Here is a 57,671-nt window from a genome sequence, read left to right on the forward strand (position 1 = left end):
AATTAATTGGTCAACTTTACTGCGATCGCACTGATTCAAATAAAATACATCCTCATTTTTTTCGATAATCCAGTTATTCTTGCGATTGTTTGTAAATAACACCACATTTTTTGCTACGGGTTCCTTTTGCTCAGTGAACTCCATAAATAGCAGCGTGTTTAACTGACCATTTGTTGTTTTCAGTGTTTGATAGAATTGCTGTTTTTCCCCCTCCAACACAGGGAGACCGAAGAGCTTTTGATTATCCTCCAGTGAGTCCAGCATCTGTTCGAATTCAGCCTGGCTAAGTTCAAATCCACTTCCACCGTTTTGAGTACTTATTCGGTAAAATCCAGATATGATCTCTCCAGTTATTTCTGCAGATACTATTTCAAAAACATGTACCTGCTCATCATAAAGCAGAGAATGCTGGAGGACCATCTTTCCATTGAAATGGAAGGAAACAGACTCCTCCCCGCCTTCTTCCCCATGACGGGAAGCTTTGATTGATTGGTCTGAGTAATTTAACAGGGAGATGACCTCTGCCAGCTCTCCCACTAGCGTAAACTTATGATTTTTGTATATCAAGAGATCTTTCGACAGAAGCGAACGAGTCGAGATTTGAAGCAAAAGATCCATTTTTTCATCGTCCAGTTCCCCAAAATAAACCTGCTTCAATGCATTCCCCTGCTCAAAATATCCTTCGCTGTAAAAACAATAAATTTAATTCCTCAATAGAAAGTGAAATTTTATCCATGTTTCCCTCCTAGCCCCCAAATCCAAGGATTGATTTTGCTCCGCTCAAAAGGCTTGAAGCATGTTCTTTTACATTATTAAAACCATCCTTTACCTTGCTGACACCTGAAGCAATCGCCTCAGTTCCTTTATGGATCCCATCTTTAAAATGCAGGGCTGTTTTATCAACCCATGCAGGAGTTTTGTCAGCAATCTTGTCGCCAACCCAGCTGCCTACAAAACCTCCGATAGAAGCACCGACAACTGTGCCTACAGGGCCGAACACACTTAGAAGAGCCCCGCCTGCTACTGCTCCAGCGACAGAGGTTGCAGAAACAACCGTCGTTTTATATACGGCACTGCCTACCACTTTTGCGTTCTCTTCTTTCAACTTCTCACCGCTATACATGTTATAATTCTCGGTGATTTTTATTCCTGCGCCAATTGTTTCGGCTCCCGCTGTTATCAGTACGGCCAGTGCCGCATTTGATTTTCCGAGCCTCAACCCGTTTTTCAATACACTACCCGTATTATTTTTCACTGCATTAAGCATCGTTCCGCCCTTGGCATCATCCATAAGCTTGGAAACGCTGTTGCTAAGGCCTGCTATATCCTTCGGAAAATAATTGGCCGCCCGCTTATAAATAAGTTCAGATAAGGTTTTTTTGCTAAAGGCTCTGGTAGGACTGACCATCAACCGGGCAAGCATATTCATTTTAGAGTTTTCAATCCTATGAATTATGCTAGCCATAGGCAATCGCATCTTACCCAGTAAAACATCATCGACTACCTGGAACTTGCGCAGTACTCCATCAATATCCGCGAACCTGAATCCAAGCAGGTGCATGAGTCCTGCACCAGCAGAATATTGCGCACCATGGAGAAAATCCACCCATCTGCCATAAGTATTATTGTACGTTTCATATAAATTACTCGCAAAGTGTCCATCAATCTGCTTCCTTGCCGACTCAATCGCCTTATTAACAGCGTCTGCCTGGCGATTCACCCGGTTTTCCGAATTCGCATATCGGTCGGCGGATTGAATGGTGAAAGACTTCAGCTGCTTCATATGCATTTCAATTCGGTCCGAGGAAGCCGAAGCACGCCGGAACTGGCCGCTAATTCCATTGCGCCCAAGTATTCGTGGATCAACACTGCTTCTTACTCCGGAAACCCTATTCTCGATACTTTGCAGCCTGCTAATCGTTTGACTCAAGCCTGAAACAGAATTATTGATATCATTGATGTTGAATACAATTTTTGAAGACAAGGACCTTCACTCCTGTTAAAAAAATTTACAAACACCACCAATGAGTTGGTGAAGTTTTCCATCCATTTCATTATAGTTGAGAACGTTTTTTAATTAAATATCATTACCTGAATATAGGTTAAAAGGATGATTTAACCAGTTAGAAATCAAGGTCTTTTTACCCAATAGGGTCGGTGACTAAACCTGATTCTTAACGAAAGTCCACTTGACCACTGTGAAAAATCTTTCCTCTCCGACATAGACACACCTTTGCATGACTTCATCAAACAGAGACACAGTAACGATTCTGCCCTCTTATATTATTAAAATGGGATAGAGAACCAGGGACGGTTGTTGTCCCGAAACTCCTGTATTGTAAACAATTAAATAGGAACTTTAAGGGCAGGTTGCTTTATTGGATAAAAAAAACGATAAGCAGCGTGAACTGCTTATCGTTTTTTAGGATTTCTGAGTAGTTGATCTTTTACTTATGCTGACTGCCAGTTCAAATTTAAGATCCAATTGGCATCTCAACTTACTATTTCGACATGCAACCTCATCTAGTAAAAATTAATAATCCTTAACACTCGATCAACCATTTTGTTGCTGATTTTCCCTTGTGAAAAGCGGGGAATCTGCCTGAATGGCATGTTCATGACAAACATAACATTGTTGGCTTGCAGTGGCTTGCCAATCAGGAATAATAATTTTTGCACCGAAAGGACGACATGGTATAGCAATCTGCCAGCGCCTTTTTTATATCGTGCCTGAGAGATTGTATCGTTGTAGCCAAGGTCTTTTTTCTTATCCCATAATGGGTTAGGCGGTGTATATCCCAGCAGCTGAATAAATTCTTTGTCCTCAACCTCATGAACATTTGCATGATAAAAGTGCTTCAGCAAGTCTTTGTCATAGGGATTTTCAGCGTCATCACCTTTAATGTCTACTACCTCAGACAAACGAATGTCTTGGATCGAACTTCCGATTTGCAGTTCATATTTGCCGCTTTCAACCGACCATCCGTTTATTCCTGTGTTAAAGTAGGCAAAGTCTCGGTCTTTAAAATCAATTTGCACTTCTTTCTTTTCATCAGGCTCCAAACGGACTTTGACAAATCCCTTTAATTCCTTATTTGCCCGGAAGACTTTTGTTTCAAGCGGCTTGATGTAGAATTGGGCAATTTCCTCACCCGGCATGCTGCCTGTATTGGTGAGTGTAAAGGTCAAGCTGCTGCCGCTTATTTTCAAAGCACTATATTCAAATTGTGTGTAAGATAACCCATAACCAAATGGGAACAGTACTGGTACATTGGCACTATCGAAATAGCGATATCCGATAAAAATACTTTCCCGATGTTCTGAAGTAGCTTCCTGCCCAGGATAATAGGGCGCTGAAGAAACATCTTCGTATTTTAGCGGATAGGATTCCGCAAGCTTCCCGCTAGGATTATACTTACCTAACAGGATATCCCGCAGGGCGGTTGCTCCCCCCTGGCCGCCAAGGTAGCCATGCAGGATAGCCTTAACATCCTTCACAAAAGGAATTTCAATTGCCGAGCCGCCAGATAAAACAACCACAATATTCTCATGGACTGCAGCTAGGCTCTTGATCAATTCCAGTTGGTTATCCCTCAGCTTCATATCCTTCCGGTCAACGCCTTCTGCTTCGCTTCCTTCATCCAGTCCGAGGAACAACAATATGACATCCGCTTTTCCCGCCAAATCTAGTGCCTGCTTCTTCAGCTTAGGGCTATTTCCCCCAAAACGTTTGAAGCCCTGTTCGTACCCGACAATGTTCAAGTTCGATTCCTTTAACAAATCCAGGGCACTATCCACTCTGGTTGGATTGATTAAGGAACTTCCTGCTCCCTGATAGCGCGGGGTCTCGGCGAAGTCGCCGATGATGGCTACTTGCTGTTCTTCCCTTAACGGCAGGATTCCTTCTTCATTCTTTAAAAGAACCATGGATCTTCTAGCTGCATCGACTGCTTTAAGATGGTGCTCTTCATAATCAACTTTCACTGTTTCATCCAGTGATTTTCTTGTTTTAAAAATCAGCTTCAGCAGCCTGTCGACACTTTCATCAAGGACAGATTCATTTAGTTCTCCAGTTTTTACTGCCTCTACGATTTCCTTGTCCGTTATTCCGCCTGTTGATGGCATTTCAAGCTGGTTTCCTGCCAGGAGCCCTTTTACACGATCATTATTGCCTCCCCAGTCGGTAACGACAACACCATCAAAGTTCCACTCGCCGTATAAAACATCCTTCATCAGATGCATATTTTCGTTGGCATATTCTCCATTCACCTTGTTATAGGAGGTCATCAATGTTTTGGGTTCGCCTTCCTCCACTGCGTACCGAAAACCTTCCAGATAAACTTCACGGAGTGCCCGTTCATCGACCACTTCATCAATTGTCATCCTCATATGTTCCTGGCTGTTAACGGCAAAGTGTTTCGGACATGCAGAAATGCCATTGGATTGAATGCCCTTGACCATACTGGCGGCAAGCTTTCCGCTCAGGAATGGATCCTCTGAAAAATATTCGAAATTCCTTCCGCATAGAGGGTTTCGTTTAATGTTAAGGCCAGGCCCGAGCAGGACACTAACCTGCTCACTGGCCGCCTCCTTACCGATATATGAGCCGACTTCATGGAGAAGTTCAGCATCCCAGCTGTTAGCCAGGGTTGCTGCAGGCGGGAAACAAGTAGCCGGCAGACTTTTATTCAAGCCCAGATGATCAGCCTTGCCTCCTTGCTTGCGCAAACCATGCGGTCCGTCTGTCAGCATGATGGATGGAATGCCCAGCCTGTCAATCGGCGTTGTATTCCAGAAGTTCTCCCCCGACATCATGGATGCTTTTTCTTCCAGACTCATTTTACTGATTAGGTCTTTGTATTTAAGCATTTATTTCACCTTGTTTGTTTGTAGAATGTAGTAGCAAATATTATGTGCAGCGTTCCTTAGGCCAATTAAGGTTCCTGCTTCATCCTTTTCCAGATACTCAGACAGCTGTTTTTCATAAGTGTTGGCATTAGGTGTATTGATCGGGCTGGCCAGGAACATATCGTTTCCAGCATTTATACCTTGGTAAGTGTCAAAGTGATTTCCTTGTCCCGCAAGGCCTGCATCTGTGATGACAAACCCTTCAAAGCCCCATTCCTTCCTTAGAACATCGGTTAGAAGTTCCTTGCTCCCTCCAGACCATGTCGTGCCAATCCTGTTAAAGGCAGACATTGCACCATAAGGATTCCCTTCTTTTACCGTAATCTCAAATGGCTTTAAGTAAATTTCCCGCAACGCCTGTTCAGTTGCCCAGACATACAAACCATTTTTCGCACGGTTTGTCTCCTGGTCATTTGCTGCAAAGTGTTTCATGACAGCAACGGTACCTGTGCTTTGAATACCTCTTGTATAGGCAGCAGCCATTTTGCCGGAAATGTATGGATCTTCTGAGTAGTACTCAAAGTTCCTTCCTCCCAGCGGTGAACGGTGCATATTAAGGGACGGAGCATACACAGCATCTACCCCGAACGATTGTGCCTCCTGCCCCATCGCTTCGCCCATCTCCTCAATCAACGCGTCATTCCAGGTAGACGCAGCATTGACGGAAATAGGGAAGGCAACAGTTGCCCATGCATCAAAGAAGTTACGGATCGCAGCAGGGCCATCATACATTTTTGTGGCTGGAATGCCCAATCTGTCAATCGGCTCATTCCAATAACCGCCGTCACCAGTAAGCTTAATCATTTCCTCTGCAGTAAACTGATCAAGGAACTCTTCCCACTTAGGATCGTTGTAATCGAGCCCTTTTAAATCCTCGAGCTTAATATTGTTTTCAGCATCTGTTTCTGGTGCCTTAGCAGTTGAAGGCTCAAGCTGGTATTCTGCTGTTTCAGCAACTGTATCAGGAATCAAGAAATCCTCTCCCTCTGGAGCTTTTGGCATTGTTCCCTCAGGGTTGGATCTGGATAAATAGCTCAGCCCTCCGTCTGCTCCATCAAAACGGTTCGTAATTTCTGTCCCGGTTGCATTGTCCCTGTCAAAAACTTTTGTATCAGCAACACTGAAGGAGACCTCTTCTGCAATCTCACGGATATTCCGGGCAACCTTGATCTTGTAGTCTCCCTTTTCAAGCACCCAAGCTTTCTCACTTTGGTCATCATATGATGCCATATCTTCAGCAGCGAATTTCACCGAAACCGTCTCTGACTGATTCGGTGCAAGCTCATTTGTCTTTGCATATCCTGCAAGCTCGATACTCGATTTTTCAATACCGCCTTTTATATAGGGAGGAGTGAAATATACCTGGACAACATCCTTTGCTTTATATTCACCGGTGTTCGTAACTTTTACATCCAATGATAGTTCTTTATCGCTAAAATCGGTCGAAACCACTTCCCAGTCAAAATCGGTATAGGATAGTCCATATCCGAATGGATATTGAACAGCCTGGCTGTACTGCTCGTCATCAAGGAATGTTTCATAATAACGGTAGCCAACATAAATACCTTCAAGATTATTGGTAAAATAACGTCCCGTACCATTTCCGTTTTTATCTACATACTCGAAATCACCTGTATTAAGAACCGCAGGGTTGGTTTCAACATCATAGGCATAGGTATCAACCAATCTGCCTGAAGGTGAAATTTCCCCGGTCAGCGTTTTTGCTATTGCATGGGTGCCATACTGGCCAGGTGCCCCTACCCAAAGAACGCCTTCTATATTTTCATATTCATCCACAAACCCCAGTTCAAATGCGTTCACTGTATTGGCAAGAATGATGATATGATCGAATTTTTCGTTTAATAGCTTAATAGTTTCTTTCTCATCTTCTGTTAATCTCAGATCTTCAACTTTTCGGTCAATCGCTTCTGATCCGGTCCTTGAAACCACGTATAATACTGTATCTGAATATTTTACTGCATCGTCGATCACTTTTGTTGATAGCTTATTCACAGGCATTTCTTCAGTTGAACTAGGGAAGAAGCTCACGACGTTCGGAAGCAGTGTTCCAAAAAGTGACTTTTCCGGTTTGGCGAATTCATTTTCACTAGCTTCTTTGTTGTAGGCAAAATTGCTGTAAATATTGTATAGCGTCTTATTGTATTTGATTCCCTGTTCCTCAAGTGCCATGTACAAATCATCAACATTTGTACTGTCGATGGCTCCCGCTCCGCCTCCCCCGAAAATAGGTTTCGCAGCTCCAGCCCCGAATACATTCAATTTCTTATCTTTAAGAGGCAGTAAATCGCTTTCATTTTTCAGTAAAACAATACTCTCCGCCGTTACTCTCTCAGCCACTTCCTTTGAAAGTGCTGCAGCGGCAGCCTGTTCACTTGTCAGTGGTGCTGTTGCACTGGCATACCAGCTCATGAAGCTTCCAGAAATCAGGATCACTACTGCGGCAACAGACCCCAGTACATAAGGGCGCCTTCTAATTTTTTTGAACTTCTTGAATCCCTTTTTCTTAGCCCTTCTTTCCCGCTTGTTTTCAGTAGACTTGATCTCCTGTTTCCAAATGGCGATATGTTGCTTATCTTCACGCTTCAACTGTTTTCTTTCATCTCTCGGAAGGCCTTTTCTCTGTTTCTTGGCCTCCTTTAATTCCTGAACCTTTGCTTTGGCTTCAGCCTTATACTTTTTAACAAGGTCCCTGTATTTAGGTTGTGACATCATTTTCCCCTCATCTTTGACTGAATTTCCTCAAGCAGACGATACGCCCTGCTATCGGTATCTAAAATATAAATTCTTTTGAAAGCATTTACATTCCGATACTTTAGAAAAGGTGTTCCAATTCTTGACCAATAAAAAAAGCATTCACCACTTTTACATGGAGAATGCCCTTTAAGGTCAGTATCTGCGAATCAATTCAATCAGTTGTATTTCATGAGGCTGCAGGATTGTCTGTAAGTCATACCTGTTATTCAAGAAGACTTCCTCTGTCTGGAGCCCCGGCTCTGCTTTTCCCTTAATATAGGTGATGGCATCATGATCGAGATGGACGCTCGCCCCCATATTCAGCCAGGCATCATATGCCGACCCCTGCTTCCTGTTGACGTATTGCTTCTTTACTGTATATTCCCCAATAATCCCTTCCAGGCTCAATTGAAAAGATAACGCCTCATTCTTCTCGAAAACAGAGTAGCGGCTGGTCGGTGATAATTGCGAATAGTCAAATGTCCTGTACAGCTTATTCGGATGGAGATAATTGAATAACAATATTTGATAGTTATCTCCCTTTTTCGTGACAATCATATTTTCTTCTTTTGCCACAAGGTGATCGCCAAGCTTATTCAAAAAGTAAAAAGCATTATAAGATGCCCTTTTGATTCCGTTATAGGTCATCAAACCAAATCCCCCATGGAATAAAGGCTTCTCCTGCTGGCGCTCTTCAAATATATCCGTGAAGGTCCAATAGCCCATTCCCTTCACCTTCGAAAAATTTCCAACAGCATTTTTTACAATGAAAGCTGCCATATAGCATGTATCATGAAGTAAATCCCTTGTATCCACGTTGGCGTTCCATTCCGTCACCCATATTTCCTTACTCTTATCAGGATTCAAATCTTGAATTGTTTTAATAAATTGATCGATGGATGTGGAGAAGGTATTTTCATCACCGATCATAATACTATACCGGTTGGCCATCTTCGTAAAAACATCACCAGAGTGAGAAGAGTCTGGTTGTGATTCCGGAATCCTTCCCAGGTTATAAGCATGGAAAGTGATAAAATCCAAATCAGTATTCTTTTTCTGTAAATACTCATAGAATTCAAGAAGCCATGATTGATAACCCATCAAGGCAATCGTCCCAACCCCTCCCACTTGAAGAAAAGGGTCAATGGATTTAATCCGCCGGTAACTTTCCGCATATAGGCTAAAGAATTCCTCTCGAGTACCAGCGAAGAAGTGACCAACTTCAGGTTCATTCCAGAACTCAAAATACCATGTTCTTACTTCCTGGATTCCAAAACGATTGATGAGATGCCTGATGAAAGCATCCACCAATTCTAGCCATCTTTCCATATTCTTAGGCGGAGATACGTAAGCTTTCCACCAGAATATAGAATCTGCTGACCTTGCCAAATCCTTGGGCATGAAGCCGATCTCAATAAAAGGCTTCACATTCGAATCAAGCAAATTGTCCAGTAATGAGTCGATATGATTAAAATTAAAATAGTAAGTTCCATCCGGATTCTCATTGTATACAAGAAGCTCGTCTGACAATATGCCATGAAACCTGATATATTCGAACTTTATATCATCTTGCAGCATCTTCAATTGTTCTTTGAAGTCATGTCTCAAAGCATGCGGCGCATAACCAAAGGTTGTCAGCCTCGTGAAGGAATGGTCAACTTCTTCCAATGCCTGCGTCAAGTCTACCGTAATGCTCTTTCCAGGAGCAGGCCGCTGATCACTTAGAGCCTTACGCTCAAGATGCTTAAAAAGATTGGCAAGCGACTCCCGGCTATTGATGCTAAGATAATCCCTTGGAAATCTCTGCTCGACTTCAACCTTATAGTCTTCCCGATACTTGCTTGGTGTGATGCCTAACACTTCCTTGAAAACCCGGTAGTATGCCTTGCTGTCTGGAAAACCATATTTTAGGGCAATATCCATAACGGGCTCATCAGTTGTTCGCAATGCATTCAGGGATTTAAATAAACGCATACTGTCCAATTTCTTTTTAAAAGAGACACCAGCTTTTATTTTAAAATACCTGGATAAATACTGCGGATTCAAGGAAAATTCTTTTGCAATATCCTGGAGCCCTAAATTGGAATCTGCGCAATGGTGATTCATGTACTTGAGGATGTCCAGCATTCTCTGATCATCATCGAGTTGTTCGTTCTGTTCTGGCACTGTCATTTCAAAGTGCTCCAGCAGGATTAAGACAAGTTCTAAGAGTAATTTCTCAATCTTTAAGCGAAATAACTCTTTCTTATTAATAATTAAATCCATCATGTTAGCCAGAATGTACTTCATTTCATCCAAAGCAAAAAGGGATCCAGTCTCTACCTCATTTGAGTTTAGATAGAACCTTTTCTGTTCAAGAGCAATCCCATATTTCTTCGAAAAACTATGATCTATTTGAAGTGCCAATACATTCGTTTTACCAGTTCCTGCAGTAGAGTTAACAAAGTGAAGCTCATCTCCATTAATCAGGAATAAATCTCCTGCCTCCAGCTTATAACTGTCCCTGTTCACCCTTATTTCAAGTGCACCCTGCAGTACAAAGAGAATCTCAGTATCCTCATGCCAATGGTAAGGGAACTGCTCTACCGTTTGAGTAAAAATCCTGATCGGCAAATCCACATCATAATCAATTTGCTCATATTGGTAAGACATAACCGACTTCCCCTCCTGTTCTGACAAACCTCAAACTGTTATCACTCTTTGATTTGCATTATTATACCATAAGCTTGTCCTTTCACTAGCTAGCTTTACTGCCAAATGATCCACAGCTTTCTTTGGCTCTAGTGCCACCTAGAGATTTATTTAATTCCCTTTTTATTTCAACAAACCTGCATTTCATAAAGCTCCTTAAAATAACGCTCCTGGAACTTCTTGTTCAGAATCCCGGTAAAATAAGCAATCGGATTCTTCACTTCCACCTTAGATTTCAGCTTCCGGACGAGCTGTTTGAAAGAGTCAAGGGATAGTGATAACAAGAGATCCGTGTCTTTTTCATAGTTGTTACGGTAGGCAGCAACCATGCTCATCCGCCAGAATTCTTCAATTGACTTTGCGGCTGGGAAAAAGTATTTTACAAGATTGACGAAATCACTGGGAACCCGGTCACTGACAAAAAGATGCTCTTCCGGTGCTTTTTCAGCAACGGGTTTTAACTCCTGAATTTTGGATAATTGTTCTTCAGCAGCCTTTTCTTCACGTTTATTATTCTTTTTAATGTTAGCTTCTAAAGGAATGATAGTTTTATATTGGTGGCTCAATTGTTCGCCATCTGGTAGTTCATTCATCGGGAAACGATTGAATACATACAGATTGCTAGACTGTGAGCCGTTCGTGCGCGCAGTTTCAAATACAGTAAAAATACCAATTTCACCAGCCTTCAGGATCATCCTTTTAAAAGTAGAACGGGAAATCCCCATTTCCCCATACTCCTCATAAATAGCCTTCAAGACCGTCCCGATCTTAGCATTCGCCACCCCAGGAACCTTCGCAGCAAAACGAGCCAGCCTCTTCAACCCAATCAACTCACCCTTACTGAAAAAACGCTTCTTATCCGCCATCCACATCTCAAAATGATTGTTAAACTCCTTCAACGAACCAAACTGTGAATACTCCCCAAAACTCTCAATAACCGCCGATTTAATTGTCATGCTACTGCACCACCCTTTCACCCTTTATATATGGATGAAAGGGTGGAAAGGACAGGGTGAGATCGGGTGGATTGTGGCGGTTTTGTGAACAATTTGCTAGGAAACTTTAGAGCAAAAAAATACGATAAGCAGTGGGAAACTGCTCATCGTTCTGTTTGGATCTTTGAGTATTTAATCAAACTATGCATTTATGCTAACTTCTAACTCTTAATTGCCAACTGCTAGTTCCTCTGGTCAGTTTGACAACGTCAATAATTTCAACTTCCAAATGAGCCGTTCTTTTGTCTCAATACTACCCACTCTACATATCCATAGTATATGTGACAACACATGGGGTGATGGTGATAATATAAAGTAAACTTTCTTATAATTCCAGAAAATTCAACTTACTCTCATCAGGCCAGCAATAGTGTCTGGAAGGTTCTGGGTGTAGGATTGTTGTATCTGCAACCCCATTAAAAATCTGTTGTGAAAAAACTTTAAAGTGATAGTACTTATCATCTTTTTGCTTAGGGATAAACCGTTGTTTTAATGGAGTGAAGCCTCGCATTTTTGGATACGCCCAATGCATAACATTTCCTGCCGATTTATCAATATGGTCGTAATATAAAAACAAACCGTCTTTAATACTTAAAATCATATTATGTCTATCTTCTACTTCTATTCCATTATCAGTGTAGGCTTTTTCAATTTTTTCCATCAGCTTTTTTTTATTCTTGAGAGTAATTTCATTACAAATCAAAAACGACATGACATGATCATGGTGATTAATTACGGGATTAAAATCATACAACCTTTTCCTTCTTAGAGCTTCAATTAAAAGAAGAAAGGCAGCTTTCCCTTCTCTAACATTTAAAAAATTATGTACTTTTAAATTTTCAATATGCTGATATTCGAGTTGATTAATCTTACCTAACTTTAACCTTATCAATCTGGCTATCCACTTTGGATCCACTGAAATAAAAACACCCGTTCTACCGCTTACTTCCCTTAATTGTTGTTTAATTACATTTAAATAGTAATTTCTATCTTGATCAGTTTGGAATTCTCTATACACTACCGTTGTTCCATGTCTGTCAATTTGTTTTCTAATAGCTTTATTCTTTGCTAACTTTATTAATGTATCTGTCACCTGTTTTGTAGTGGTTAAAGTAGACTTTACTTCTCCAATTGCTGCCACAGTTTCTATCGGGAAGATTCGAATGTGACTATCCTTAAATTGAGGTGCTGATTTATCATAGACGATAATATCGCATTGAGTACTGATATCAGTTGGATTGAGTGAATTAGCTATAAAACCTTCCCCAGTGCACAATCTTCCTGGAATAGTAAATTCAACAAAATCCCGTGATGCCTCCTCTCTATACCGTCCATATTCTCCAGGATGATAGATATCATCCTCTGCATCATAGAAATCCTTAGATCTTTCAAAGTGTTCTTCTAATAGGTTTACATACCAGATTAGTATTTTTTCAAGATAATGTTCTGTATATTGCAAATGGATCACCTTCTTTAGTTCTTTTCAATTAAGTTTTATTAATTCTTAATATTTTTAATGTACTCGTAACCCCTATTATCCTTGTTTGCAGACCTTTTATAAACTATTTTCTCAGCAGATGTAGTATCATTTTTTAACATATCCCCACCTCCCCTAGTAATAAAGCAATACCACATACATGCAACTGCATTATAATTCCATCTAGTTTTAGACTACATTTCATCACTTTTAATAGTATAATATTACCATATCCCCAGGGGTGAAAGGTGAGTTGAATTGTCTAAAACAAAATCTTTAACACCCGACTCAATAATGAAGGCATTAGATTGGTCTTATGATAAAGCAATTAACGGTGGTGTACCTGGAATGGACACTGCTATAGAATTAGCTGATAGTTATTTACAAAAGAGTGGTACATTAGACGAAAAAGTTAAAAGTTTAATACTTTGGCAAAACACCAAAAGTGCTACCAGTGGATTTTTAACAGGCCTGGGTGGACTCATTACATTACCTGTTGCAGTTCCAGCCAATATAGCCAGTGTTACCTTAGTTCAAATGAGAATGGTTGCGGCTATTGCACATATGGGTGGTTATGATTTAAAAGATGATCAGGTTAAATCTTTCGTTTATGTCTGTTTAGCTGGAAATGGTGCTAAAGATATTCTTAAAAGTGCAGGCATTCAAATAGGAAAAAAACTTGCAGTAACCGGAATTAAAAAAATCCCTTTTGAAGTAATAAAAAAAATTAACCAAGCTGTAGGTTTCCGTTTACTAACAAAGTTTGGAGAAAAAGGGATCATAAATTTAGGTAAGATGGTGCCTTTAGCCGGAGGAATTATTGGCGGTTCCGTAGATGCAATTGCTACAAATACAATAGGGAATGTTGCTCACAAGCTGTTTATTCAAGAGCAAAATTCTAAAAAAACGGCTGAACCTGAAATTATTGATATGTTATAGCTTTATATTGTCTGTTTTTAGATTTCGAACTAAAGACGCAGAGGGACGTACCTTACGCTTCCAATAATCGATTCCGAAAAAGGTACGTCCACATGGGTTCACCGCCAATATAGCTGTTTCTATATCTTAAGTTAAGTAGAAATAATGAAAATTTGAAATAATATACAAATTATGATATAATTAACTTTCAATTAATTTTTGTGTTTTTAGCCCAGTGCTCAGCGTAGCTGGTGCAATTCCAGCAATCATACTAAGTATTTTATTGATTTATTGTGCTATTAAACTGGAGGTGCTGCCTATGCAAAATAAATATAATGCCATGAAAACCGTAGCTATCGGAATTCTCATTAACTTTGCTAGTGAGGCAATCATGATGGTAGATCCAGCGCTGGGCTAAGAACATAAAGCAGGACTCCTTTTTATGAAGGGAGTCTTTTCTGTATTTAATGAACTATTAGTATATAAATTTCACAAAAGAATTACTGGTGTAATCTCCCTATTTTAATCCTAAATAATTCAATTAAGGATGGATTGTATGTTTTATAAAAACCTCAACATGTTTGGTATTTTATCTTTTGAACAAAAACATTATAAAGATGTTGTACAGTCAATAAAAGATTCTCGCGGCTATATATCATACATTGATGCAAAAACTGACAAAGGCAATATAAACGCAAGGTATCAGAGTTACGTAATTCTGAAACAAGCAGCATATACAACCCAGGCCCCAAAAAGAAATCAAGATGATAAAATGAATAAAATGTATACTACGTTAATGCCAAAAAGTGTAAATCAGGAACAGGTTAACACTTTTTTAAAAGAGCACGGAATGCATTCAGATTATGAATATGAATATGAAATCACACATAAAGATGAACATTCCTATACAGCATTACACCAAGTAATACCTATAGAGCACAGTGTATTTGATACAGCCTTGGATTTAGATGATAATTTCGAAAAACTGAACAGGCAATATCTTAATGAAGAATTTTTATTAAAAAATCACCAACGATTTACACTACTTCCCTTCTTAGGTAAATTCGAAGGTAATTATGTGAAGCCGGTAGTAATAGCAAATGTTTACGATGCGGGGATAATTACAATTCAAATATCAGTTGGCCATGCAGCTAACGTAGCAATCACAGATTCTGAACCAAACTTGGTTGTTTTAGAAGATCTAGAATTTTATCAAATTAAAAGTAATTATTCCTCGAGAGATTTTTGGAAAAGAGAGAAAGTATCTAAAGGTACTATTTATAAGGTCATGGATTACTATATGGACCAATTAGAACATATTTGCGGAAATTTTAATTTAGTTAGGAATACAGAAAAGCAAATTGCATGGGTTTTCGGGGATTTTAATCCTAACAAGAGATTTGAACATAATGATTTTGTAAAGAAACACCAAAACTTATACGCTTCTCACTTAATTAATGCTCCGAAGCAACTTATTGAAAGAATGACAGATGAAAAAATCGAGGAAGTTCTAAAGACTTCTCAAATAGAACATTATAAAAGTATGCATTTTTATTGTTCAGAGGTAATATCCCTATTAAGTTTTTCGCATTCAGCTTTCCATCAAGAAGCAGCTGGGAGCCTAAAAGAGGCTGAAAAAGATCTAAGGAAGCAAGGAATTTATAACGAAATGTTAATCGAGCAGTACAAAGAACAATCCCTATATACAATGTTTGAGTTCTTAAGATTTTATGAATTAACCTTTATAAAAAAATATTATGCCATTAAGCTTCTTAATAAATTATCTAGGAAAACGATTAGAAATTTAAAAGAATACAATTCCATTAGAAATGAATTTAACTCTCTTAAAATTAACTATGACCAACAATTACTTTTTAAATCACATGGAAGTCCAACATTATTATATGGTAAGTTGCTAGAAAAGTCTGGAACAGAAAACGTTGTTGAAAAAGTTGAAAAACTATTTTCTAATGCTAGAGAAGATGTAAGTAACGCTAGAGAACATGCAATAAAACAATCGGAGACTTATATTCTTATTATGACTTCTTTACTTACAGTATTGTTAGGGTATCGCGGGATAAAGTATATTGTCGAAGATATTTTAATTAATTTACCGTATATAGGTACTATTTTTTCACTTCATCCTTTGAGGTGGACATTTTGTTTTTGGATAGCTTTAATTTTTAGTATGGTTTTTCTAAACATATTTAGGTATAAGGCAATTAAATCATAATAGTTTATATATTTATTTAAGAGAATATTTTGATTCGGGTGGTTTTTTATGTTCACAGTTCAAATACAAAGAGGAAAAATTGAAGAAGTCTGCGTATCTAATGGGGATAATATACTTCGTCAAATCCCACTATTACCAGGTAAGCAATATATAATCAATCCCATCGGTAGTAAGATGAACAAAAAAAGCGGCAGGATGGTCATTTTCAAGTATATAATATCAACTCCCTCTGAGAACGTAGCGGCGGTCATATACGTTGATACAAAACGTCCTGGGAAAGTTAACGTAGAAGACCTGGATTATTTACCAGCTAAACAATTGGCCGGTAAAGATGCGATTAAATTAAGTCGTGAACCTAGTAAAGACGAACTGTACGAAGATTTTCTTCCCTCTTTTCAATTATATATAGATATCCTTAACCTTATTAATACAAGAAAAAATGATAATGATATTGCTGTTATATCGCAAAAGGTTATATCTGAACATTTGTTAATTAGTCCTTCCAATGTTTCTAAGAGGATAAAGCAGTTAGTCCGCTACGGCGCATTAAAACAACTTCAACCCGGTGTATATAAATTGCTTTATTGCTCGATATGGTACACACCTTACAGAGTGGTTCATAGTTTAATCAGGTTACTGGATGAACACCCCGAAATTATAAATTCTTATAAAGAACAGGCTTCATTCTTAGATGTACCTATCCAGGACATCTCTCAAGCATGGGCCTATATAAAATCAATCAGTTGAAAGGTAAAAGAATGAAGGAGCATGTTAACAAGGCAGCTCATAGGTAATTTGTAAAGAAATTGTTTTAATTTGGATAAGTAATAATAAATATTAAAAGTATTTTTTACATTGAGAACTTGGATGAAAAGATAAAACATCTAATCGATCAAACCTAAAATCTTTAAAGAGGTGAATGGGTTGAGTAAAATCCTAAACTGTACAAATATCCAGACTACATACGAGTCACTTAAGAGTATTCTAAGCGTAGACCTATCTGAATTAATAAAATTTATCAAATTAAATACCAAAAGATTTTCTTTTGATAGTAAATATGGTTATTCCGTTTATGACCGCCCGGATATTAAATCCATTCAAGAATTTTTCAATATACATAATTTCGATTTCAATAGTGTTGTAGTACATCACGCCACTGCTATTCTAAATGATAAAAGTTACATAGACCAAGGTATATATAATCTTAAAGGCCTGGCGGAAACACCTGATAATACATTTAAGACATTCTTAAATGGCTTTGATATTCTTTTTGAAGTCAACTCTATTGGCGAACCTTTTTTTGAATACAAAGGGGAAAAGATCTCAACAGAATATATTGATTTCAGATTTAGAAAAGACCAGTGTATTAATGGATTTCTATTTTCCTACTCCATACTAGAAGATACTAACATTAAAGAAATTAAACATTGTCCAGAACTAATAACACATTTAGGAAGACAAATAGGGATTAATTTAAAAGAGGAATGGATACAAAGATCAAAACCTAGTATGGTTTCGTTTAAGGTAGACCTAAAACAAATACATGGTAGCACTTTTTCTGGCCAGGCACTAAATTATAAAGAGAGACAAAATCATTTTATTAAAGCAGCTTTTGATTACTTACTGATTTTTGATGCAATTATGTTCCAATATCCTAAGGATAACCCAATGATTTTTTTGAACGAGGATGTTCAAATAAGTCCAGAGGATATTGTTAATATTATCCCTATAGAACATATATAATATATCCAATTAATATTAGTAAAACCATATAACCGACCACTAATTCTTTTTATCTCTTTTGTGATGTATAAATATAAGACCGTGGTGGGGTTCCACTGTCAGTTACATATTTTCACAATTCACGACATTGGTAACCGCCCACTTGTCTTCAAAAAACCTTGGCTTAATTCAACAAACCGGAATCATATCATAAAGCTCCTCAAAATAACGCTCCTGGAACTTCTTATTCAGAATCCCGGTAAAATAAGCGATCGGGTTCTTCACTTCCACCTTCGACTTCAGCTTCCGGACGAGCTGTCTGAAGGAGTCAAGGGATAGTGATAATAGGAGATCTGTTTCTTTTTCATAATTGTTACGGTAGGCAGCGACCATGCTCATCCGCCAGAATTCTTCAATCGATTTTGTGGCTGGGTAAAAGTATTTTACAAGATTGACAAAATCACTTGGAATCCGGTCACTGACAAAAAGAGAATCTTCCGGTGCTTGTTCAGCAAAAGGTTTTACCTCCTGAATTTTGGATGATTGTTCTTCAGCAGCCTTTTCTTCACGTTTATTATTCTTTATCATGTTAGTTTCAGAAGGAATGATAGTTTTATATTGGTGGCTCAATTGATCGCCATCCGGTAGTTCATTCATCGGGAAACGATTGAATAAATACAGGTTGCTAGACTGTGAGCCGTTCTTGCGCGCAGTTTCATATACAGTGAAAATACCAATTTCACTGGCCTTCAGGATCATCCTTTTAAAAGTAGAACGGGAAATCCCCATCTCCCCATACTCCTCATAAATCGCCTTCAGGACCGTCCCGATCTTGGCATTCGCCACACCAGGAATCTTCGCAGCAAAACGAGCCAGCCGCTTTAACCCAATCAACTCACCCTTACTGAAAAAACGCTTCTTATCCGCCATCCACATCTCAAAATGGTTATTAAACTCCTTCAACGAACCAAACTGTGAATACTCCGCAAAACTCTCAATAACCGCCGATTTAATTGTCATGCTAATGCACCACCCTTTCACCGTTTATATATGGATGAAAGGGTGGAAAGGACAGGGGGGGAAGCGGTGATTTGTGGCGGTTTTGTGAACGATTAGATAGGTGCTTTTTCGAGAAAAAATTACTGGATTGGGCAAAAAAATACGATGAACTGCTCGTTGTAATTCAGTTTAGACTATTTAATCAAACTCTGTAAATATGCTAATTCCTAACTTATTATTGCCGACGTCTAGTTCAATCTGAAATCTGTTTTACAAAATAAAATTCTGACTTCTGAATGAGACGTTGGAACCGGTCCAATGTCCCATAAAGCCCAGGCATCGTTTCGCATGGATGTTAATGAAATATGATTGCAATAATTTTATGTATAATTATTTAGAATATTGAAACGGGTATTACCTCTTTTCTTGACTCTGATAACAACTCACTTTCAATAGCAATTTGTATTTTCCCACTCGTTTCACTAAATGCTTTTTCTTGATCCTTTTCTAAACACAGAGAACGTAATGCTATTATCACAACACCAGATACAAGTGAGATTTTAAATTTGGAGCTATCAGATTTTGCTTCTTCCCTCAAAATCTGTTCGCTAGTCCAGTTATAATCAATTTGTAATTGTGGTGGGTAGCTTAACTGTATCTCTACAAATGGTTTAGAAGCTATTGTTTCGGTTGTTAATGATGAATTAAGCACCAATATAATATCTGATTTAGATACATACTTATCCAGATTTTCATCGAATTCTAAATCTATATTCTTATTAAAAATGTAATAATCTACCTGATCTAACCTACCAAGCACCCTAGAATTTTGTTTAACTAAAATAAATAAAAGGATTAAGATGAAAATATTTATGGTTAAAAGAGACCACATAAAAAGATTTTCATTCAAATAGGACAAAACTAAAGAAACAGGAAGAGAAATTAAAGAAGCCAAGCTCCCACCAACCAATAAATTAGGACTTTTAGAAAGTCGATTTATAAATTGACTCAATACAGTCCCTCCGTTTCATCTAATAGAAGATTATTAAAAGTATTAATTAGTAAAATCAAGTCTTCCTCATATGGGATTTTAGAAAGAGCTACTCTTGCATTTTTATATATCTTTGCTTTAAAATCATCATAATTTGAAAATAATATTGTTAACTGTGTAATTTCATTATCCTCTTTATAATTACTTCTAAATGTTTCTGAGTTTAGAATATCAGAACCAGATATTGTAAACGTTTGAAGATTTTCATTATTCGATCTAAACGAAACTTGTAATACTTGTGAATTATTTGAGAAATATAATAATTTGTTAAAAGTTTGGGTTGAAAAATTGACCCTCTCCACCATAATCCCAAAATATCTTTCCAGCATTTCCATTACTTCCAAAACAAGTGTTGCTTTTTTAGAAAAAACATAGATGAAAGGTGAGTTTTTTTTATACCATATATAGCAAGTATTAACAGTTTTAATCATTTGAGGGCTAACCTCTATTATTCCACTTTCATGAAGTTCTTGGCTCTCAATCTCATTTGTTGTTTCCCAGACAATTTCAGTCGCAATGACGTCATTCGCTATCTCATTAGATGAGAATTTAATTTTATGTTTATTATTACTAATAAACTGCTCAAGTAAGTTCGAAATAAGAGAAGTCTCAGGATTTAATCTTAAAATAAAAAAAGTTTTAAACAATGGATCTCTAAACATTATATACCTCCAACTTAAATACCATAGTAATTAAAAAAGGAATTTATTATGGGACAGAGACGGTGCTGCTGTCAAAACTTATTTTTACGTTATGGCTCTCCCTTTTTGAATAGTCAGCTCAATACCTTATTAAACAGGGATGTTCCCGCCACAACTTTGTCCAAATACCTCACTCAGACACGAATTTCTCCTTCTCTGATCTCAGCTTCACACAAACGCTGAATAATTGTCTGATTTAATTATGCGGAGACACTGTAAGGATTCGGTCGTTTTAGAAATTTGCATATTTAACTTTTCAATAGGCACAATCTATCCCCAGCGACTTCTGTAATTTACACTAAGCATTACTTCACCATTTCTTTTTTTACATGGTAAATCTTTGCCAACATTAGTATTTCCTCCATAGTTTTCCCTTCTCTTAATCTAAGATAATATATCCCCTACTAATAAAACCTCGCCTATAGCTTCACATTGTTCTATATTAAGATTCTCTTCAGTTTGACTAACCTCCCAAAGGCTTAATAAATTTACGTTATCACTACTTGGCCTTAGTCCTTTTTCTTTAATATATGAAATATTAGCAAATACAGGCATTACAAAAGCGGTGCCAGTAATAATGCAACTCCCTGCAGCTAACGTTGGAATAGCATTTTTTGAGACTCTATCTAAAGTTGTTATGGTGTTATCTAACAGTTCCAGATCTTTGTTATTAACTAAGCGATGGATAAAAAAATTGTGGATTTGAGAAATTATTGTTGGTGAGATATCAGCCGGCCTTTGGCTTGATATAGTTAAGAAGAAGCCAAATTTACGACCTTCCTTAATAATTTCTTCAAATAAGTCAAGCCTATAATCCTTCCATTCTCCCGCTTCTCTGTTTGACTGTGCTGATAAAATATTATGCGCCTCATCAATAATAAGATGGATTGTTTTATTTACTTCAGATTGATTTGTAGTCCTTTTATGTTCATCAAAAGTCATTTTAGCTAATAGTAAGGGTACAATCTTTTTTGTTTCTATATTACAATCTCTTAACGAAATAATTTGTAATAAGGCTATGGTTTCCTCTTCTTCTCCCTGTCCACTAGCTAACTCTAATACCTTTTCTAAATCTCTTATTCTTGATTTTCCTCTGTTTATTAAAGGATTTATATGGTCGAATTGTGCATGCCTTTTTAATAAGTCTGAAATCAGTTGTAAACGAAATCTAAAGATTAACTTTTCAAAGGAACTCTTTGTACCTAATAAACCCATCAGTTGATAACACTCTGTTATTCCGGATAGCCTTTCTTGGTCAGTATCTAGGTCTCCTCCATTAAAATAAGTTGCACCTTCAATATAAAATTTATTATGGGCTCCAAACCATGATATTTGATTTATCTTATCTAATAACTCGTCAGATTCTTGGGGGCTAAATAATTCATTAATTGATTCTTTAAATAAATCTAGCGCATCTTTAGATGGTGAAACTGACGTCAAAATCTTTCTTAAAAGATTTGGCGCCCAAGCTCCAATATCGAAGCCATTTCTTGTTGCCCATTCTATTCCTTTAACTACTCTATTAATAAAAGGCTTTTGGGTTTGTTCTGCTGCACTAAATAAAATAGATAATATTTCAGCATTAAAGAATACATCTTCCTTGATTTTTAATTTGTCACCAGTTGTTCTATTAGTACTAAGTTCAATTAATTGCTTTTGATTACCGGTTAACCCGAACATAGTATCTTTCGTGTACTCACCATTAAAATCAATTAAAAAGAATTTGCTTTTCCCGATTATTTTTTCAGCATTAATAGTTTTAAAGAGTTCATAGTATAAATTTGTTAAGGTATTGGACTTTCCACTTCCTGTATTACCAAAAACACCAATATGAGACCCAATAAGAGAGTTTATGGGTAACTCTACAGGTGCATTTTCAAGAAGCGTTGTTCCTATATTAATAGTGGATTGATTGTTGTTGCTAAAATCTTGTTTATTTCCTGAATAAATCGAAAAGACTTCTTTATTTGTTGGTATATAAGCCACATTTCCAATCATGGGTAAGTTTTTGATCCCATTGTTAAACTTAGAATCTATATAACCAACTATCTGCACTTCAATTATTCTATGTATAGTTCCTTTAGAAAATCTATTATCTTTATCTTTCTCTTTTTGATTGTTTAATAAATCTGTAATGTATTCTCCGTCAATTTTACCTACAATATCAATTATACCTTGCTTTATTATAATAAAGGCATTAACAGTAATATTATTGATAACCTCTCCATGATAAATAAATGTTGCGTGATTCATATTCTTCTCCACTAACACCTTGGCACGTGTACCCTTAACCTCGATAACTTCGCCAATTTTAAAGGAATTTAACATTTTCTCCCTCCAAATATAAGGCTGTTAAAGTGTTTGAAATCTATTTTGTTATCAGATTCCCCTGGACTGATAAAATGGATATTTGAAACCTTCTCACCAATACCAAGATTCTTTTTTATCGCTTGTTCTGCCCCATCACTAAAACAGAAAATATAAACTTGTAGGAAAGGATTGTTTAAAGACCTAAGTATGAGTCTACTTATATGTTCGTCAGCAAAGGAGAAGCCGAACACTATTAATATAGTTTGGTCTCTTTCCAACTCATAGCTTAATAAACGCAGCATGCTGTAATAATATTCATTTAATACGGTGTGATGAAATTTAGTTTTTTCAGGGTTAATAATAAGGAGATTTTTATACTCATCATAAAACTCTTTTAGTATTACACTTTTTTCACCGGCCACCGTTTCTAATGATTGAAGGTCCCAATTCTTTAAAAAACCCTCTAGCATTACCTGTTCATCCAGACTTATTTTTAATTCGTCAAATTTTTCAGCACACTTTAATAAGTTGCTTAGATCTTGTTTTACTTCAATAATGTCCTCAGAATGTTTTGTCCACAAAACTGAGCCGTGACATTTAATTAAATTAATCATTGGAATTTCATTTTGATAGTTATCAAATACTCCGTTTTTAGAAACAGTTTTATGGTAATTTTCCGAACTTAGGAGTCTGGTAAAATAGCCACTTGATCCATCATTAAAAAACAAGGGTTGATTTTCTTGAAGCTTCCTATCTATCGAAATCTCAAAAAACAAATCATAATTCGTTGTAAAAACATTAGCCCTATTGGGAGAAATTCTACTATTCCTCAACTGCATTTTTTGTAGCAGACTATCTATAAATTCTTTATAATTTTGTAAAACCTCTTCACTCTCATCCTTCTGCTCCTGATAAAGAAGATTTATATTCTTCCGAATAATAGAATTAAAGTAAATCGAATATACCAGTTGTTTGGTAGACTCTGATACAGTTGATGTTGTTAATAATTCCTCGATGTTGCCTAGTGTTGGGAAGAAAGGAACTGAAGCTCCGGAACCAATCAAAAAGTTTAAATTTTTCTCCGCTAATAATTTTGGAATATTTTCTATTACTTTTTCATCAATCATATACTTTTCTCCCTTGTAAATTCCTTCTTTCATTATATACTTATAATAACTTTTATGGTAAATATAGTATTAATCATAAAACAATACTTTAGCATCTACTAATCCATTATTAAGTCTTAAAAGAATGTCCATATAAATCAGTTATCTATCTTGCTATTCCAATCAAATGAGGGTATCGAAGTACAATTCCAATCATTGAACAGTTGGTTACATTTCCATTAATCTCTTTACTTTTACAACCTAATTGGCCGAGATTAATTCATAAATACGGCTAAATTTTCCCAGTCCTATTTTTATCTGAAAACACTTAGTTTAAAATGGTTAAAAAAGGAGGTTTTAACCGTGACAAATAATCTCATGCGATATGAAAAAACAGGGGATATATTTATATTAAGAGTGCCATTTCAACAATATACCGTAATGTATGATCCACACAGATTAAAAGAACACCTTTCATCAGGCAATGAATTTCCAACCCCGAGAAATTGGAATCATACTCTTTTGTATACTACATTTATTTCTGTAAGTGACTTATTTGTGGGAAAAGATATTTTGATGCCTATGAATAAAAATCCTAGGAACCAAAATACAAAATCTTCTGTTTCTAATAATATCGCCAACTCCCTCATTAATGAAGATTTCGATAGTTTCGATGAAAATCAGCAACCTATAGGATATCCTATAAGCGAGAGCTTCTATATTAATAATAGAGGAATAGCAATAGTAGCTCATCAGGTAAATCACCTAAAAGATATTACCTTTATAGGAGAGGATTCAACAATATATCCTAATGTGTTAGAAATCCACATGGACGAAAAGGAAGAGGGAAATATTGATGGTGGACATACCTATAAAATCATACTAGATCAGGTTCAAAAGATGGCAAAAAAAGAAAAGTCAATAAATGCTTATGTAAGAATGGAGATAAATGTAAATTTACGAGATATTACCACCTTTGCCGCTGCAAGGAATACAAATGCCGCTGTTAAAGAAGCATCTATCATGAACTCTAGAGGTGAATTTGACACCTTAAAAGTACTTCTTTCAGACTTACCCTTTTATGAAAGGATTGCGTATAGGCAAAATGACAAGGGAATTCCTATTGAAAATATAGTAGAATACATCGAACTATTTAATTTAAAAAAATCGCCTCTCTATGAGTCAGAGGATATGATGATTCCTACTCCATATGTTCCAAAACAAAAGTGGGGAGCTAGCAAAAAAGAAATCTTAAAGTTCTATAGTGATGAAATAAATAGTGCAGTTTTGGAGGAACGTCCTTCAGAGTATGATTTAATGGAGCCAATTATTAAAGATATATTCTGGCTATATACAGAGATAGAAAGAAATCTGCATACTATTTACAATAAGTATGCTAATGGCAAAAGAAATGCAAATTTCGCAGCTCTAGGATATGTTACAAGAAATGAAACCAAGGAAAAATCACTTCCAAATGGAAAGAAATACCGTCAACTTATTACATATGGAGATGGTCAACTAATAGAAGAAAATACCATGACCTATGTAATAGATAAAGGATTAGCCACTCCAATTGCAGGTATGTTTAGGATGCTACTAGACAAGGATCCCGAAACTGGGATATATCATTGGATAAGAGGGCTAGATATTAAACAACATGCTGCTCAAATAATTGGCTTCATTATCGAAGAAGCAATGAAGTCGGTTGCTGAAGAAGGACCTGACAATTATGCTAAAAACAGAATGACTTGGAAAAGCAATTTATTGACTATGAGCCAGTATAGAATGCAGTTATTGGCAAGAAGCGGTGTTCACTAATGACTCTTTTGGTCCAAAATGCTTATGATCAAATTGCACTTGAAATTGTAAAAAGCCTACAAAATGGAGAAAAATGTGAACATGAACTAGAAACGGAAATATTAAGTTTTTTTGCAATTTCTAGTTCGGATTTACAAATACTTTTAGATCAAATGAAAAGGCTTTGCTTAATTGACTTTACTTTGAGCAACTCTTGGTCAAATACTCACCAAACTGTTAGCCTTATAAATACAAATGATTCTAGACTTAATTCTTTGATAAGTTCTTTTCAATTTGGAGAAATACCAGTTATTCAATACGCCACCAAAACAAATACTGAGGTAGCACAACAAGAGGAAGATAGCCTCCTGATTTTTAAAAAGGAGATAGAAGAGAAAATTAATGAATACAATAACTTGTTACGATTGCGCTTAAAAGAGATACTTTTAAAAATGAATGAATATAGACTTGAAGAAGTAGTCGTGGAACTCTTAGTGAAATCAGGGGAAGGCGGGTACGGTCATACCACACCCAAAAGCAATGATGGTGGAATAGATGGAGTTGTTTTTGAAAGTCCCTTAAAGCGAGGCGCAATGCTTATTCAAACAAAAAGATATGCTGATCATATACTAGTAAATAAAAATGAAATTCATGAATTTCTTTCAGTATGTAGAACCCGAGGAGCCAGAACAGGTTATTTTGTAACTACATCTTCTTTTTCTAATACTGCCATATCTACCGCAAGATTTGATTTATGTTTAGTAAATGGGGACCAACTCATCGATATGATTCTTAAGTCAGGCATTGGCTTATTAAAAGAATATGGAAGTTTGTATTCTATTGATGAAAATTATTTTTTACGCCCCCCTCTTCCAAGTGGACAGATATTTGAAGTCACGACGTTGTAATTAAGTACTCTGTAGGGAAAAGCTGTTAGCTTTTCTCTTTTTGTGTTTATAATCATTAATCAAAAAGTTTAATACTCCATGGTTTAAGGTAAAATATTTAGCAAAAATATAAAGGAGTAATATATGGCTGACAAAATTACAAAAGAACAAAGAAGCAACGTTATGCGAGCAATAAAATCTCAATCCCAACTTGAAAACCTAGTTTCCAAAGAATTATGGAAAAGAGGCTATAGATTTAGAAAGAATGATAAAACGCTTTTCGGCAAGCCAGATATATCTATAAAGAAGTATAGAATCGTAATCTTTATTGATTCTTGTTTTTGGCATTTTTGCCCTATCCATGGGCATCGCCCGAAATCCAATCAAGGTTATTGGGATAAAAAGTTAAACAAAAATATCCAGCGCGAAGCTAAAGTAAGGGAGCATTATAAAGAATTAGGGTGGAATTTAAAAAGAGTTTGGGAACATGAGGTAAGAGAGAATTTATATAAAGCTATAGATGAGCTATCAGCTTTCATTGAAAAAAGCAAAAAAACACAATAGCCCATAGATAGAAGCTATTGTTTCAATTTATATTCTGATGTTAATTTTATTGAGGACCACCCATGGGTTTCCCCTTTGCTAAATTTCACTCTCAAACTTATTTGTTCTTTATCTCTATTCCAAGAAAGAGTATTTTGTATTTTAGTGGGTTCTTTTAATAAGACTTCTATTTCTCCCAAAATTTCAGTGTGTTCTTTATATATACTTTTCCCCTCATCATAAAAAGTTATTGCCATAGTAGCTTTTCCGAAAAGGTTTTCTATACCTTGCTTTAATTGATCTTGGCTGCCCATCTTAATTTTTCCGCCAAGTTCTTCGGCAATTTTCTCTAAACTTTCACTTCGACTAATCTTTCCTGCTACATAATTTTCTTTTACTTCAGCTACCACAGAATCAATACTTCCAACATTAAAGTATGTGGGACCAAGTATAGTACCAATCCCAGGATTTTTAGTAGTAACTTTTCTGCCTGCCTTAGCCAATGCTTTTAATGAAAAATCCTCCTGAAAATACGCTCCGTTTCTCCTTAAGATTAGCTGTATATCACCCGTATTTAACCTATCACTAATATAACTTCCCGGAACCAGTTCCATACTCTCTATTGTAAAATCTCCATACTTTTTTCTGAGGTAAGAGGTTATTGCAGATGTAATTGAAGCTGTTGAATTAAATAATTTTTGGAGCACTCCACCTTTAATTGAAGAAGAATAAGTTTCTATTAACGAAGTACATTCTTCTGTATCAACTTGTGTGACTTCCGGGTATCCTTTAAGCAAATGATAATACGTAAAAGCTTCGTGGCACTTGCCAATAGCGTTACTTGAGTTCTTACTTTCAATATACTGGTGCTTTTCTATTAACTCAGCAACTTTATCTAAAGTTAGATTATTTTTCACATAGTTCTCTGATTGAGTTGGAAAAGTTGCATAACTTGTTGCTAATTTTATAGAGGATATCGGATTACTTTCGAATTTAAAACGTAAAGTTAGTGCAATTCCTCCAAAATTAATGCCTAAAGAATTTTTGCCAATTTTATATACCTTTATCTCTTTAAAAGGTGGTAATTGATAATTAAATTCTTCTATACTTACATCGTTATCAGTTCTTCCATACGAAGTAATAAGGTTTAAATCCTCAGTCATAAACAAGTTATTAAAAGCATTAATAAAACCATAAGCTCTTCTGTTGTATAGTTCCTTTAGCAAGATAAAAGCTTCTTCACGAAGAGCATATAAAAAATCATCTCTTAAAGGATTTATTTCCGTGATAAATGAAGGGTAATAATCGATAATTAGTCTTTTTAAATCTCGAATACCAGAAATATAGTGAGTTCCTATTTTTTCTTCCACAACCACCGATAAGAATTCTTTATATCTTTTCTCGAAAAACACATTAAACTCAGATTGGGTTCTTTCTTCTAAAAAATACTTAGTGAAGAAACTTTTAGCGCCCAGATTTTTTGGCTGAATACGGGCTCCTTTTTTAATAAGAAATAAATTAATAGATACTTGCCTATTATTATCAAGTGTAAGTGTCAGGTCCTTATGTTGGTCTGGATTTTGGCTATTAAACTTAGAAATTACATAATTGATATTTGGAAATAATTCAAGAATATAATAAACTGTTTTTATGGTAGTTTGCGGATAAGTAACGATAGATTGACCTTTTAAAGCTATTTTTAAGGCCTCACACACCGTCTTAACGTGATTGTCTCCAATATGCCTCGGATTTTTTTTCATTTTTGCATCACCTCTTCTTCCTAATTATACCTTATTAAAAAAATAGAAAAAACTGGCCAACTTCAACAAAAAATGATAAAATACCTCTATAAGATTTTGGGAGGTATATTTATGAAACTAGAAGAAAGAGGACGTGCAAAATACCGCCCTTTAAAGAATTATGAACCTGAACAAGTTAAGGAACTCTTGTTTGATAAAATACTTGAAGAAGAGGAAAAGATAAAAAATATAGATGCAATTGAGGAACTTCCGGAGCTTGATTATCGCGATGACAAAATTAACGTAATTAGCTTGTTCTCAGGATGTGGCGGGTTAGATTTAGGAGTAGAGCTGGCTGGCTTATCTGCAGCAATAGGCGAGGAAAAGGCTCTTGAAGCTTTTAAAGATAAAGATTGGTTTAACGCAGTCCGTGAGTCAAGCATATTTCACACCATATATTCTAATGATCTTTTTAAAGAGGCAAATGAATCTTACAAGATTAACTTTCCTGATGTATATCAGCATCAGCTTGATATAAGAAAGGTTAAAAATTTTCCTAAAGCGGATTTAGTATTAGGCGGCTTCCCTTGTCCAGGCTTTAGCGAGGCTGGTCCACGCTTAATAGATGATGAAAGGAATTTCTTATATTTACATTTTATCCGATGCCTTTTACAAGCAAAGCCCTTTGCTTTTATTGCAGAGAATGTTAAAGGCATGATGACCCTAGGAAAAGGAGAAGTATTGAACCAAATAGTTCAGGATTTCGCTTCTGCTGGCTATAAGGTAGAAACAAAACTTGTTAATGCACGAGACTATGGAGTACCTCAGCTCAGAGAGCGAGTGTTCATTGTTGGAATTAGAGATGATTTGGAATTTAATTATAAACATCCGGATCCTACACACGGGGAAGGCAAATCACCGTATGTGACACTAAAGGATGCAATAGGTGACTTGGAAAAAGAACCTGGCGACTGGTTTGATGGGGGATTTTCACCGATTTATTTATCTCGTAACCGGAAGAAGAAATGGGATGAGCAAAGTTTTACTATCCAAGCATCTGGAAGGCAAGCACCTTTACATCCAAGCGGTCCCCCTATGGTTAAGCTTGAAGCAGATAAGTGGGAACTTCCAATAGATTCGTCATTACATCGCCGCTTATCAGTTAAGGAAATCTCTCGCATCCAAACTTTTCCAGATTGGTTTAATTTTTCTGATGGCGGAAACATGAATGTCCAAAAGAATAACAGATTGGATAAACAGTACAAGCAAATTGGCAACGCAGTACCTGTATTGCTTGCTAAAGCTATGGCTATGCCGTTAGCTAATTGGGCTAAAGACAACTTAGTAGTAATTAAAGATAGTAGTAAAGAATCTGTAAAATAAGCAATTATAGCGACCTTACCTGTTGGTAAGGTTTTTTCTTTTACGATGTTATTTAAGAATCTAGCTTCTATGCTTTATTCAAAGCCTTACCAAAGTCATAAGGTTGGCTAAAATAAGGCTTGCCACAACTTATGCACTCTAGGTCACAAAGGCGGTTATAATCCAATTTATCTTTTTGTTCTCGTGGGTATTCTTCTACTCTAATAACAACTAGAATCCCGTCACAAATACAGTTCATCTCTACACTTCCCTACATACTTTTATATCCCATTTAATTGAAAAATGCATAACCCTTTGACTACTTGAGAGTTTTAATGAATCTTATTTATACAGGTATCACATAAAGAGTGTTTGCAAAAAACATGAATCATTTGGATTTTCATAGGGACGGTTATTGTGCAAACTTGAATCTTTCCGAAACCATGCCGAAGATTGGAGTGCCATGAGAAACCGTCCCGTTGTTCTTCATAGATTTTTTAGATGCTGACGGTTTCCCTACCCTAATAAGTCCAGTTAATAAGACATTAGACAATCCCCATGTGTATTCGTTAATATTAATATTCCATTTTCGTCTTAATATTTCGATTTATCTAATATATAATAGATTTTGAAAACTAACAATAATAAAAGGATGAAAAAAATGAGACTAAGATTTGAAGAATGGATTACTTCTCAAGAAATATCTAGTGATGCCAGAGATCTAATTGATGAAGCGCTAGTATGCTATAAAGCTTCGGCTTACAAAGCCTCATTATTATTTACTTATCTTTGCTTTCAAACAATTATAAGAGATAGAATGTTGAATGCACACAAGCCAAATAATATTCCACAGGGGATGTGGGAAGATATACTAAAAAATCTTAGAAATGAAGACAAATGGGATTCAATAGTTTATGATAACCTCCAACGGCAATCACCTAAGGAGATTTTTTTATTGAATGACGATATTCGAAACCAAATCACCTATTGGAAAAATAGGAGAAATGATTGTGCTCATTCGAAGAATAACAAAATAACAGTGTCTCATGTTGAAAGTTTTTGGACATTCATAAGATCAAACCTATCAAAGATAATGGTAAATGGAAGCCAAGAAGCATTAATAAACAAAATAAAGAGGCATTTTGATGTTAGTTTAACTGCACCAAATGCTGATATTTCGCACATAATAAATGAGGTACCACATGCTGTAGAAGAAAGTGATCTCAACTCATTTTTTACCTCTATTTATGATTATTTTATAGATTCTGATGGTCCTTTTTGGGATTTAAATGATAAGTACATAGATTTCTGGGAAAAACTATTTTCAATAAATAGCGATAAAGTTACAATTCAATTAGTTCATTATATGAAATCTAACGAGAACTTAGTTATGACTTTTTTAAGATCGTTTCCGAACAGGGTAAACTACTTTTCAAGTGATACATCTTTTATCCGTAATTTGTGGTATACAAAGATTTTTGAGAATGCCGTTGATCGTAAAGGCGACTTAAAGATATATTGTGCAATTTTAAGAAGTGGATTAATTGAGACTGATCAATTAAATGAAGCCAACGAAAAAATTGCAAGGGAATTTAGAAATGTACTCCCAGATGAAGATGATTTTTATACTCTAAAAGAAAATAACTTTTTCCAGAAATTCAAAGAGATTGTATTTACAACAGAATTACTTAATAACTTTGATAAAGCGAACAATAGAAGAGATGTTATAGTATATTATTTAAAAAAATTCCCATTAGATGAAGAAATAGTTCGTATATTAACAAACACCTTTGATTTCAGTAATCATCCATGGCATCTAAGAGACTCCCTAAATGAGTTTTTTGAAGCAAATCCTGAAAAACGAGATTCTTTTATTAGTATCTTAGAAGAGCATGATATTGATCCGCCAGAATATTTGAGTTCTCTTACAGAACCAGCATCAGAATAAGATGCTGGTTGTTTTGATTTTTGCTTGCTTTTTCAGGTTGTAAACCCTATATATTGATTTCATAGGTTCTTGAGATTAAAAAGGAAGAAGAACATCTAAATATCTTTTTGCTTCAAAACGGATCCAGTACCAATAATACCATTTCCTTCGGAGTCATAACTTGTAGAATTTGTAAAGAGAGCCCGTGCAATTCCAAGCTCTCTTATTCTTGTATGGTCGATGATTTTAATATTACTTAATTAATTAAAAAAAGATGAAATCATCATGATTTCACCCTTTTATTTGAAAGCTTTATTTATTATTAGAATAACAGTTACAAAATAACTTATTTTATGTAGAAAAGCCGAAAATAAGATAGAATAGTTTCCTACTAAATATAATTAATGAGCTGCCAACCCGTCCCCCATTCCAATAAAATCTGGTCTGACTGTCCTACAGAAGGATCTCCTCCCCTTCATCCATTACTTCAGCCTTCCCAAAAACCCCCTTCGCCACAGCCAAATCAAAATGAGCCGCCCCAACCGATTTAAATATAGTAATATCCTCAACTCCACGTTCAACAGGATTCACATGAAGTTCCGCCAATGTACCGGAAAGCTGATCAAACGACCATTTCCCCTGCCGCACTGCATCAATGAATTCTCCAGCTTCTGCTTTCATCCCGTCATAATCATCTGCATAAATCAATGTTGCTTTTTCAATCACACCTAACGGAATTTCACGCATTTCGGGTAAGTAACTGCCTACGCCGATGATATGGGTCCCTGCTTTTACATAATGCGCATCAAATACTTCTTCGGTTGATCGGGTCGCACAGCAAATGACATCTGACTGGGCGACGGCTTCGTTCCGGTCGACGCCGGTATGTATCTTAGCGGTAATACCTGCCTCTTTGAGCTTTTCACCGAATGTGTATGTCTTTTCAATGGAACGGTTGATTAAATAGATGTCTTGAATCGGCAGTACGTTCACGATTCCTAATACTTGCTCGAACGCCATTCCGCCTGTGCCGATGACGGTCAGCACTTGGCTGTCGGGCCTGGCGAGGTGGCGGGCTGAAATGGCACTTAATGCGCCGGTTCTCAATCGTGTCAGATAGGAAGCGGACAGTAAGCTTATATGTTTTCCTGTTTGTAGTTCTGTGAGTAAAATGGCTCCTTGTGTGGTCGGAAGATCGGCTGAGCTGTTATCAGGAAAAATCGAGACAATTTTGGTTGCTGCCATGGATGTTCCGTCGGAACTTGGCATATAGAGGACCGATCCGTTTCGTTCCGGGACATTCAGTACTGTTCGATGAGGATTTTCAACACGTCCTTCATGAATCGCCACCAACATGGCTTCTACATCGCGGATGGCATCTTCGATTTTATAAATAGATTGGATCAGTTGTTCGTTAAGTATAAGCATATTGAATCTCTCCTTCTTATGTAAAAACTCGGCCAAATTATTTGGCCGAGCTCATTTTTCCAGTGATCACAGTGGGTTCAACGCGGCTTTTCACTGCCCAGATGGCAATCAGTGATACCACAGCAGTAAACATAATGTAGAGTGCAACTGGGACGTAGGAATTATCGAATGCTGCGAGCAGCGCTGTGGCAACGAGTGGCGCTGTTCCGCCAGCGACTGCGGCCCCGATTTGATAGCCTAGTGAAACCCCGGTATAGCGAACTTTGGCATCAAAGATTTCCGAGAACATGGTTCCAAGTACTGCGGTAATCGGAGCCCAAATGATTCCCAGGCCGATGATCGTCGCCAAAACCAGCATCAATACACTGCCTTGATGAATCATCCAGAAATATGGGAAAGCGAAAGCCATCATCGCCAATGTACCAGCGATATACATTTTCTTACGGCCAACCCGGTCTGACAGACTTCCCATGATCGGAATAAGGATGGTCGTAATGACAGTTGAAATCATGACGGAACCTAACACAGCGGAGCGGCTGAATCCTAGAGTGCTTGTCGCATACGAAACAATGAACGTACTGAAAATATAGAATGGAGCTGTCTCCACCACTTTTGCACCGATGGTGATCAGCACTTCTTTCCAGTAATAGCGAAGGGTATCGACGATTGGCAGCTTTGGAATCTCGCCTTTTTGCTGAACTTCCTTGAATTCTGGTGTTTCATCGATTCCTTTTCGAATCCATAAACCAAAGACCACGAGCAATGCACTGAAGATGAATGGCACGCGCCAGCCCCAAGACATGAATTGCTGCTCTGGCAATAAGCTCATGAGCCAAAGAGCGAGTGTACCCATCACCATACCGATCGTTACACCCATTTGTGGAATAGAACCGAAGAATCCTCTGCGTTCTGCTGGAGCATACTCAGTCGCAAGCAACAGAGCTCCTCCCCATTCCCCGCCGATTCCAAGACCCTGAATCAGACGAAGGGTGATCAAAATGATCGGTGCAGCTACACCGATTGCTTGATATGTAGGCAAGATGCCCATTGCAAATGTCGCAGCACCCATCAAGCTTAATGTTAAAACGAGTGTCTTTTTCCGGCCGATTCGATCCCCGATATGACTAAAAATAATTCCTCCAAATGGCCGGATGAAAAATGAAAGTGCAAACGATGCATACGCTAAAAGCAAGCCTACTGTTGGATCCTCGTTGACAAAGAATAATTGATTAAATACAAGTGCGGCCATTGTTCCATATAGAAAATAGTCAAACCATTCAATGGAACTGCCAACAAGGCTGGCAATCAATACACGCCAGGTCGTTTTCTTATCCAATTGTTGCATTCTCTCTTCCTCCTTTTTAAAATTGAAGTGGTACTTCAATTAGATTTTAGATAATAGTTAATTTTCTGTCAACTTTGTTCAGATTGACACAATCTCCTTCTATGTTAAAAATAGTAATTAGGAAGGTGGGAGTTTTATGATCGGTGTGCGACTGAAAGAAATCCGTAAAGAGAAAAAAATGACTCTGAAAGAACTTGCAGAAGGAGCCGGTGTTTCCATAAGCTTTCTTTCACAAGTGGAGCGTGGAAAGTCCAGTGTCACATTAGAGTCCCTTCGTAAAATATCCGAAGTTCTAGACGTCAATCCAAGTACCTTTTTTCCAGGTAATAATGAACCTGTGAGTGAATCTTCATTCCATTATAAAGACCTGACACAACAAGTCCCAAACCCAGACTTTCATCCCATACTCGTCACACTCCCTGCAAACCAAAGCGACGGACAACCCTTTTCACATAGCGGACATGAATTCGTCTATGTAATAGAAGGAACTTTGACACTGCAAATAGGTACCAAGATGATTGAACTCCAACAAGGAGAATCCTGGTTCTTTTCAGCTAGTGAAACGCATTATTGGTACAATCATACAGATCAGACGATCAGATTCCTCGTCGTCTCATCCAGATAAACACATAGAAAAACACAGGGACGGTTCTGGTGTTTCATAAATTGGTAAAAATTACTAATTTACTTAACAGAAGAACCGTCCCCGCGTTTCTTCCACCCCGTTGCTAAATCCTGCCAATAAATACAAAAACCGACAACTTTTAAATTGTCCGTTATCGCAATTCAACTTACCCCCAACGCCTTAAAAACAGTATTAATCGGGTCTGAATAAAATATAGGCTGCTCTTTTATTAATAAGTCTGATGGGACAGTCTGAAAATCAACAACTGATGATGCGGGGATCAGCACTTTCTTTGCTCCTGAACCCACACATATCTGCAGCACGTCGGCAAACTGTTCAACCTTTTCTATCGTTCCACCAACAGTCATATTACCGGGCAGCTGGTGTTCGTTTTACGTGCTGTCCTACTTCTTCAAAGACTCCTAATTGAGTTCCTCCCTCACGAATGTTTCTCAATACGGTTTTCGCAAGCAATTGATCTTCCTCTATGGTCCGGGAGTCTTGTTTTAAGTTCATACTCGCGCTTTTAGTTTCCGGCATTGCTATTTTATGCAGGTAGGAGAAAAATAGAAAGCTGTTCGTAAAGTATTTTGTTAAGCCGTGAAATGAATAGGTACTAATAAATTTCCCAAGTTCGTTAATTAGGAATAAGTGACTTAAACTAAGAGTTTGCCAGTATAATATAAAATGGATTCTCCTGAAGGAAGAAACAAAGATTATCTTGCAAAATACCTTTAAGCCCCTTAGAGAATAAAGTCCTTAAAGGAACTATGCTCTGTTCTCTTAGAAGTTCAGCTCATATAAAATTTTCCCAACGTTAGTGATAGGTGAAATTGCCCAGAAGAACTGACAGATATAGGAAAAGGTGATAAGGTTTCATTGTAACGTTACGGTTAGAAAAAAAATCCAAATAGGAATAAGCCTCCAAAACTTTATTTCTATTGCATGCAAAACACATATATTAGGAGGTATTTAAGTGACTAGAAACAGTAAGCTTTCCATCGTCTTGCTAATGACGATCAGTGTCTTGATTACCTATTATGCGACTCAGCCTATGGTAGTCAATATCTTTAAAGGAGTGTTCTTCATATCAGTAGCCATAATGGTATGGGATGCATTTCGAAAAAAATAAGTAGTTTAAGGAGAATCCATATGAAAAAAATAGTATCAATGATTTTAAGTTTTGCACTTCTGATTTCAGTTTTTGCACCTTTATCAAAAGTACAAGCCGAAGAAAACTCTAGGGAACGTATTCCTGCGCCAGCAGAAACTCCAACCTATGAGAATATAGAAACGGAAGTACTAACAGACAACGCTACTATGAACATCATGAAAGTTACATACGAAGAGAATGGGGAAAGAAAAACGAGCATTTCTCGTTACAATAAAAAGACTGGCGATGCGTATTTTGACGGAAAGTTAGTAGCAACCATTAAGGAAAAGGAAGGTACTGACCAGTCGGAACAAGGAACAGTCATCCTGGAAGATGACCCAAACGTTATTATGCCTTATTATTCAAAATACACGATTGGTCCATCTGATGTAGGATCAGGAATGTACGTACATTCATATAGCAGAAATATGAAAATTCATGTCTATAGTCTAGCAACTCAGCTAGCAATTGCTTCCGCTTTGGCACAATCCTTCCTTGAGAGGAAACCGGATGTAAAAGCTGCGGCATTAATTGGAGCTGCCGCAGGTTTAATTGCGTTAACATTTGGAAGTTACACATATGATTTAACCTACAAGCATTATTACGACTACTCTAAGAAGTATTGGTACATGGACAAACTTTTTGTCTATAAGAATGGTGCAATTCAAATGGAAATTCGTCACTTCTTTGGAAAGCTGTAGTTGTCAAGAAACAAGAGAGGCATTTCTCTCTTGTTTTTTTGTTTCAAAGTAGATTTGCACTAGAATTACGCATATAAAAATAGATATACACTTGATATAATAAGAGTGTACTTACATTCAGAGCATGGTTGCTCTGCCTAATGCAAATGCAAAGCAGTTGGAAAACTGAGAGAACAACTCTCGTTTTTCGACTGCTTTCTTTGCGTTTCCAGTAAGTCATTCATGAAAAAACACAGGGACGGTTCTGGCGTTTCATAAATTGTTAAAATATGCTATCCACTGATATGGAAGAACCGTCCCCACGTTTCCAAGGTGGAACATTACATAGAATGTATCTGATTATGCTCCGAGAATACTTTGTTGGAAGCAAGCTTCTTTCCAAATGCCAGTATGAATATAAACACGAGGAAGGGGATGATGTAACTTACCGATTCCAACAGAAAAGAATGCTCATCTATCCCTTTTTAGGATAAGGATAATATTTTTGAAGTTTTTTGCTCCGCTGAGAGGATCTGTCACCCCCGCTACACTAAACCTCCATCCTCCACCCCGACACAGCGAGCCATCGCTCATACCGTTCATATTCAGGCATGATTTTTCCGACAAGCCGCCAAAATGAACGGTCGTGATTCATATGGACCATATGGCACATTTCATGGACGACAACATAATCAATCACTTTCATTGGTGCCATGGACAGCTTCCAATTGAATGTCAAATTCCTCATGGAATCACACGTTCCCCAGTTCGTCTTACTGTCCGTGATTCGAATCGAGCGCGGCTTTATTTTGAATTCGCTTTGAAAAAATTTAACCCGTTTTTCGACTAATGCCTTGCACTGCTGATAGTAAAATCGCTTCAAAGCCTGTTTGATGCTCTCTTCATTTTGCTCTTTCACGTATACGTGGAGCTTGTCTGCCTCGAACACGGCATTGTCTTTTTCGATATCTGCATCCTGGGAAATCAGAATGTGATAGAGTCTCCCCAAATATAGAAACTGTCCGCCTGGTCCGTACTCTTTTTCCCTATCGGCTGAGGCCCGCTCTTTCATTTCCTTCGCCCTTTGCAGGATCAAGTCCCACTGGCCTTCTAGGATTTGAAGCACACTTGCATCTGAGGTCCCCTTAGGAGCGTGGACTTCGACATGGCCGTACAAATCCATATAAATGCCGATTGATTTCCGATTTTTAAAAATCACATCATACCGTATTGTTTCACCTAAAAAAGTATGAAGCATGTCATCACCTGCATTTTATTCAATAAATACGCCCCAGCCATCAGAATGGCCGCCGTAAGGCTTGCTTATTTTATCCAGCTTTTCCTGCACTTTTTTTAATTCGCTATGGTTAAGGAGCATCCTTTTCGAGCAACTGCAGGCCCACTCATCTGTATCATCATCCTGATCGAGTAAGCCATGAAAGCCTTCTTCCTTCAATACGGGCAGAAGCTTCTCGCCAGTTGCCTTATCCGGCACAGCGATAAAAAACTCGACTGGCTGCGGCTTTTTAAAACTGACACCTTCATTAAACAAACTGCGCAATGCTTCTCCATCCGCGTCGTTTGGAAATTTCATCATCCATTCCTCCATTTGTGTGCCTTCTATGTTGTCATTATCATGCACTTGCTAAATTTCTGCTAATCATTTGATTATGAGATTGTATGTTATAATGTAAATAACCTTTTGCTTTAAATTTATTACTTTACCGGTTCCATGCCCCTGCTCGTTCGTTGAGTAGGGGTTTTTTATTGCTGCTATTTTTGAAAATAAAAAAACAGACCCTTTTGGAGTCTGTTTCGGTATACTATATCAAAATTAAGCTTTTTGAACGTTAGCAGCTTGAGGTCCACGTGCACCTTGCTCAACGTCGAAAGTAACTTTTTGACCTTCGTCTAATGATTTGAAACCTTCAGATTGGATTGCAGAGAAATGAACGAATACGTCTTCTCCACCTTCGCGCTCGATGAATCCGAAACCTTTTTCTGCGTTAAACCATTTTACTGTACCTTGTTCCATGTTTGTTGCCTCCTAGTGCTAATGCACATTGTATTACTATCCTTGCCCAAAGTGATCATTAGAACGAAGAGTCGAACTTTACACCGAACAAAAATAATTCTACCTAAGAATAACAAGATTTAGGAAAAATTGCAAGGGACTTTAGTTGGATGAGAACGTTACGGTTCAACTGCGATGAAAGTCAAAAACACAGGGACGGTTCTGGCGTTTCATAAATTGTTAAAATACGCTATTTACTGAAACAGAAGAACCGTCCCCACGTTTCACGTCCCTATTCTTCTTCAATAAAAAACCAGCACCCCCGCTGGTTCAACTTATCACTTTGTTTTATAAAACCTGTCCCTGACCCTTTTTAAACGGGCGTGATAGTTCAGGATATCAAGTCTGGCTTTTTCAGCTTCCGGCGCGATCGGCCGCAGCTTTTCAATTTCCCAGTAGTCTACAATCACATCAAGTACCTGATCAAAATACTCAAGCGGGCCGTAGTTTGCTTCCTTGGCAATGATTGACATCCTGTCTTCAAAGTCAGGCATGACGGCACCCGGCATTTTGAAGTTCATGATCACATTCCCCAGGTAGTAGCAGTAATTCGGCTCCAATTGCAGATGATATTTGATGACATCCCGGTAAAAGGCATAATGCAAGGTCTCATCCTTGGCCAGACGACGCAACAGGCTTGATAAATCCCGGTCGTGCGGACCCGCTACCTTTGCCACATTATTATAAAAAACCATGGTTGCGAGCTCTTGCATAGAGGTATACACCATCGTCTCAAATGGCGTATGGAAATCAGGGTTCCAGCCATTTTCAACGGTTTGCTTATGTAGCTCGTGAAGCCGATTCGGATTGACATTCCGTGTGATTAATAAATACGTTTCAAGCAGGTTTGAATGCTGATCCTCTTCTGCTGTCCAGGTATGGACAAAATCCTTGATGACCGTCAGTGACCCTTTGAAGGTCTGATCCAGATAAGAGGTAAACCACGGCAGATTCACTTCGGTTAAGAGAGCTGTTTCAACAGCAGTAATAACGGATTGAGGCAGGGTCACCTGGCTTTCGTCCCATGGAACACGCCTGAAATCCTGCGCCTTGTCCCATGGCAGAAATTCATGATAGCCCCAGTCAATTTTCTCAGCCCTCTTTTTATGTTCTTCATACAATTCCCTGACCTTTGGTTCGAGTCTGAAATCTAAATGGTTAGTTAGCAAAGCATACCCTCCATGACGAATAAAGTTTGTTTAATAAACCGAAATCCAATCCTGAAAACTTTTTACAACTAACTTATAGTACCTGTTACTAATTTTACTATATCATATTAACACTATAGAAAACTAAGATATAAATCCCTCTATGTAATTTTGAGTCTTTTAACCTCTTTTTTTATGGGGGGATTTCAGTGACAGTGGTCACGTTCCATTGGGGAGGTAAAACAATGGGACACGGGGATAAAAAAAGAAACACAGCTGCCATCAGCTGTGTTTCCTTCCTACTTTTCCGCCTTATTGTTTTCTGCGCCATCCGGTTTACGGGAAGCATAGCGACGGTAAAATATGCAATTTACTGAAACAAAAGAACCGTCCCCACGTTTCTTCTACTTTACACCCATCCAAAATAAAGGGCAGTCTGGGCAATGACGAAAGTGACTCCAAGCGCAATCACCGTCGGTATGATGAAAGCCATGAATGTCCATTTCTTGCTTTTCGTTTCTTTGTATATATTAATCAACGTTGTCCCGCACGGATAGTGTAGTAATGAAAATAACATCATGTTCAATGCGGTAAGCCACGTCCAATTATGCTCAAGAAAAATCTGTTTAATATTTTCGATTCCGCCAGCGTCCACCAACTCCCCAGTTGAAAGATACCCCATTAATAAAACCGGCAACACGATTTCGTTTGCTGGCAAACCGATGATAAAGGCCATCAGGATATAACCATCCAACCCAAGCATTTGTCCTAATGGATCGAGGAATTGTACGACATGTAATAATACGCTGATTCCATTTATATCGATGTTCGCCAATACCCACGTCAAAATCCCTGCAGGTGCCGCGACCTTCACGGCTCGATTAAGTACGGCAAGAGAATTGTTTATTGAAGATCGAATGACCGTATCAAAGATTTTCGGCTTTCTATATGGCGGCAATTCTAACGTATAGTGAGTCGGAACACCTTTCAGGAGGGTTTTTGATAGAATCCAAGATACAGAGAACGTGACAATGATCCCGAATAAGACAATTCCCACAATGACGGATGTGGTAACAAGCAATTTGAATCCACCCGTAAAACTGGCGGCCATAAATAGGGATGCTAGAAGGATGAGTGTGCCCCATCGTCCATTACAAGGGACAAAATTATTGGTCAAGATGGCTAGCATTCTTTCACGTGGTGATTCAATGATTCTAGTTGACATCATAGCTGCCGCATTACATCCAAACCCCATCGCCATCGTCAATGATTGCTTCCCGTGAGCTCCAACGGTCTTGAACAATCGGTCCATATTAAAAGCCACTCTTGGCAAATAGCCGTAATTCTCTAAGAGAGCAAAGGTGGGAAAAAATATGGCCATTGGAGGGAGCATCACGCTGACCACCCAGGTAGTCCCTCGGTAAAACCCGAGTACCAAAACCCCATGAAGCCACTCTGGAGCATTCAGAAAATGGAAGGCCATTGTAATATACCCTTCCACCCAGCCAAAAAATTCAGCAAGCATGGCGGATGGTATATTTGCCCCGGCAATCGTTAAATAAAACACCGCTCCTAACATCAGCAGCATGATCGGGAATCCCCAAATCGGAGAAGTCAATACAGCATCCAGCCTTTCCGTACGCTGGTCATGCCTTGTTTTTGAATAGATGACACTTGCATTGATTGTTTCTCTGCTAGTTTCGTATAACGCCTCAACAATTTTGTCCCTTGTTTGTGATGAAGTATATTTTTCTGCTTGGCTAAAAAGGTCACTTAACATTTGTTGTTTTTCTAATGCTGAATACTCCATTAGCTTAAGGCCTCCTTTGTTCCATTCCTAATCTTCAATTCTTCCAAAAGAGTTTTATCACCGTCCAGCAGTCTTAATGAAAGCCACCTGGCTGGTACCGTATCTCCAAATACCTCTTGAACCATTGGCAAAAGTGAATCTATTTTTTGTTCCGTTTCCTCATCATAGGTGATTTTGATTGGGGAACAAGGAATCACACCGCTTATTACCCTTTCAATGGTGTCCAAAAGCATTGGAAGACCGGTTTTATTTCTGGCCGAGATCTTGATTACAGGAACTCCTAGCCGCCTCATCATCATTTTTTCATTGATCTTGATCCCCATTTTTTCAGCCTCATCGATTAGATTGATGCAGACAATTACTCTTTCCGTCAGTTCCAATACCTGAAGAGCCAAATTCATATTCCGCTCTAGTGCTGTTCCGTCTAATACAACGATGGTTAGATCCGGTTTTTCAAAAACAATATAGTTCCGCGCTGTTTCTTCATCAAGGGAGTTGGAGAAGAGGGAGTACGTACCGGGTAAGTCAATCATAGAGTAAGACTTACCTTTATATAAAAACATGCCTTCCTTCATTTCGACCGTCTTACCTGCCCAATTTCCAGTATGCTGCTTCAACCCTGTCAGAGTGTTGAACAATGTACTTTTTCCTGTGTTAGGGTTTCCTGCTAATGCAATCCTGTACCGATTATCCATGGTTGATCAGCTCCCCTTCAATACGAATACTTTCTTCTTTCCTTAAAGCAATCGAAGTACTAGAGACACGAAAAGCAATGGGGTCACCTAATGGACTTTTTCTAAGGACCTCCACGATTGCTCCTGGTACAAATCCTAAATCGAGCAATCTTCTCCGCATGATTCCTTCCAGTCTCAGAGTAGAAATTTTTATTAAATCGCCTTTTACCCCTTCAAAAAGAGTCAATCTATTAGTCCTAGCCATCTTTCTTTCCTCCATCCTATTAATTTTCCCTAATGCAACTTTTTATTTGTTTTAAGTATATGCACATATATTCATATTGTCAAAATTTTTCTGAAAAAGTATGTAGGGACGTTGAGACTGTCCTGATTCGCATTTATGAACCGATTAATGAAAAAAGCTTCTCTTGAAAACCTTCCATCATGATAAGATGGTGCTACACTGAACTATTTTTAGAAATGAGGTTAGACTTGTGCTTGTATTTGAGACGGAGCGTTTGAATATCCGCTGGCTGGAGGTCAGTGACCAGGAGTTCATTTTTACATTGCTGAATGAACCAGGATGGCTAAATTATATTGGAGATAAAGGGATTCGCTCGCTTGAGGATGCTAAGAATTATATTTTGACCGGGCCAAGAAAGATGTACGAAAAATTTGGGTTCGGCCTTTTTGTGGTTGAACTGAAAGAGAGCAAGCTGCCGGTTGGTTTATGCGGTTTGATTAAACGGGATGGGCTGGAGGATGTCGATATTGGATATGCCTTTCTTGCAGAACATCAATCTAAAGGATATGCCTTTGAATCTGCCAAAGGGACATTGGAATATGCCCGTAAACTAGGTTTGGATCGGATCGTTGCCATTACAACCAAAGACAATGCTTCCTCCTCCAAACTCCTTGAAAAGCTTGGTATGACTTTCGAAGGATACGTGACTCTTCCTCAAGATGATGAGGAACTTAAGCTATATGCTATAAACGTAGCAAAATAATTTTAGATGCATACGGACCTTTTACTTCCAAAAACAATGACGAAAAAAGGAGCAAAAGGTCTGCCACCTTTGCTCCCTGTTTGTTCCTTGATTTGTTCTCACTCTATCTTTCTAAGTTGTCCCTGATGTTCCCACCCATGCATCGGTACCATATCCCTCACTTGCCAGTAGCCTTCGTGTATATGATCGATGGCTTCGATTCTGACAAGCCATTTCACGGATTTATAGGCATACATTTTGGAAAAATACCGGTTACGTTAGCCCTTAAATGTTCATTTAAGGTGATATTCTCTAATTGTGTCCTTAGACCAACGATGAATTGTCTATACTTATCAGCCATGTTACAAGTGCCCATTAATTCATTATCAAAAAACTTAACAAGATCGGTTTTACCTTTAGCCTGACGCAACTTCTCTACGTTATTTTTAAGCAAGGATTCAACTCTTAAGTTTGCTAATACGTCCATAATGTCCATATTATCGCCGTAGAGCTCTTTTAATATATTAGTTTGATCAACCCCAATCTTTATTTGTCCCCAATGAGACAGGATTAATATCTAGTCCAGAAAATAAGAAAACTAACTCAAACATCGGACTGAGTTAGTTTTCTTTATAATCTATTTAGGAACAGATTGTTCCAGAAGTAGTTTTAGGAGGAATCTTGTAAAATGCATCAACAGCCCCGTTGTAATGATATACCCAGTTGCCAATGTTCCAAGCTTCTGCCAATGCAGCTGTAATCCCTAAAACAGCTCTAACCACTGTGACTGAAAGTTTACCCGATTTTAATAAAGACGTAGCGCCTGCTCCAATAACTTCAATAGCTTTAGCAGTAAATGATCCCTCTTCTATGATTCGCATTGAATCTATTCTTTTCGTAAACACCCCATAATTATAATCCCCGATTATATATCCAGACTTACCTTTACAGTTACCATAACCAGCTGCTGCTAATCTATTTGTATAGTTACTAACATAGTGCATATGAAGACCAGGAATTCTTGAGTAGTTTGATAAATAAGTAGCAGTAATACTATACTCGTTTGAAACCACTGGTTCCTTTTCTTTTATGATTTCCTGCTCCGTATCCTCAACTTTTCCATTTCTTTTTGAAATAGTCGTTTTGAATTTTTCTATTAATTTATCTTTTTCATTATCTACAGTGCTAAAAACTGAAGTGGTAATGGTTTCCTTATTTTTATTGCTCTTAATAACTTCTTCATAAAGTAGTACACCTTCATCAGTCTCCAATAAATAACTTGCAAATTCAGGCTTGTCTTCAATGTATTCAAAGCCATCCTTTTCTAATGTGGATCTTTCGAACTGACTAACAGTTTGAGCTGAGACGCTAGATAGTGACATAAATAGCAAAGTCAAAGTTGTTAAAACTATTAATGTACTGGTTAATCTCTTTTTAATCTTCATAATGCAATTCCTCCCTATTTGATATTGTACAAGCTTAATGTTACTTAACAGACTGGAAATATTCTACCTAATTACCTAATAAATACCAAAACAGTTCAAATTACTTATTTCCCAAAACCAATACTAGTTAATATTGATTAGTAAGGTTAGGGTGAGTTTTTATAGGCATATATCCTCTTCCTAATTATTACAATTCAAGATAGAATAAATGAAAGGGATTTTTTTGAGAAAGGAGAAGATAAAGTTTGAAAAATAAGTCAATCAAGGTAATACTTATGATTGCTATGTCTTTAATTTTCTTGGCATACGTTGTTTTTATATTCACCAACCCTGGGGACACCCGGATTACCCCACTTCTTGCACTAGTGAGCTTGTTTGGCGTTGTCTTATCAATAATATTGACTTACAAATCCACAAATGCGTTATCTTTCATGTTTACTGCTTTGCCGATATATATATTTGCGCTGTTCAGTTTTGTTTATTCTATCCTAGGTTTAAATAACTATTTAAAAGTCGCCTTCTTCAGTTTAATAATTATATATGTGATTCGACTAATAAAAGTGGGATGGAAAGGTAACTCTATTTAAAAAATATTAAATTCCTCTGTGACATAGGAGTAGGGTTGTATCAAACTATAAAGATATAATCTCAACACAGGAAGAACTTGAAGAGTTTCGTCCTTCGATCGGAAACCCAAGTCCGAGGACGGCGAATAAAGTCATTTCTTTTATGTGTGAACTTTGTTTCTAAGTCTCCCTTTGTGATGTTTCACCACGTGGAGATTCCACTAGTTTTGTCACAGTTCTTGATGAGAAGCACCTTTTCATCCCAGAACGACCTGGTAATCGAAGAATGGATTCCGTTCATAACTTCATTACGAATCCTCATATCGGTCTGCTCTTTCTCATTCCAGGACTGGGTGAAACTTTAAGAATCAATGGGAAAGCCTATATCTGCCGGGATTCTGACCTTCTCGAAAAAACAGCTGTCAATGGCAAGACTCCATTGTTTGGTATTTTAGTAGAAGTCGAAGAATGTTACGCTCATTGTGCAAAAGCTTTTAGAGACACAGGGACGGTTCTCGCGTCTCATTCGGGAACCGAAATAGTTAGGAAGCAAAGGGACGTACCTTTTTCTTCCTAAAACAATGACGAAAAAAGGAGCAAAAGGTCCGTCACCCATGCTCCCTGTTTGCTGCGGTTTTTGTACTCGCTCTATCTTTCTAAGTTGTCCCTGATGTTCCTACCCATGCATCGGTATCATATCCCCTCACTTGCCAGTAGCCTTCGTGCACATGATCGATGACTTCGATTCTTACAAGCCATTTCACGGATTTATAGGCATACATTTTGGGGACAATCAGCCGGACAGGGCCTCCATAGTCTGACGGGATCAGCTCTCCATCCATGAGCACAGCGACCATGACATCATCCAAGGCTGCCTGTTCAAGGGATAATGAGTCAGTATAGACACCGTCGCCCGAGTAAAATTTTAGATGGGAGGCATTTTCTTTCAGCTTTACTTTCTTCATGAGATCCTTCAGCAGTATGCCTTCATACGTGACATGAAGCACGGACCATCCCGTAACGCAGTGAAAATCACTGACCTGGACTGTCCTCTTCAATTTGACGAATTCTTCCCATGACAACGACACTGGTTCATCAACCAGTCCATCAATCGTAAAATTCCAGTTTTCATTCGTAAAAACCGGTGTCTCCGTTACTGTATAAATCCGGAATTTGCCTTCATACCCTCCACCAATGGGAGGGGCGGATTGCTTGGCGGGAATGGGCAGTGGCGAAAGCTCATTTGTGCTGTTCAGCGCCACCTCCTGCAGTGTCGATCCCCCATCATCCATCACTTGTTTAAGCCATTTATAAATAGATGGACCCAGTAAGATCGCAAGCAAAGTGACAATGCCGTATTTAAAAAATCCTCTGCGGCTGAAGGCGTATAGTTCTTTCTTTTTTTCTTGCAGTTGAGCTGACCTTTTCCGAAACCAGCCTGACCTAGTCACGGAGTGGAAAAGGAGGACCGGCAGACCAATCCAGGTGAATACATCATGTACGACCAATGACGTTTGAACGAGTTCTTCAGGAAGACTTCTTTGAAAAGTCAGTACCGTACCGCTAATAATCCAGCCAATGATCAATCCAATGACCATCGCAAGATTCCGCTTCTTCCCTTGTTGTTTTTTTATCACTTTGTAATGGAAAGCAAAATAGCGGATGTAAAGCAGAAGGAAGGCAACCGTTGCAAAACCGATCCAAATATGGACATCCTTCAACAAGACACGGTATGAAGCCAACGGCCCCCTTAATGAAGGAATGAAAAGCAAGATCCCACTTATGAATAAAAATAAGGTAGCATATCCATTCAAATGATGAAGTCTTTTTAAGCTATTCCACATTCCGCTGCACCCACCTCTCGTTTAATCAGAGCCTGAACTTGAAGCGTCTTCCTTTTCCGAAATAGCCCCTCCTTGGTGCTGAACCAGATGCAGGCCATTCTGGAACCAATATATGATGAGAGAAGCCTTTTTTTCATCTGCTTAAGTCTTTGAACAACAAGACCATCCAAACAGGACGGGCATGATAGATAAATCGCACCAACATCACCATGATTCATGTTCCAATAATTTATAATTATAGACTACTAGCAATAGTATATTCTAATTTCAATGGGCTAGAATGGTACCGATGGAAGACACATGGATAGTTCAAGAATGATGAAAAACAAATAAAGGCCTTCCCTGCCAATGGGCAAGGTAAGCCTTCTTTTCCTATATGATAAGTGAATGGATTTAGTTGTTTAAATGAACGAACTTTCCCTCCAAAGCCTCAATATACCTTTTAGCGGATTTTTGAACAGATTGATGGGCATTTTCCTTAATGACACGATGGAATGCATTATAAAGTCTGTCAAAATGGAGAACGCTGACTTTAGCTGCCATCTCCTGAACCTTGGTAGCTGGCAACGGGATAAGGTTTGGATAACTATACATGAAACTTACCCATTGTCGGTCGGCGACTACTTGAATAATATCACCTGTAAGTAGTACCCCTTGCTTGTTCACATCATTTTCCCAGTGTAAAACACTTCCGCCATGAAAATGACCACCCAAACGATACAATGTTACGCCACCATCAAGCTCAAGGGAATCACCAGACCAGAATATGATCCTGTCACTGTGCCTTGTGACCCACTGTCGATCATCTTCGTGGATATAAATGCTTGCTCCGAACCGTTCAGCCCATTCCACCTGTGTCGAATAATAATGCGGATGGGACAATGCGATGGCATCGATTCCTCCTAGAGAATGGATTTCCTTTTCTGTCTCTTTGTCCAGATAGGTGATGCAGTCCCATAGCAAGTTGAACCCATCATTCCGGACTAAATAGGCTGTCTGCCCAATTGCAAACGAAGGAGTAGTGGTAACGCTGTACAGTCCTTCCTCCTCTTGGACAATGGTATTTTTATAGTTCCCTGAATCTACAAGCTGTTGAAGCGTTGTCCATGACTGTCCATCCGGGTGAATGTACTGTCTTTCGTCAGCGCAAATCGGGCAGGTTTCAGGAGCGTGAGCAGAATGGGGATATTGGACACCGCAAGTATTACAGATAAAATGGTTCATTTTGAACACCTTCCTATGATTTTTTCTTACCTTTATTATAAAAAAACCATTAAGCGATCTCGTCGGAAGGATGGTGTAATCTATCTACAACTTTTGGCTGAGATTTCCTATTAGGTCTCCACTGATCTTCAAATGACCCTGCAAGTAATGAATTATAACTAAATAAATGGTAACATTGTTACAAATACCCAATTTGAAAGGTGACCTCATGATATCAAACTATAAAGATATAATCTCAACACAGGAAGAATTTGAAGAATTTCGTTCATCGATTGGAAATCCAAGCGCAAGGGCAGCGAATAAAGTCATTTCTTTTATTGACGACCATTGTAAAAACTTTATATCAAAGTCCCCCTTTTTATCTATGTCCACTTCTCACGCTGACGGCCGTTGTGATGTTTCACCACGCGGCGATTCTCCCGGGTTCGTGGCCGTTCTTGATGATCAGCATCTTTTTATCCCAGAACGGCCTGGAAATCGAAGAATGGATTCTGTTCATAACATCATTTCAAATCCTCATATCGGCCTGCTCTTTCTCATACCTGGACTGGGTGAGACTTTAAGAATCAATGGGAAAGCCTATATCTGCCGTGATGCTGACCTTCTTGAAAAAACAGCCGTCAATGGAAAGACTCCATTGTTTGGTATTTTAGTAGAAGTCGAGGAATGTTACGCTCATTGTGCCAAAGCTTTTATCCGATCAAACTTGTGGCAGCCGGACTCATGGCTGCAGACAGAAACCCTTCCTTCTGTCCCCAGCATGCTGGTTGCACACGCAAAACTGCCAAACACGACCCCTGAACAAGTGGCAAAGGAATTAAAGGAAGGATATACAAACAGGCTTTATTGATCCGAGGAAGCATAGGGACATTGCCTTTTGACTCCAAAAATAATTCCGTCCCCTTGCTCCCATTGAACGCCTGGTTGATCAACCAGGCGTTCTTTGCTGTCTGCCCATCGCAAGTGGCCTTCCTCTTCTTAAGCAATGGCCATAAGTCTCACCATATTGTTTTAAGTTTACACCACGCAATTTTTAGGTATAAGTTACTAAAACTTTTTTACCGGAGGCGACTTATTTGGCGAATGAGGAAAAAGTCATTTATCAAGGGAAAGAGCATATTATTGTGCATCAATATGAATCAGGCTATGTTGAAATCAAAAATCCAGCTAGCAGGAATATTGAACTCGTACACCAGTCAGAATTAGAATCGCGCAAATGATTCACATCCCTGCAGCAATGTTTTATTCGTCTAATAAGCCATGGATCATCTGCTGAGAAGTTTGGAATGGAATCTCCTACCTTATTTGCTCTCTTAACCGGGAACAAAGGACCGTCTAGTCTCCTTAAACACGCATTCATGTTTGTTTAAGTAAAGTTATGTGTATATACTATTGAGAAACTTTGTATGGGAGTTAAAGGTATTGTTTATCTTAATAGAAGAAATCAATTTGCAGGGGTAGGGTAAAAATGTCAGCTAACAGCATGATCAAGGAACTAAAATCATTTAAGAATTTTGAAGAAGCTGCAAATGATATTCTTCAAATCATGAGTAAATTCATCGATATAAATACACTGTTTATAGCGAGAAATGATCAGCGAATAAATGAAATTGTTAATGTATTCAATAAGGAAGAGGTTTTATTAGAACAAGGTGATACTTTGCCTTTCGGAGAAACCTTTTGTAAATTGAGTGTGGATCACGGAAGAGAAAGCCTCTTCATCCCGGACCTTCATAAAAATGAACTTACGGCGGCTCTTAATGTGACAAAAAACTTAGGGGGCGGCTGCTTTATCGGCATCCCCATCTATTATGGCAATGGTGAGAATTACGGCACCATTTGTGGTCTTGATAAAAAGCCAATTGAATTAAGCCAGGAACATATTGAGATGTTTGAAACGATGGCATCTTTACTTACCTATGTGCTTGATTTGGATTATGCGAACAAACAGATCCAAAATTTATCGGCACCGTTCGTTCCCATAACAAATGGAGTAGCCATTTTGCCTGTTATTGGTTTGATGAACGAAGAACGTGTAGAGCATATCATTTATGCTGCTCTTACTAAGAGTAAGGAGCTGTCACTTCAATACTTGATCATTGATCTATCAGGAATTATCCAGATTGATGCCATAGTGACTTCCTCCTTGCTGAGAATCGCAAGCATCTTGAAATTGGTCGGCGTAACACCGGTTTTAACAGGAATAAGGCCCGATTTAGCATTAAAAGCAATAGAATATAATAATAACCTTCAAGGAATTACGATTGAAGCAAGCCTTGAAAGAGCTTTAAACAGAATTGGATTTTCTGTAGAAAAAAGTGAACTAAATAAAAGTCACACAGCTAGATAAATTCACAAAAATATCCTCTCCCTTCCCGTTTTACAACCTTTTGGGACATACGGAAGGGAGAAACAGGGATGTCCCATATCCCTGATTCCATTACACCTTGGACTTTGCCTCGCTTACTCTCATATTGATTGCGTGCTCGATTAGCTTGATGTCCTCCATGATATACTCCTTAAGCCGTTCATCCTCACATTTTTGATAATCCGATTGCAGCCGGTGTAGTTCATTTTTCATTAATGCCATTTCGATGTGGGTCATCTGTATAATCCCTTTCGTAGTAAGGTAGATTTCTGACGTATGTGCTGCAACAAAGGAGCTTCGGTACGCTTATACTGTTTTAAAAAAGAAAAAGCCGAAAAGAACAGGCACTTACCTGCTCTTCTCGGCTTAGGTCTGGCACAATGTGTCCAGATCACCACTGCCTATGCTTTATTTGGTTTCATAATTATAGTGATGACACTCTTATCAAGATGAAAATCCCAGTCAACAAAGATGTCCTGGATTTTTGAATCAAGTATTTCAGAAAACTGGGTGCTGCCAGTCAGCATTCCGCCTTCAAGCTGTCTTTTTGCTACGCGTAATGTCTCATCGAATCCAAGGGAAACCAACTGTTTCTCGATTGGCACTAATATTCCCTCCCGGATGACAATCAGTGAACGGGAGCTGAGCATGTAAGAGTAAACACTGTCAGGTGCTTTTTCTGCTTGCTCGCTTATATGGGTGATTTCCTTGTGAATCTCATCTCTGCCTTGGTAATCAGCCCTGGAGTCTGCTCCCTCTTCCGGGCTGTCCGGACTGATGGCTACAAAAACTCCAGAAAGGTTCTGCAAATTCCAACCATAATACATATGCTGTATTTCCATATCAGTTAAAGCTTTAATTTGCCCGCAAATTTCAGGGTCCAATGATTTCATCAAGTACTCCCTTGTCGTCAGGACGGTAAGTTCCTGTCCTTGTTCCAGAAGCGCCTGCTCCATTGGTGAAATAAAACCGCTTATATAAACCAATACATACGGCCGTGATATTGTAACATGTATCACTTCTGGCCCTTTGCCAAATTTATCACGCAGCAGCTTGCCAAAATTATTCGCCAATTTTGTTTGCTGTGCTTTAATATCCATTTTGTGGTCCACCCTTTTTAAAGAAAGAAGCATCATATCCTCTTTCCTTTTTTTATTTTATCATCAATTTCAAACAACATAAAACTGTCAATGTGCTTTTTACCAATTTTCCCCCATATTTAAAATAAAAACACAAAATTCAAAGGGATTTCCTTGATAGATGTAGAAAGGAATGTAGAAAGAAAATATATAAGTAATAACGGATTATAAAATCGCTGGTTTTTTCAATAGCATTTTTTACATATCGTCAAAAAAATAAATGGACTAGGGATATCATGCCTGAATCTGAAAAGGATGACGAGAATGGATGTAAGGAAAAAGGAAAAAGAGCTGGGGAGTTACATAGGAAGAATCTTACGGGAACATTTTGGCAAAGGTCCTGGTTCTGTATTCGCCACTATTGCCCATCCCTATATCACTGTGTATATCAAAGACTTTCTGTCTCCCATGGAAGATAAATTGATGACCAAAGAACAAAGCAAATATGTGGAGAAAATCAGGGATATGCTCATGCAGACCCTGACTGAGGAAATCAAAGCTTTCCTAAAAATTAATCTTGATATTAACCTGAATGAATTTCATTATGACTGGAATCTTGACAGCCATACCGGCATGTTCATCGGCGTTATGGAAAGTCAGATGGATGAACAGGAATACTTTTACAGAAATCAGGATGAGGTCCACGACGAAATCATTAAGGTGAGCATAAAGGCAGAAAAGCCACCCGGCAGCATTGATTCCTGTATGCTGAACCCAAGAACATTGGTCATCATTAGGAATGAGATCTTGATCAGTGTAGAAAAAGAAATGATCAATCTAGGCTTTACCGAAGCTCTCACTCTTGCCAAGCGTAACCTTGAAAAGAGGCTGTTGTACCAGCATACCCCACAGCTTGAGACGTATCTCGAAGCCAAAGTGGAAAACGCTTTTGTGTCATGGGATTTCGAGTTGGATAAAAGCTTGGTCGTATTAATATTAAAACCGAATAGCTGAAGGCAGCAATGAGCTGGGCGATAGAACCAGACATAAGCCAAAAGAAGGGATTAACCACCCTTCTTTTGGCTTTTTTCTTTTTAAGGAAATCATTTGAAAGCTTTTTTAAAACCGAATTCTCAATGGAACCTCCAATAGAAAACACGATTGATATACACAGCAAAAGGTGGTGGCAAAGGAATGGTAGAGATTATTCATAAAATGGCCCTGGTTCTCATCCAATTAGAACAGGACATTATCACAGCCCGCGCAGCGGGAAGGACTTTTTCCAACGAGCTCTGTTTTGATTCTATTAATCAGGCGAGAATCGTCACCTCAGTATCAGAGCTTGCAAGAAATATATACAGATATGCCGGAACAGGACAGATCCGCTTTGAGCAGATTGAAAAAGGAAATAAAAATGGTTTGAAAATCACAGCCAGTGACAAGGGACCTGGAATCATAGAAATCGGCAAAGCCTTGGAACCAGGATATTCCACATCAGGCGGCCTCGGATTCGGTATTCCAGGGATAAAAAACATGATGGATGAATTTTATATTACTTCCTCGCCAGGCAGTGGAACGAAGGTGACTGTCTATAAGTGGCAATAGGATAGGCGGGACATAGTAAGTTATCATGACTGCTGCTGGATTCCCATATATATAGTGTAAAAGCTAACGGGAGTAGAAATCATTGGACAAACAAAATAGCAGGTTTCGGTGGGTTGTGTTTGTTTCCGTATTGTTCACTTACTTATTAATGTCCAGCCAGCGAACAGCTCCGGGATTGATTACAGAGCAGGTGATGAGGGATTTCCATGTAACCGCAACAACGATTGGGTTACTAACGAGCATGCAATTCTTTGTTTATACGAGTTTGCAAATTCCAATGGGAATTTTGGCTGATCGGTTCGGACCCAATTTTTTTCTCATTATCGGTGCCTTCATTACTGGGTTAGGCACGATCCTTTATAGTCTTGGAACACATGAGTTTGTCCTGTTTTTCGCCAGAATCCTTACGGGAATAGGAGATGCGACGATTTGGGTCAACTTGGTATTGATTTTAAGCCAGTGGTTTAAAGTAAAGGAATTTGTTCGATTGATCGGTTTCGCGGGAATGACAGGAAGTCTTGGCTTCCTGCTGGCGACCGTTCCTTTCTCCGCTTGGATTGACTTACTTGGCTGGAGAGCAGCCTTCTTTTCTGCGGGCATCGCCTTATGTCTATCTGGAGTTCTTCTATATATTGTACTGGTAAAGAAACCAAGACAACTCTTTCCTAATGAATCGGTAACTGTAAAAGATGAAACCCAGCGTCAAAACATTTCGATGTTATTGAAAAGAATCGTTTTGAACCGGCAGGCATGGGCATTATTCTTCTGTCATTTCGGGGTTGTTGGCGGCTATGTTGGCTTTATTAGTTCATGGGCAGTGCCCTATGGAATGAATATGTATGATTTGACTCGATCAGATGCCAGTCAACTTATAATGGTTGGTCTTATAGGAGCACTTATAGGAGCCCCGCTAACCAGTTGGATTTCAAGTCGGCTTGAAACCATTAAGCGTCCTTATGTCACTGTTCATTTCATTATTTTCACAAGCTGGTCCGCCTTCCTTTTCTTCAAAGGGAATCCGCCATTTTTCATGCTCGTTCTGCTTTTCTTTATCATCGGCTTTGGATTCGGAGCAAGCGCGTTAACCTTTGCTGTCGTCCGTCAATCCTTTCCTATAAGGGAATCCGGCCTTGTATCTGGTTTTGCCAATACAGGCGGATTTCTAAGTGCTGTTCTGCTGCCAGTCATTTTCGGGAAAGTATTGGATCATTATCAGTCTGTTTCAGGCAGTATGACTGAAGGCTACTTTTATGGCTTCATCATTCCCGTCATCTTTTCTCTCATTGGCTTGTTTGGAGTGAGTGCGATTAAGGAAATGCGTCAGACTGAATCGGCAGAACCAGAATCCTCCCGTCTAAAATAAGGAGATACATTCTTATCAGCTACAATAGCAGCAAAAATGCCCCCAATAATAAAGGTCATGTAATTAATGTAATATATAGGTGAATCGTTCAATGCTAACTTCTATTAAAATCAGCAGCAAAATGTTAAAAGAATTGGCACATCAACCACCATCGATTGCTCCACGAGACATAGGGACGGTTCTTGCGTCTCAGTGTTGATGGTGAATACGGCATGTACCATTTCCGCCAAAATAAAAAGAAGCGCAAAGCTCAGCTGCTTCACGCTCCTCCCCTTTATTCCAGGAGAAAAAACTGTGTCTCTTACAGATTTTCTCCATTGCTGCTGATCACGTCTTTATACCAGTAGAATGATTTCTTTCGGCTTCTTTCTAGTGTTCCGCTTCCATCGTCGTGTTTGTCGACATAGATGAATCCGTATCTCTTGGAATATTCTCCAGATGAGGCACTGACTAAGTCAATGCAGCCCCAAGATGTATAGCCAATGACATCTACACCATCTTCAACTGCTTCGCCCATTGCCTGAATATGATCACGCAGATAATCAATGCGATAATCGTCGTTGATGCTTCCATTTTCTTCAACTTTATCGTAGGCACCTAGTCCATTTTCAACGACCATCAGTGGTTTTTGATAACGGTCGTATAGCTCATTCAGTGCAATACGGAGGCCCGTTGGATCGATTTCCCAGCCCCAGTCGCTTGCCTTCAGGAATGGATTTTTCACACCGCCGATCAGGTTGCCTTCTCCCACCTCTTCTTGTGTTTTCTCCTTTTTCTCTGTTCTTGACATATAGTAGCTAAAGGAAATGAAGTCTACCGTTCCTTCTTTGATTGTCTCAAGATCACCTTCGTGCATTTCAATCTTAATATCGTTTTCTTTGAAATAACGATTGATGAATGTTGGATATTCTCCACGAACCTGCACATCTCCACAGAAGAAATTAAAGATTCTTCCATCTTCCAAAGCATGCATCACGTTTTCTGGATTGGAATCGTATGAATACGTTGGTGCGTAGATCAGCATATTACCAATCTGTGATCCAGGAATGATTTGATGTCCAAGTTTTACAGCAATCGCACTTGCAACGAATTGATGGTGCAGTCCCTGGAAGCTTTCCTGAAGACGTGATTCCTCACTGGTTGCTGAGAATCCCAGACCGAACAGCGGGAAGTGAGTGGCACCATTGATTTCGTTGAATGTCAGCCAGTATTTCACTTTATCTTTGTAGCGGTTAAACAGAACCGTTACATAACGCTCGAAGAATTCAACCAATTTGCGGTTCTTCCAGCCGCCATATTCTTTAATCAGATGCAATGGCGTTTCATAATGGGCAATGGTCACCAATGGCTCGATTCCGTGTTTATGAAGTTCATCAAATACTCGATCGTAGAAAGCCAAGCCTTCTTCATTTGGTTCAAGCTCATCCCCATTCGGGAAAATACGGCTCCATGCAATGCTCATGCGGAACACTTTGAAGCCCATTTCTGCGAACAAAGCAATATCTTCTTTATAACGGTGGTAGAAGTCAATCGCCTCATGGTTTGGGTAAGTATATTTCTCTGTATCCATTTCAAAATCGAATCCCGGCTGCGCAAGAATCTTTAGACGAGTTTTTCCTCCTGGTAATACATCTGCAAGGTTAAGTCCTTTGCCGCCTTCTAGAGATGCACCTTCTAATTGATTGGCAGCTGTCGCGCCGCCCCATAAAAAGTTTTCTGGAAAAGTCATAGTAATTGCCTCCTAGTTTTTTATATGAAAGAGCAGGTTTTAAACCACGCTCTTTTTTAAAGTTTTCGCCTCAAGTTTTAATAGAACATCCTTATGTGTAACAGTGGCCATATTCGTCTTATCCACTTTTTCAAAAGATGCTGTATTTGTGATAATTACAGGTGTTACTGTATCAAAGCCTTCTTGCTTGATGCCTTCAATGTCCACTTCTAATAATGGCTGGCCAGCGACTACTTTATCTCCCTGCTGAATCAAAGCTTCAAAATGTTTGCCATCCAGTTTTACGGTATCTATTCCAACATGGATCAAAATCTCCGCACCTTCTTCAGATGTGATACCAATTGCATGTTTTGTTCTAAAAAGCGTTGTCACAACACCATTAACAGGTGAAACGATCTTGCCATC

At 38.3% G+C, this 57,671-nt stretch carries 50 protein-coding genes and 1 pseudogene (1 of these 51 running past the window's edge); 20 read left to right on the forward strand and 31 right to left on the reverse strand.

What is annotated here, in order from left to right:
• The 7 genes from AB5I83_RS17745 to AB5I83_RS17775 form a co-directional block, all read right to left on the reverse strand.
• Nucleotides 1-657 (reverse strand): hypothetical protein (locus AB5I83_RS17745; RefSeq protein WP_448977182.1); only part of this gene is annotated, 657 nt, incomplete at its 3' end.
• Nucleotides 658-745: 88 nt separating this feature from the next.
• Nucleotides 746-1,984, reverse strand: coding sequence for a hypothetical protein (locus tag AB5I83_RS17750; RefSeq protein ID WP_448977184.1), 1,239 nt, complete (start codon nucleotides 1,982-1,984; stop codon nucleotides 746-748).
• 539 nt (nucleotides 1,985-2,523) lie between these two features.
• Nucleotides 2,524-4,869, reverse strand: a complete 2,346-nt coding sequence (locus tag AB5I83_RS17755; RefSeq protein ID WP_448977185.1) for a beta-glucosidase — start codon at nucleotides 4,867-4,869, stop codon at nucleotides 2,524-2,526.
• Nucleotides 4,870-7,641, reverse strand: coding sequence for a glycoside hydrolase family 3 protein (locus AB5I83_RS17760; RefSeq protein ID WP_448977187.1), 2,772 nt, complete (start codon nucleotides 7,639-7,641; stop codon nucleotides 4,870-4,872).
• Nucleotides 7,642-7,815: 174 nt separating this feature from the next.
• Nucleotides 7,816-10,314 (reverse strand): GH39 family glycosyl hydrolase, encoded by a 2,499-nt coding sequence (locus AB5I83_RS17765; protein ID WP_448977189.1) that lies wholly within the window; start codon nucleotides 10,312-10,314, stop codon nucleotides 7,816-7,818.
• A gap of 167 nt (nucleotides 10,315-10,481) precedes the next feature.
• Nucleotides 10,482-11,309 carry a hypothetical protein gene (locus AB5I83_RS17770; protein ID WP_448977190.1) on the reverse strand — a complete coding sequence of 276 codons (828 nt, stop codon included), beginning with the start codon at nucleotides 11,307-11,309 and terminating at the stop codon, nucleotides 10,482-10,484.
• Nucleotides 11,310-11,673: 364 nt separating this feature from the next.
• Complete coding sequence (locus AB5I83_RS17775; protein WP_448977192.1) at nucleotides 11,674-12,807, reverse strand: DUF6602 domain-containing protein; 1,134 nt, start codon at nucleotides 12,805-12,807, stop codon at nucleotides 11,674-11,676.
• Nucleotides 12,808-13,083: 276 nt separating this feature from the next.
• Between AB5I83_RS17775 and AB5I83_RS17780 the strand changes: the two genes are divergently transcribed.
• From AB5I83_RS17780 to AB5I83_RS17795, 4 genes are all read left to right on the forward strand, one after another.
• Nucleotides 13,084-13,764, forward strand: a complete 681-nt coding sequence (locus tag AB5I83_RS17780) for an EcsC family protein (protein WP_448977194.1) — start codon at nucleotides 13,084-13,086, stop codon at nucleotides 13,762-13,764.
• A 535-nt stretch (nucleotides 13,765-14,299) separates the two neighbouring features.
• Nucleotides 14,300-15,976: a hypothetical protein gene (locus AB5I83_RS17785; RefSeq protein WP_448977195.1), complete on the forward strand. Its 1,677-nt coding sequence runs from the start codon at nucleotides 14,300-14,302 to the stop codon at nucleotides 15,974-15,976.
• A 48-nt stretch (nucleotides 15,977-16,024) separates the two neighbouring features.
• Nucleotides 16,025-16,723: a winged helix-turn-helix domain-containing protein gene (locus tag AB5I83_RS17790; RefSeq protein ID WP_448977197.1), complete on the forward strand. Its 699-nt coding sequence runs from the start codon at nucleotides 16,025-16,027 to the stop codon at nucleotides 16,721-16,723.
• A 177-nt stretch (nucleotides 16,724-16,900) separates the two neighbouring features.
• Nucleotides 16,901-17,719 (forward strand): hypothetical protein, encoded by an 819-nt coding sequence (locus AB5I83_RS17795; RefSeq protein ID WP_448977199.1) that lies wholly within the window; start codon nucleotides 16,901-16,903, stop codon nucleotides 17,717-17,719.
• Between the two features lie 168 nt (nucleotides 17,720-17,887).
• Here AB5I83_RS17795 and AB5I83_RS17800 read toward each other — a convergent pair whose 3' ends face one another.
• From AB5I83_RS17800 to AB5I83_RS17820, 5 genes are all read right to left on the reverse strand, one after another.
• Entirely contained in the window at nucleotides 17,888-18,718 is an 831-nt protein-coding gene (locus tag AB5I83_RS17800) for a hypothetical protein (RefSeq protein WP_448977200.1), read from the reverse strand.
• A 373-nt stretch (nucleotides 18,719-19,091) separates the two neighbouring features.
• Nucleotides 19,092-19,709, reverse strand: a complete 618-nt coding sequence (locus AB5I83_RS17805) for a hypothetical protein (RefSeq protein ID WP_448977202.1) — start codon at nucleotides 19,707-19,709, stop codon at nucleotides 19,092-19,094.
• Nucleotides 19,706-20,410, reverse strand: a complete 705-nt coding sequence (locus tag AB5I83_RS17810) for a hypothetical protein (RefSeq protein ID WP_448977204.1) — start codon at nucleotides 20,408-20,410, stop codon at nucleotides 19,706-19,708. The genes AB5I83_RS17805 and AB5I83_RS17810 overlap by 4 nt, the downstream gene beginning before the upstream one ends.
• A gap of 423 nt (nucleotides 20,411-20,833) precedes the next feature.
• Nucleotides 20,834-22,777, reverse strand: coding sequence for an ATP-binding protein (locus AB5I83_RS17815; RefSeq protein WP_448977205.1), 1,944 nt, complete (start codon nucleotides 22,775-22,777; stop codon nucleotides 20,834-20,836).
• Nucleotides 22,771-23,886 carry an SIR2 family protein gene (locus AB5I83_RS17820; protein ID WP_448977207.1) on the reverse strand — a complete coding sequence of 372 codons (1,116 nt, stop codon included), beginning with the start codon at nucleotides 23,884-23,886 and terminating at the stop codon, nucleotides 22,771-22,773. Before AB5I83_RS17820 ends, AB5I83_RS17815 begins: the two co-directional genes overlap by 7 nt.
• A gap of 342 nt (nucleotides 23,887-24,228) precedes the next feature.
• On the opposite strand from AB5I83_RS17820, the gene AB5I83_RS17825 reads away from it, so the two are divergent.
• From AB5I83_RS17825 to AB5I83_RS17835, 3 genes are all read left to right on the forward strand, one after another.
• Nucleotides 24,229-25,683, forward strand: a complete 1,455-nt coding sequence (locus tag AB5I83_RS17825; RefSeq protein ID WP_448977209.1) for an AIPR family protein — start codon at nucleotides 24,229-24,231, stop codon at nucleotides 25,681-25,683.
• Entirely contained in the window at nucleotides 25,683-26,570 is an 888-nt protein-coding gene (locus AB5I83_RS17830; protein WP_448977210.1) for a restriction endonuclease, read from the forward strand. The genes AB5I83_RS17825 and AB5I83_RS17830 overlap by 1 nt, the downstream gene beginning before the upstream one ends.
• Nucleotides 26,571-26,693: 123 nt before the next feature.
• A complete protein-coding gene (locus AB5I83_RS17835) occupies nucleotides 26,694-27,113 on the forward strand; it encodes a very short patch repair endonuclease (RefSeq protein ID WP_448977212.1) in 420 nt (139 codons plus the stop codon).
• A 14-nt stretch (nucleotides 27,114-27,127) separates the two neighbouring features.
• Here AB5I83_RS17835 and AB5I83_RS17840 read toward each other — a convergent pair whose 3' ends face one another.
• Nucleotides 27,128-28,852 (reverse strand): hypothetical protein, encoded by a 1,725-nt coding sequence (locus AB5I83_RS17840; RefSeq protein ID WP_448977214.1) that lies wholly within the window; start codon nucleotides 28,850-28,852, stop codon nucleotides 27,128-27,130.
• 111 nt (nucleotides 28,853-28,963) lie between these two features.
• Between AB5I83_RS17840 and AB5I83_RS17845 the strand changes: the two genes are divergently transcribed.
• Both AB5I83_RS17845 and AB5I83_RS17850 read left to right on the forward strand, forming a co-directional pair.
• Nucleotides 28,964-30,214: a DNA cytosine methyltransferase gene (locus AB5I83_RS17845; RefSeq protein ID WP_448977215.1), complete on the forward strand. Its 1,251-nt coding sequence runs from the start codon at nucleotides 28,964-28,966 to the stop codon at nucleotides 30,212-30,214.
• 640 nt (nucleotides 30,215-30,854) lie between these two features.
• Complete coding sequence (locus AB5I83_RS17850) at nucleotides 30,855-32,141, forward strand: hypothetical protein (protein WP_448977217.1); 1,287 nt, start codon at nucleotides 30,855-30,857, stop codon at nucleotides 32,139-32,141.
• Between the two features lie 432 nt (nucleotides 32,142-32,573).
• Here AB5I83_RS17850 and AB5I83_RS17855 read toward each other — a convergent pair whose 3' ends face one another.
• Both AB5I83_RS17855 and AB5I83_RS17860 read right to left on the reverse strand, forming a co-directional pair.
• Complete coding sequence (locus AB5I83_RS17855; RefSeq protein ID WP_448977219.1) at nucleotides 32,574-33,548, reverse strand: ornithine cyclodeaminase family protein; 975 nt, start codon at nucleotides 33,546-33,548, stop codon at nucleotides 32,574-32,576.
• Between the two features lie 37 nt (nucleotides 33,549-33,585).
• Nucleotides 33,586-34,884 (reverse strand): MFS transporter, encoded by a 1,299-nt coding sequence (locus AB5I83_RS17860; RefSeq protein WP_448977630.1) that lies wholly within the window; start codon nucleotides 34,882-34,884, stop codon nucleotides 33,586-33,588.
• A 145-nt stretch (nucleotides 34,885-35,029) separates the two neighbouring features.
• Between AB5I83_RS17860 and AB5I83_RS17865 the strand changes: the two genes are divergently transcribed.
• Complete coding sequence (locus AB5I83_RS17865) at nucleotides 35,030-35,518, forward strand: helix-turn-helix domain-containing protein (protein ID WP_448977221.1); 489 nt, start codon at nucleotides 35,030-35,032, stop codon at nucleotides 35,516-35,518.
• A gap of 161 nt (nucleotides 35,519-35,679) precedes the next feature.
• On the opposite strand, the gene AB5I83_RS17870 is transcribed toward AB5I83_RS17865, so the two are convergent.
• Nucleotides 35,680-35,886, reverse strand: a complete 207-nt coding sequence (locus AB5I83_RS17870) for a hypothetical protein (protein ID WP_448977223.1) — start codon at nucleotides 35,884-35,886, stop codon at nucleotides 35,680-35,682.
• 608 nt (nucleotides 35,887-36,494) lie between these two features.
• Between AB5I83_RS17870 and AB5I83_RS17875 the strand changes: the two genes are divergently transcribed.
• Together AB5I83_RS17875 and AB5I83_RS17880 are read left to right on the forward strand one after the other, a co-directional pair.
• On the forward strand, nucleotides 36,495-36,650 hold the full coding sequence (locus AB5I83_RS17875) for a hypothetical protein (RefSeq protein WP_226607496.1): 156 nt from the start codon (nucleotides 36,495-36,497) through the stop codon (nucleotides 36,648-36,650).
• A gap of 20 nt (nucleotides 36,651-36,670) precedes the next feature.
• Nucleotides 36,671-37,372: a hypothetical protein gene (locus tag AB5I83_RS17880; RefSeq protein WP_448977225.1), complete on the forward strand. Its 702-nt coding sequence runs from the start codon at nucleotides 36,671-36,673 to the stop codon at nucleotides 37,370-37,372.
• A gap of 529 nt (nucleotides 37,373-37,901) precedes the next feature.
• Here the strand turns inward: AB5I83_RS17880 and AB5I83_RS17885 are convergent.
• From AB5I83_RS17885 to AB5I83_RS17915, 7 genes are all read right to left on the reverse strand, one after another.
• On the reverse strand, nucleotides 37,902-38,609 hold the full coding sequence (locus tag AB5I83_RS17885; protein WP_448977227.1) for a M48 family metallopeptidase: 708 nt from the start codon (nucleotides 38,607-38,609) through the stop codon (nucleotides 37,902-37,904).
• 15 nt (nucleotides 38,610-38,624) lie between these two features.
• The gene (locus AB5I83_RS17890; RefSeq protein ID WP_448977229.1) at nucleotides 38,625-38,948 is read right to left on the reverse strand and encodes a ribonuclease E inhibitor RraB; all 324 of its coding nucleotides are present in this window, start codon (nucleotides 38,946-38,948) and stop codon (nucleotides 38,625-38,627) included.
• 237 nt (nucleotides 38,949-39,185) lie between these two features.
• The gene (locus tag AB5I83_RS17895) at nucleotides 39,186-39,386 is read right to left on the reverse strand and encodes a cold-shock protein (RefSeq protein WP_026694123.1); all 201 of its coding nucleotides are present in this window, start codon (nucleotides 39,384-39,386) and stop codon (nucleotides 39,186-39,188) included.
• Nucleotides 39,387-39,703: 317 nt separating this feature from the next.
• A complete protein-coding gene (locus tag AB5I83_RS17900; RefSeq protein ID WP_226086681.1) occupies nucleotides 39,704-40,594 on the reverse strand; it encodes an acyl-ACP desaturase in 891 nt (296 codons plus the stop codon).
• 388 nt (nucleotides 40,595-40,982) lie between these two features.
• On the reverse strand, nucleotides 40,983-42,383 hold the full coding sequence (locus AB5I83_RS17905; RefSeq protein ID WP_448977232.1) for a nucleoside recognition domain-containing protein: 1,401 nt from the start codon (nucleotides 42,381-42,383) through the stop codon (nucleotides 40,983-40,985).
• Entirely contained in the window at nucleotides 42,383-43,078 is a 696-nt protein-coding gene (locus AB5I83_RS17910) for a FeoB small GTPase domain-containing protein (RefSeq protein ID WP_448977234.1), read from the reverse strand. The genes AB5I83_RS17905 and AB5I83_RS17910 overlap by 1 nt, the downstream gene beginning before the upstream one ends.
• Entirely contained in the window at nucleotides 43,071-43,322 is a 252-nt protein-coding gene (locus AB5I83_RS17915; RefSeq protein WP_448977236.1) for a FeoA family protein, read from the reverse strand. The genes AB5I83_RS17910 and AB5I83_RS17915 overlap by 8 nt, the downstream gene beginning before the upstream one ends.
• Before the next feature lie 229 nt (nucleotides 43,323-43,551).
• Between AB5I83_RS17915 and AB5I83_RS17920 the strand changes: the two genes are divergently transcribed.
• Entirely contained in the window at nucleotides 43,552-44,064 is a 513-nt protein-coding gene (locus AB5I83_RS17920) for a GNAT family N-acetyltransferase (RefSeq protein WP_448977238.1), read from the forward strand.
• Nucleotides 44,065-44,278: 214 nt separating this feature from the next.
• On the opposite strand, the gene AB5I83_RS17925 is transcribed toward AB5I83_RS17920, so the two are convergent.
• Both AB5I83_RS17925 and AB5I83_RS17930 read right to left on the reverse strand, forming a co-directional pair.
• Nucleotides 44,279-44,530 (reverse strand): hypothetical protein, encoded by a 252-nt coding sequence (locus AB5I83_RS17925; RefSeq protein ID WP_448977240.1) that lies wholly within the window; start codon nucleotides 44,528-44,530, stop codon nucleotides 44,279-44,281.
• A gap of 154 nt (nucleotides 44,531-44,684) precedes the next feature.
• Complete coding sequence (locus tag AB5I83_RS17930) at nucleotides 44,685-45,488, reverse strand: hypothetical protein (protein ID WP_448977242.1); 804 nt, start codon at nucleotides 45,486-45,488, stop codon at nucleotides 44,685-44,687.
• A 642-nt stretch (nucleotides 45,489-46,130) separates the two neighbouring features.
• Between AB5I83_RS17930 and AB5I83_RS17935 the strand changes: the two are divergent.
• Nucleotides 46,131-46,550: pseudogene (locus AB5I83_RS17935) on the forward strand (pyridoxamine 5'-phosphate oxidase family protein); the annotation flags it as partial.
• 160 nt (nucleotides 46,551-46,710) lie between these two features.
• Here the strand turns inward: AB5I83_RS17935 and AB5I83_RS17940 are convergent.
• Both AB5I83_RS17940 and AB5I83_RS17945 read right to left on the reverse strand, forming a co-directional pair.
• Nucleotides 46,711-47,898: a molybdopterin-dependent oxidoreductase gene (locus tag AB5I83_RS17940; RefSeq protein ID WP_448977244.1), complete on the reverse strand. Its 1,188-nt coding sequence runs from the start codon at nucleotides 47,896-47,898 to the stop codon at nucleotides 46,711-46,713.
• A 393-nt stretch (nucleotides 47,899-48,291) separates the two neighbouring features.
• A complete protein-coding gene (locus tag AB5I83_RS17945; protein ID WP_448977246.1) occupies nucleotides 48,292-49,122 on the reverse strand; it encodes an MBL fold metallo-hydrolase in 831 nt (276 codons plus the stop codon).
• Nucleotides 49,123-49,330: 208 nt separating this feature from the next.
• Between AB5I83_RS17945 and AB5I83_RS17950 the strand changes: the two genes are divergently transcribed.
• From AB5I83_RS17950 to AB5I83_RS17960, 3 genes are all read left to right on the forward strand, one after another.
• The gene (locus tag AB5I83_RS17950) at nucleotides 49,331-49,972 is read left to right on the forward strand and encodes a pyridoxamine 5'-phosphate oxidase family protein (protein WP_448977248.1); all 642 of its coding nucleotides are present in this window, start codon (nucleotides 49,331-49,333) and stop codon (nucleotides 49,970-49,972) included.
• 226 nt (nucleotides 49,973-50,198) lie between these two features.
• Complete coding sequence (locus tag AB5I83_RS17955) at nucleotides 50,199-50,342, forward strand: hypothetical protein (protein ID WP_448977250.1); 144 nt, start codon at nucleotides 50,199-50,201, stop codon at nucleotides 50,340-50,342.
• Between the two features lie 248 nt (nucleotides 50,343-50,590).
• Nucleotides 50,591-51,472 carry a GAF domain-containing protein gene (locus AB5I83_RS17960; RefSeq protein WP_448977252.1) on the forward strand — a complete coding sequence of 294 codons (882 nt, stop codon included), beginning with the start codon at nucleotides 50,591-50,593 and terminating at the stop codon, nucleotides 51,470-51,472.
• Nucleotides 51,473-51,562: 90 nt separating this feature from the next.
• Here AB5I83_RS17960 and AB5I83_RS17965 read toward each other — a convergent pair whose 3' ends face one another.
• A complete protein-coding gene (locus AB5I83_RS17965) occupies nucleotides 51,563-51,727 on the reverse strand; it encodes a hypothetical protein (protein WP_448977254.1) in 165 nt (54 codons plus the stop codon).
• 164 nt (nucleotides 51,728-51,891) lie between these two features.
• A complete protein-coding gene (locus AB5I83_RS17970; protein ID WP_448977256.1) occupies nucleotides 51,892-52,590 on the reverse strand; it encodes a Na-translocating system protein MpsC family protein in 699 nt (232 codons plus the stop codon).
• Nucleotides 52,591-52,893: 303 nt separating this feature from the next.
• Between AB5I83_RS17970 and AB5I83_RS17975 the strand changes: the two genes are divergently transcribed.
• From AB5I83_RS17975 to AB5I83_RS17985, 3 genes are all read left to right on the forward strand, one after another.
• Nucleotides 52,894-53,583: a Na-translocating system protein MpsC family protein gene (locus tag AB5I83_RS17975; protein ID WP_448977258.1), complete on the forward strand. Its 690-nt coding sequence runs from the start codon at nucleotides 52,894-52,896 to the stop codon at nucleotides 53,581-53,583.
• A 192-nt stretch (nucleotides 53,584-53,775) separates the two neighbouring features.
• Nucleotides 53,776-54,174, forward strand: a complete 399-nt coding sequence (locus AB5I83_RS17980; protein ID WP_448977632.1) for an anti-sigma regulatory factor — start codon at nucleotides 53,776-53,778, stop codon at nucleotides 54,172-54,174.
• Between the two features lie 82 nt (nucleotides 54,175-54,256).
• A complete protein-coding gene (locus AB5I83_RS17985; RefSeq protein WP_448977260.1) occupies nucleotides 54,257-55,537 on the forward strand; it encodes an MFS transporter in 1,281 nt (426 codons plus the stop codon).
• Between the two features lie 301 nt (nucleotides 55,538-55,838).
• Here AB5I83_RS17985 and AB5I83_RS17990 read toward each other — a convergent pair whose 3' ends face one another.
• Both AB5I83_RS17990 and AB5I83_RS17995 read right to left on the reverse strand, forming a co-directional pair.
• Nucleotides 55,839-57,266 carry a glycoside hydrolase family 1 protein gene (locus AB5I83_RS17990; protein WP_448977262.1) on the reverse strand — a complete coding sequence of 476 codons (1,428 nt, stop codon included), beginning with the start codon at nucleotides 57,264-57,266 and terminating at the stop codon, nucleotides 55,839-55,841.
• A gap of 39 nt (nucleotides 57,267-57,305) precedes the next feature.
• Nucleotides 57,306-57,671 carry the end of a beta-glucoside-specific PTS transporter subunit IIABC gene (locus tag AB5I83_RS17995; protein ID WP_448977264.1) on the reverse strand. The gene runs 1,512 nt beyond the window's last position, so 366 of the gene's 1,878 nt are visible here — the last part of the coding sequence; its start codon lies off the right edge, out of view; its stop codon occupies nucleotides 57,306-57,308.

The sequence above is a fragment of the Mesobacillus sp. LC4 genome, assembly GCF_053543455.1.

Coding starts and splice junctions, on each gene's coding strand:
- AB5I83_RS17820 (WP_448977207.1), bottom strand. CDS start 23,886: ATGATTGATGAAAAAGTAATAGAAAATATTCCAAAATTATTAGCGGAG.
- AB5I83_RS17755 (WP_448977185.1), bottom strand. CDS start 4,869: ATGCTTAAATACAAAGACCTAATCAGTAAAATGAGTCTGGAAGAAAAA.
- AB5I83_RS17990 (WP_448977262.1), bottom strand. CDS start 57,266: ATGACTTTTCCAGAAAACTTTTTATGGGGCGGCGCGACAGCTGCCAAT.
- AB5I83_RS17890 (WP_448977229.1), bottom strand. CDS start 38,948: ATGATGAAATTTCCAAACGACGCGGATGGAGAAGCATTGCGCAGTTTG.
- AB5I83_RS17840 (WP_448977214.1), bottom strand. CDS start 28,852: ATGAAAAAAAATCCGAGGCATATTGGAGACAATCACGTTAAGACGGTG.
- AB5I83_RS17810 (WP_448977204.1), bottom strand. CDS start 20,410: ATGTTTAGAGATCCATTGTTTAAAACTTTTTTTATTTTAAGATTAAAT.
- AB5I83_RS17915 (WP_448977236.1), bottom strand. CDS start 43,322: ATGGCTAGGACTAATAGATTGACTCTTTTTGAAGGGGTAAAAGGCGAT.
- AB5I83_RS17850 (WP_448977217.1), top strand. CDS start 30,855: ATGAGACTAAGATTTGAAGAATGGATTACTTCTCAAGAAATATCTAGT.
- AB5I83_RS17835 (WP_448977212.1), top strand. CDS start 26,694: ATGGCTGACAAAATTACAAAAGAACAAAGAAGCAACGTTATGCGAGCA.
- AB5I83_RS17770 (WP_448977190.1), bottom strand. CDS start 11,309: ATGACAATTAAATCGGCGGTTATTGAGAGTTTTGGGGAGTATTCACAG.
- AB5I83_RS17790 (WP_448977197.1), top strand. CDS start 16,025: ATGTTCACAGTTCAAATACAAAGAGGAAAAATTGAAGAAGTCTGCGTA.
- AB5I83_RS17760 (WP_448977187.1), bottom strand. CDS start 7,641: ATGATGTCACAACCTAAATACAGGGACCTTGTTAAAAAGTATAAGGCT.
- AB5I83_RS17970 (WP_448977256.1), bottom strand. CDS start 52,590: ATGGATATTAAAGCACAGCAAACAAAATTGGCGAATAATTTTGGCAAG.
- AB5I83_RS17800 (WP_448977200.1), bottom strand. CDS start 18,718: ATGACAATTAAATCGGCGGTTATTGAGAGTTTTGCGGAGTATTCACAG.
- AB5I83_RS17830 (WP_448977210.1), top strand. CDS start 25,683: ATGACTCTTTTGGTCCAAAATGCTTATGATCAAATTGCACTTGAAATT.
- AB5I83_RS17870 (WP_448977223.1), bottom strand. CDS start 35,886: ATGACTGTTGGTGGAACGATAGAAAAGGTTGAACAGTTTGCCGACGTG.
- AB5I83_RS17885 (WP_448977227.1), bottom strand. CDS start 38,609: ATGCTTCATACTTTTTTAGGTGAAACAATACGGTATGATGTGATTTTT.
- AB5I83_RS17940 (WP_448977244.1), bottom strand. CDS start 47,898: ATGTGGAATAGCTTAAAAAGACTTCATCATTTGAATGGATATGCTACC.
- AB5I83_RS17945 (WP_448977246.1), bottom strand. CDS start 49,122: ATGAACCATTTTATCTGTAATACTTGCGGTGTCCAATATCCCCATTCT.
- AB5I83_RS17950 (WP_448977248.1), top strand. CDS start 49,331: ATGATATCAAACTATAAAGATATAATCTCAACACAGGAAGAATTTGAA.
- AB5I83_RS17975 (WP_448977258.1), top strand. CDS start 52,894: ATGGATGTAAGGAAAAAGGAAAAAGAGCTGGGGAGTTACATAGGAAGA.
- AB5I83_RS17925 (WP_448977240.1), bottom strand. CDS start 44,530: ATGGACGTATTAGCAAACTTAAGAGTTGAATCCTTGCTTAAAAATAAC.
- AB5I83_RS17865 (WP_448977221.1), top strand. CDS start 35,030: ATGATCGGTGTGCGACTGAAAGAAATCCGTAAAGAGAAAAAAATGACT.
- AB5I83_RS17785 (WP_448977195.1), top strand. CDS start 14,300: ATGTTTTATAAAAACCTCAACATGTTTGGTATTTTATCTTTTGAACAA.
- AB5I83_RS17910 (WP_448977234.1), bottom strand. CDS start 43,078: ATGGATAATCGGTACAGGATTGCATTAGCAGGAAACCCTAACACAGGA.
- AB5I83_RS17880 (WP_448977225.1), top strand. CDS start 36,671: ATGAAAAAAATAGTATCAATGATTTTAAGTTTTGCACTTCTGATTTCA.
- AB5I83_RS17765 (WP_448977189.1), bottom strand. CDS start 10,314: ATGTCTTACCAATATGAGCAAATTGATTATGATGTGGATTTGCCGATC.
- AB5I83_RS17815 (WP_448977205.1), bottom strand. CDS start 22,777: ATGTTAAATTCCTTTAAAATTGGCGAAGTTATCGAGGTTAAGGGTACA.
- AB5I83_RS17930 (WP_448977242.1), bottom strand. CDS start 45,488: ATGAAGATTAAAAAGAGATTAACCAGTACATTAATAGTTTTAACAACT.
- AB5I83_RS17855 (WP_448977219.1), bottom strand. CDS start 33,548: ATGCTTATACTTAACGAACAACTGATCCAATCTATTTATAAAATCGAA.
- AB5I83_RS17845 (WP_448977215.1), top strand. CDS start 28,964: ATGAAACTAGAAGAAAGAGGACGTGCAAAATACCGCCCTTTAAAGAAT.
- AB5I83_RS17905 (WP_448977232.1), bottom strand. CDS start 42,383: ATGGAGTATTCAGCATTAGAAAAACAACAAATGTTAAGTGACCTTTTT.
- AB5I83_RS17895 (WP_026694123.1), bottom strand. CDS start 39,386: ATGGAACAAGGTACAGTAAAATGGTTTAACGCAGAAAAAGGTTTCGGA.
- AB5I83_RS17960 (WP_448977252.1), top strand. CDS start 50,591: ATGTCAGCTAACAGCATGATCAAGGAACTAAAATCATTTAAGAATTTT.
- AB5I83_RS17965 (WP_448977254.1), bottom strand. CDS start 51,727: ATGACCCACATCGAAATGGCATTAATGAAAAATGAACTACACCGGCTG.